Genomic DNA, 57,671 nt, shown 5'->3' on the forward strand with positions numbered 1-57,671 from the left:
CTCGGCCGGGAGGTCGGTCATCTTGGTGGTGTCGGCTTCGAGCCGCGCGTAGTAGTGGCGCGCCAGCTGATCCGCCCGGAACGCAGGCAGTCCGAGCGCCTTCACCGCCTCCCGGAGGCCCTCTTTGTCCAGGTCGGCGAGGTGACGCGACGGCATGCCCCGGCGCGGCGCAGTGAAGACCAAGGGAAGATTCGGTCTCTTCTGCTCGGTCGAGGTGTTCGTTGCGTCGGCGGCCTCACTCATGCCTCCATTGTCCACCCGTTTGCCTCGCAGTCCTATTCGCGTCGGTTTCCGACCGTTGTCCGACGGGTACTGGCGACGTGGCCGGATGCGCGTGCATTCGACCTCCACGTGCGGAAGGATCATCGACATGGCCACCAGAGCTGAAGACAGTCACGAGACATCGCTTGACAAGTCGAGCGCGGGCCTCCCCGGCGAACACAGGGCCTCGGGCGACCTCGCTCCGATCACCACCCCGGATTCGGACGGTCACTCGGCGCCCGATCCGGAGTTCGTTCCCGAGCGGCAGGCCGCCGGCTCGAACGACATCGCCCACACTCGCACCGCTGCCCTGTGGACCGGCCTCGTGGTGGGAGCCGTGGTTCTGGTCGTTCTCCTCGTGTTCATCGTGCAGAACCTCGACTCGGTCACCGTGCAGATCTTCGCGTGGCAGCTCGATCTTCCGCTCGGCATCAGCATGTTGCTGGCCGCGATCGCGGGCGCACTGGTGATGGCCATGGTGGGAGGGGCTCGAATCCTTCAGGTACGGCGCTCTGCGAAAAAGAAGTAACGCGGCTCGTGAACACTATGTACAGAAGCTGGCGCTGACTCACTGAATCGATCAGGCTGTGGGTGCCCCACTTCACTCGAGGAGCATGACGTGACAACTTTCATGGAGACACCAGTGGCATCCGGCGTTGCCCCCGACCGCGCGCGCTCCTGGCTGCTGGTGCCCGCAACCAAGCCCGACACCTTCGGCGATGCAGTCGCGTCGGGAGTCGATGCCGTCATCCTCGACATCGAGGACGCCGTCGCTCCGGCCAAGAAGCCCGCCGCACGCGAGGCTGTTGTTCAGTGGCTGAGCCAGGGCAATTCCGCATGGGTGCGCATCAACGATGCAACGACCCCGTACTGGGCCGACGATCTCGCCGCGTTGTCCGGTCTCCCCGGTCTGGTCGGCGTCATGCTCGCCAAGACCGAAAGCGGTGGCCAGGTCGAGGCAACTGCGGCCCGCCTGGCACCCGGTACCCCGATTCTGGCGTTGGTCGAGTCGGCCATGGGCCTCGAAGCGGCTACCGAGATCGCCCGCGCGGATTCGACCTTCCGTCTCGCTTTCGGCAGCGGCGACTTCCGACGCGACACCGGTATGAGTGACGATCCACTGGCGATGGCCTACCCCCGCTCGCGCCTGGTCGTCTCCTCACGGGTGGCACGACTGCCCGGACCCATCGACGGTCCGACGTTGACCGCGAACGACAGCATCCTCGGACGCGATGCAGCCTTGACGCTGTCGATGGGCATGGCAGGCAAACTGTGCATGCACACCGATCAGGTGGCCATCGTCAACCGCGAATTGGCACCCTCACCCACGGACGTGTCCTGGGCACGCGACGTGATCGATGCTCTCGGCGCCGACGGTGCCCACGTCAAAGACGGTAGCGACCTGCCTCGGCTGGCGAAGGCGCTCAAGATCAGCGAACTCGCCGAGGTTTTCGGAATCTCCGGCGCGTCCTGATCACCCGGCGCTGAGGTGCGCGGGCCCACCTCAGCGCAATTCGACTCCCGCCGGTTTGCACCGAACGTGGATGCGATAGCGCACATCCAGAGCGAGTCCGTCGACCTCCCGTGCTGCCATACGCGCTACTCGCGGGGAGAACTCGATTCCCATTACCTCGCGCAAGGTCCGACGGTCGGGAAACGCCCATCTGGTGCCGACGCGAAGCAGCTCGAACCCCTGCGCATCGAAGAATGCCTCGACGGCCACAGGATCGTACTGCGGAAGATCCGCACGCATCCAGTCACCGTACGGCGACGCCGTCGCGTCGAGGTCGACCACGACCAGTGCGCCGCCGGGCCGGAGGACGCGCATCGCCTCGCGAATACCCGGACCGCAGCCGGGGCCGAAGAAGTACGCCGTGCGGGCATGAACGAGGTCGATGCTCCCATCGGCGACGGGTAGCGAATCTGCTCGACCGACCTTCACGTCGACGTTCGAGAGGCCGGCCACCCGGGATCTCGCCGCTGCCGCAAGCGGTTCGTGCGGCTCGACACCCAGCACATCGGCGGCGTCGGCGGCAAAGATCGGAAGGTGAAATCCGCTTCCACAGCCCACGTCGACAACTGCCTTGGACGCCCAGTTCGCGACCGACCTGATTGCCTCGAACACGGCACCGTCGACATCTTGAGCACGGTTCTCTGCCTCGTACAAGTGTGGCCAGTGCCAGATGTTGGGACTGGGGATCACCCCGCCGCGATCTGCGCCCATCGTCCGATCGAGTCGTTTCAGAGCAAGACGGTGAAGACGAGCCAGGCAACGAACGCCGACGGCAGCAGCGAGTCGAGTCGGTCCATGATGCCGCCGTGCCCGGGGAGCAACGAGCCCATGTCCTTGATTCTCAGGTCGCGCTTGACCTGCGATTCTATGAGGTCGCCCAGGGTGCCCGTGACGACCAGCACGACTCCCAGCAACACACCGATCATCGAGTTCGCCTCGAGGATCAGGGTCACCGTCAGCAGGCAACCGATGACGCAGAAGATGACCGACCCGACGAGCCCCTCCCAGGACTTCTTCGGGCTGATCGCCGGTGCCATCGGGTGTTTGCCGAACAACACGCCGGCGATGTAACCGCCGACATCCGAACAGACGACGCCGATGACGAACACCAGGATGCGGCCGGCACCGTTGTCCTGCAGAACCATCAGAACGGCGAACGAGGCCAGGAGCGGTAACCAACAGGCCACCAGAACGGTGACCGAGAGTTCTTCGAGGTAATTCTTCGGTGCGGTGCCGAACCCCTGACGGAGTAACAGCCACACCATGCAGACCACAACGGTGCCCACCGCGGCACTGAGTACTCCGACGGCACCGAACGGCCAGCCCAGCCAGATCATGGCCTGACCGCCGAGAATCAGCGGGATGCGCGGAACCAGCACACCGCCCTCACGGAGCCGCTTGGATACCTCGTACGTCGCGACGGCCAACGCAACCGCGACGACCCCGATCCACACCAGCGGGACGAACACGAGCACGAGAATCAACCCGATACCCAAACTGCCGCCGACGCCGATCGCGGCAGGCAGATTACGGCCGGCTTTCCCGGCGGACTTCGCGGCAGCGACCCCGGACGAGGCAGCGGGCGTACCGCTGCCCTCCTGCCGATCCGGTCCCACCACTGTCGTCAACTCCTCGCGATTCATCGTCTGCCGTCGTGAAAGCCATTCCTCTCGGAGGTCAGACCTCCATCAACTCGCCCTCTTTGCGCTTGACGAGTTCGTCCACCGACGCGGTGTACTTGGCGGTCGTTTTGTCGAGCTCGTTTTCCGCGCGCACGACGTCGTCTTCGCCCGCTTCACCGTCCTTCTGGATCCGCTTGAGCTCTTCCATCGTCTTGCGGCGAACGTTGCGAATGGAGACCTTCGCGTCCTCGCCCTTGCCCTTCGCCTGCTTGACGAATTCGCGGCGTCGTTCCTCGGTCAACTGCGGCACACCGATACGAATCAGGTTGCCGTCGTTCGTGGGGTTCACCCCGAGGTCCGAGTTGCGGATCGCAGTTTCGATCGGCCCCAGCTGATTCGACTCGTACGGCTTGATCACGACCAGACGAGCTTCCGGAACGCTGATGCTCGCCAGCTGAGTGATCGGCGTCGGCGCTCCGTAGTACTCGATGACGATGCGCGAGAACATTCCGGGGTTGGCACGCCCGGTACGGATCGAGGACAGATCGTCACGTGCAACCGATACGGCCTTTTCCATCTTCTCTTCGGCGTCGAAGAGCGCTTCGTCAATCACGATCTGTCCTCCATCGTCTTCGTTCTCGATTCACCCGCGGTCTTGTCGGTGACGTTCACGACGTGACCAGCGTGCCGATCTTCTCGCCCGCCACGGCGCGAGCAATGTTTCCTTGAACCAACAAATTGAACACCAACATCGGCATCTGGTTGTCCATGCAGAGGCTGAAGGCAGTCGCGTCGGCGACTTTGAGTCCCTGCTCGATCGCCTCGCGGTGAGTGATCGTGTCGAACATCGTCGCGTCGGGGTCCAGACGCGGATCGGCCGAGTAGACGCCGTCGACGCCCTTTGCCATCAGCAGCACCTCGGCTCCGATTTCCAGAGCGCGCTGTGCGGCCGTGGTGTCGGTGGAGAAGTACGGCATCCCCATCCCGGCCCCGAAGATCACGACGCGGCCCTTCTCCAGGTGCCTGCGCGCGCGTAGCGGTAAGTACGGCTCCGCGACCTGGCCCATGGTGATTGCCGTCTGCACCCTGGTTGCCACTCCCTGCTTTTCCAGGAAATCCTGCAGCGCAAGGCAATTCATGACCGTGCCGAGCATGCCCATGTAGTCCGAGCGAGATCGATCCATTCCGCGCTGCTGCAGTTCGGCACCACGGAAGAAGTTTCCGCCACCGATCACCACGGCGACCTGAACTCCGGTGGCCACCACCTCGGCGATCTGTTCGGCAACGTTGTTCACGACATCCGGGTCGAGCCCCACTTGGCCGCCACCGAACATCTCCCCACCCAGTTTGAGCATCACACGTCGGAACCCGGGACGGTCAGGGGCCGGATCGGTCATAGCTCTCCTCGGTACTCGTCGAACACTACGGTTTACTCACCGATCATCCTGCCCTATCGACACACGATCGGTGGACACGGCTCCGACCTGCACACCCACCTGCCCTGCGCACGAACGATGCCGCCCACTCGATGGAATCGAATGAACGGCATCGCCTCGACCGACAGGTGCGCAGACTAGCTGGCGCCGACCTCGAATCGAGAGAAGCGGGTGATGGTCACGCCGGCCTCGTCGAGAATGGCCTTCACGGTCTTGTTGCCGTCCTGAACCGACTTCTGCTCGGTGAGAACGACGTCCTTGAAGAATCCGTTGACGCGACCTTCGACGATCTTCGGCAGAGCCTGCTCCGGCTTGCCTTCTTCGCGAGCGGTCTCTTCGGCGATGCGACGCTCGGCCGCAACCAGATCCTCGGGGACCTCGTCACGGCTGACGTACTTGGCCTTGAGCGCGGCGATCTGCATGGCGGCCGCGCGAGCGGCATCGCCTGCGGCGTCGCCGTCACCGGTGTATTCGACCAGCACGCCGACGGCAGGCGGCAGGTCCGCGCTGCGCTTGTGCAGGTACGTCGCGGTGTGGCCGTCGTAGGACACGACGCGGCGAATTTCCAGCTTCTCGCCGATCTTGGCCGACAACTCGTTCAGGGCCGTCTCGACGGTCTTGCCGTTCAGGTCGAGCGCCTTGAGGGCGTCGACATCGGCCGGCTTGCCTGCTGCAGCCGTCGACGCGACGGACGCGGCGAACGTCTGGAACTCGTCGTTCTTGGCCACGAAGTCGGTCTCGGAGTTGATCTCGACGAGCACGCCACCCTCGGCGACGACGAGGCCCTCGGCGGTGTTGCGCTCGGCGCGCTTGCCGACGTCCTTGGCGCCCTTGATACGCAGGTACTCGACGGCCTTGTCGTAGTCGCCGTCGTTCTCGGCGAGCGCGTTCTTGCAGTCCATCATTCCGGAGCCGGTGAGCTCACGGAGCCGCTTGACGTCGGCGGCAGTGTAGTTCGCCATCGTGGGCGAGCCTCCTCAAAGTCTGGTTACGGGCGTTGACGAAAAATGCTGTTCTCAGGGCGTGATCGACGGGCTCATTTCAGAGCTGACGCGACGACCACCCTGACATACCGAAGCGGCCCCGGCCCACCCCACTTCGGTGAACCGGGACCGAATTCGATCAAGCCTGAGCGGCCGGTGCTTCCTCTGCTGCCGGAGCCTCTGCAGCGGGAGCGTCGGTTGCCGGAGCTTCCTCTGCTGCCGCAGCCTCGGTTGCCGGTGCCTCTGCTGCCGGTGCGTCGGCTGCCGGTGACGCCTGCTGGAGCTGCTCGAGCTCCCATTCGGCGAGGGGCTCGCCTGCGCCGACCTCGGGCTTGGCGTCGGATGCAGTGTTCTGACCTGCTCGCGCCTGCACGCCCTCGGCGACTGCGGATGCGACGACCTTGGTCAGCAGCGCAGCGGAACGGATCGCGTCGTCGTTGCCCGGGATCGGGTAGTCGACCACGTCGGGATCGCAGTTGGTGTCGAGGATCGCGATGACCGGGATGTTCAACTTGCGAGCCTCGGCAACGGCGAGATGCTCCTTGTTGGTGTCGACGATCCAGATGGCCGACGGAACCTTGGCCATGTCCCGGATGCCACCGAGGGTGCGGTCGAGCTTGGTCATCTCACGCGTGAGCATGAGGATTTCCTTCTTGGTGCGTCCCTCGAAGCCACCGGTCTGCTCCATGGCCTCGAGCTCCTTGAGACGGAGCAGACGCTTGTGCACCGTCTGGAAGTTGGTGAGCATGCCACCGAGCCAGCGCTGGTTCACGTAGGGCATGCCCACGCGGGTCGCCTCAGCGGCGATGGACTCCTGTGCCTGCTTCTTGGTTCCGACGAACAGAACCGTGCCGTTGTGGGCGACGGTCTCTTTGACGAACTCGTAGGCCTTGTCGATGAAGGTCAGAGTCTGCTGCAAGTCGATGATGTAGATGCCGTTGCGGTCGGTGAAGATGAATCGCTTCATCTTCGGGTTCCAGCGACGGGTCTGGTGTCCGAAGTGTGTGCCGCTGTCGAGCAGCTGCTTCATTGTTACTACAGCCATGGCTGAAGAACTCTCTTTCGATGGTGCGGTTGACGCAGAGTGTCGGTGACCTCTGCCCTGGCGGCCGCTGGAGTTGCCGGACCTGCGGATCTCGAGGATCCTCAGGACCGCCGACAACCGGTTCTCGTATCGGTAGTTCTGCCGTGGCAGTCGATGCGAAGAAAGCGGACGCGCGAAGTCGACCCGTGCACGCACAGGCCGCATCGACGAGTGTAGACCTGCCGCGCCCCCCGTCATAACCAGGCCCGACTGTCAAGAGATTCCGCTACCTGTGGACAAACAAGTCCGCCGTCCACAATCGACGTTCGCTGTCGTTCGTGTGCTCGGATTCGGGAGATGGTCGACGGGTGAACATTCGTCTCGCACTACGAGCATCGTCGATCGGCGTCGTGGTCGCCCTCTCGCTCTCGACGGCGGTGGCATCGGCCGCCCCGGGCGACTTCGCCTGGCCGCTGCAACCGAAGCCCCGAATCGTCACCCCGTTCGACCGCCCCGACCAGAATTGGCTTCCCGGACACCGCGGTGTCGACCTGGCCGCCGAGGAGGGCCGATCGGTACTGGCGGTGGCCGACGGCACGGTGGTCTTCGCCGGTTCGGTCGCGGGAAAACCCGTCGTGTCGGTGGACCATCCGGGAGGACTGCGATCGACGTACGAGCCGGTGACGGCCTCGGTTACAGCAGGAACCCGGGTCCGCCGCGGAACGGTGCTGGGTTCACTGGCGTCCGGACACGAGGGCTGCTCGTCCGCATGTCTGCACTGGGGCATCAGGCGGGGCCGCGAATACCTCGATCCGACGGCTCTGGTGCGCACCCGTCCGATCAGATTGAAACCAGTGGACGGACCGAGCCGGTGATCGTCAGCGCGGGGGGCCGGAGTGCCTGCCGGACGCTGCGGGAAAATCGTCCGCGACCATGGCGGCGAGCTCGACGAATGCGCTCCTGGTCTGGGGGCGCAACATGTCGAGATCGACCACGGCACCCTCGGCCAGATGCTCGTCGAACGGAACGACGAGGACGGCTCGACATCGCTCGAGAAAATGCTGCTGCAGCAGGTTCATGTCCACTGCCGACGAGCCGGGACGAACCGAGCTGATCACCACTACCGTTCGCTCGACCAGGTGTCCGTAACCGTGCAGCTCGAGCCAGTCCAATGTCGCCGCTGCACTGCGCGCACCGTCGACCGCCGGCGAGCTGACCAGAACCAGCGCGTTCGCCAGTTGGAGCACACCGTTCATCGCCGAGTGCATGATGCCGGTTCCGCAATCGGTCAGGATCAGGTTGTAGTAGACCTGCAGCATGTCGATGACGGCTCGGTAGTCCTCTTCGCCGAACATTTCCGACGCCGCCGGGTCGCGCTCTCCCGCAAGCACTTCCAGTCGACTCGGTGCCTGCGAGGTGTGCTCGCGAATGTCGGAGTAGCGCCGAATGTTCGGTGCGGCGGCCAACAGGTCTCGGACGGTAGACGACGTCTGCCGCGGAACCCGCTCTCCGAGGGTGCCGAAATCGGGGTTCGCGTCCACTGCGATGACACAATCTCCCCGCAACGACGCGAACGTCGAGCCGAGGCCGAGAGTGGTCGTCGTCTTGCCGACACCACCCTTGAGCGAGAGGAACGCGATCCGGTAGTCACCGAGCACAGGCTGGCGGATGCGCTCGACCTGATTTCGGTACCGCTCCTCTGCGGTCGACTCACCCGGATTGATGACACCACCGGTCAGCCGGTGTACGCCTCGACGCCATCCGGAGTTCGACGCTCGCTTGGGACGCTTGAGCAGCGAATCCGCGCCGAGGTCCTGGCTGTTGGGCCGATACGGATTGGGGGCACCCGCCCATGGTTGGGGCGACCAACCTCCTGTCGGTGCCGGGAACTCCTCGGGCCGCGACTGTGCGGGCAAGTGTCGGTTGGGCTCTGCGGCCACCGGCCCCGGCTCGAGCGGCACGGGTGGGTTGTATCGGGGCGGAACGGTCCGTCGGTCGATCGAATCGGGCGTCTGCCAGGGTGGCGGCTGCCGAGGCGTCGAACGTGATCGAGGAATCGGTTCCGGTGATGCGGGCCTAGAACCGTTCTCCGGTGCCGTGCCGCTTCGGTCGCCGGGCTCCTGGCCCTGCGCCGCGAAGTCCTGACGGCCATGCATCGACCACGGCTCCGAAGTACCTTGCGGTCGGTCGCGGTCCACGGTCCCCCGTATTCGGTCTTGTTGGTCGGTGATGACGCTACCAAACGTAGCGCCGCCGACGCTCGACTCACGCTCGGGGGTGAGCCTGATCGTGCACGGCGCGCAACCGTTCGACCGATACGTGGGTGTAGATCTGCGTGGTCGCGAGGGAGGCGTGCCCGAGCAACTCCTGCACCACCCTGAGATCGGCACCGCCTTCGAGGAGATGGGTCGCTGCTGTGTGGCGCAAGCCGTGCGGACCGAGGCTGGGGCCACCGGGAACGGTGTCGAGCACCGCATGAACTGCTGTTCTGGCCTGCCGTTGGTCGAGCCGCCCACCTCGCCTACCCAGCAACAGCGCGGCCCCGGATCGCTGATCGACCAACTCCGGCCTGCCACTGACGAGCCAGTTCTCCAGAGCGTCTGCTGCCGGCATGCCGTACGGCGCAGAGCGTTCCTTGTTTCCTTTACCCAGAACGCGAATCAGGCGGCGATCGGTGTCGACGTCGTCGATGTCGAGTCCGCACAGCTCTCCGACGCGGACCCCGGTTGCGTACAGGAGCTCGACGATGAGCCGATCTCTCAGCGCGATCGGATCGAGCTCGGCAGCACCCGATTCGGCAGCGGCCAACGCCTCGGCCGCTTGATTGTGGCGCAGTACACCAGGCAAAGTCCGGTGACTCGACGGTGCTGCCAGCCGTTCTGCGGGCCCGACCTGCACCGCTCCCACCCGCTCGAGCCACTTGCCGAAGGTCCGCGCCGACGAGGTTCGCCTGGCCATCGAGGTTCTGGCCGCGCCGGCCGCCGAATACTTCGCCAACCAGGAGCGCACAGCGCGGAGGTCGAGATCGGCGATGGTCGCTTCGGGGTCGGAGTCCGCGAGATGCGCGAGGAGCGATCGAGCATCCGCGACGTAGGCGCGGATGGTGTGCTCGGAGCGCTCTCGACCGAGTCGAAGGTGTTCGGCGAACTCTTCGATGTGGATGCCGAGGTGGGGCGGCAGCGAATCGGTCATCGGCTCAGCTTGAGCGCTCCCACGCTCCGCGACAACCGGACACGCCGACCGTCACGAGCCGTCGCCCGTTCAGGCGTCGACACCGGCTTCGGCCTGCGCGAGCTCGCGCTTCCACACTCGGAAGTTCTCCTCGGTCCGCCCTCGACGCCAGTAGCCCGAGATCGATGCCCACTCGGCACCGACCCCACGCTCCTTGCGAATATAGGGCCGGATGTTGTGCATCACGGCCTGCGCCTCACCGTGCACGAAAACCTGTGCCTGGCCGGGCAGCCATTCCGTACCCTTGACTGCTGCGATCAAGGGAGCGTTGTCGCCGGCCAGGTCGTCGCCGACGTCGTTCGAGGATGCACCCCGGTGAACCCAGGTGACATCGACGACGGCGAGCGTCTCCATGTAGATCTCGTCGTGACGGTCGGCAACTTCGATGAAGACTTTGGCGATGGCGTCTTCGGGCAGCGCCTCCACGGCGGCCGAAATAGCGGGAATCGCCGATTCGTCACCTGCGAACAGATGCCAGTCCGCGTCGGGTCGAGGGGCGTACCCGCCGGACGGGCCGAAGAACGACATCTCGTCCCCCGGCTTCGCCTTGGTGGCCCACGGCCCGGCAACTCCTTCGTCGCCGTGCACCACGAAGTCGATCGCGATCTCGCGCGCACTCGTGTCGACGGATCGAACGGTGTAGGTGCGCATGATCGGATCGTCGTCGGTTCCGAAGAACAGCTTGACGTAGGCGTCGGTCTCGTCGATCGCGTCGAAGTCGTCGAAACTGTCTCCGCCGAGGTACACCCGGTACATGTGCGGGGTGAGCGCCTCGGTGCGCAGGACGGACAGGGTGGTTTTCTTGCGTGGCACTTCGGACCCCTCTTCGAGCGAACGACGTCGATGCGTGCTGCACCGACTAAGCATTACCTAACACCCTACCTTCGAGGCTCGGCGAACGTGGTGTTCATCCCCGCACCACGCGGAACCACCCCGTCTCGTCGCTGGCAACGAAGCCGTCCATTTCCAGCACAGGCAGTGCAGCGCGCACCTTGCCGATCGGCACACCGGACTGTTCGGACAACTCGCGGCTCGACAGCGACCCGGTTGCCGGCAACGCGTCGTAGATCAACAATCCGGTCTCCGAGAGCGCATCCGTCTCACGAAAGAGATCGGGCCGCCATTCCTCCGGCGACCCGAGGGCACCGGCCTCGGCAACGACATCGTGCGAGCTCGACACCAGCACGGCCTCGCCGTCGCGGATCATGCGATGGCACCCCTTGGACGTCGGTGATGTGACCGGTCCGGGGACCGCGAGTACCGGACGACCCAGTTTTTTGGCCCATGCCGCAGTGTTGCGAGCCCCGCTGCGCCACCCTGCCTCGACCACCACCACTGCCGATCCGAGTGCCGCAACGAGTCTGTTGCGAGCGAGGAAGCGATGCTTGGCAGGGGTGGTGCCCGGTGCGTATTCGCTCAGGACCAGCCCGTGATCGGCTATCTGTCGCAGCAATCGCGAATGCCCCGCCGGATAGGCACGGTCGACGCCACAGGCGAGCACCGCCATCGTCGTTCCCTCTACTCCGAGAGCCCCCCGATGCGCCGCGGCATCGATCCCGAAGGCCGCTCCCGAAATGATGGTCCAACCGTCGAGTGCGAGGTCTGCCGAAATTTCTGCGGTCACGTGATCCCCGTACGGGCTCGATGCACGGGTCCCCACGATCGACACCGATCGTTCGGTGGCAGTTGCGACGGGCCGACTTCCGAGCGCCCACAACGCAATCGGAGGACAGGTGTCCACCCCTGCGGTCAGACCCGATCCGTCGAAGCCGAGGAATCTCCACGCCGGCCACTCGTCGTCGTCGGGAGTGATCAACCGGCCACCCAGCGCGCCGATGTGATCGAGATCGGCTGCAGCGGTGTCGATGTGGGCACGTACCTCGAGCCGCTCGCCCAATCGGCCTGCCCGCACCGCCGCAGCGGCCGCTTCCGGGCCGTGCGCCGCGGCATGGTCGACCACGAGTCGATGCGGGCCCTGCGCCACCCTCGACAGATATGCCCACGCGAGTCGGCGTGCGTCGTGGGTCATGCCACTCCCCTGTCGCGGAAATCCAGTGCTGCACCGACCTCGTCGGCACCTGGAACCGTGCCACCTGCGAGGTCGCTCAGCGTCCACGCCACCCGTATCGCCCTGTCTGCTCCCCGCGCGGTCAACGATCCGTTCCGCAGCGCACGCTCCACCGGCGCGAGCGTCGAGCGCGCCAGCCGAAACCGTTGCCGTAGCGCAGGTCCCGGGACTTCTGCATTTGTTCTCCAGCCGAAATCCTGCCACCGGTGGGCGGCCGCGTCCCTGGCTCCGGTCACGCGTGCGCGGATCTCACTCGTTCCCTCCCCCACCTCGTCGACCAGTGCTCCCGTCGCGACGCCCATCATCTGTATGCGGAGATCGACACGGTCCAGCAACGGCCCCGAGAGCTTTCCGAGATATTTGCGCCGAGCAGTGGGCGCACAGACACAATCGACCTGTCGCGCAGGTGCGCACGGGCACGGATTCGCCGCCAAAACCAGCTGAAATCGAGCCGGATATCTCGCCACACCGTCTCGACGAGCAATGCGAATCTCACCGTCCTCCAACGGAGTCCGCAGAGCCTCCAGTACGCGAACGCTCATCTCGGCGCACTCGTCCAGAAACAGGACTCCGCGATGTGCGCGACTGACCGCTCCCGGCTTGGCCATTCCCGTTCCACCACCTACCAGAGCGCTCACCGACGTCGAATGATGAGGTGCAATGAACGGCGGCGATGTGATGAGCGGTCGCGCAGTGGTCAACAACCCGGCCACCGAATGGATGGCCGTCACCTCGAGCGCCTCGGACTCGGTCAGCGGCGGCAGAATTCCCGGAAGACGCTGCGCCAGCATTGTTTTGCCGATTCCCGGCGGACCGGTCAGCATGATGTGATGTGCTCCGGCCGCCGCTACTTCCAGAGCCCACCGCGCATCCGCCTGCCCGGCTACATCACTGAGATCCGGATAGATCTCCTGATGCCACTCGGTCGGCACCGGCGATTCCAGGGCTTGCTCGCCGCGAAGCCACGCCACGACATCCCCGAGCGAGCCTGCGCCCAGCACGTCGATACCGTCCACCAGGCCCGCCTCGGGTAGACACTGCATCGGGACCACCACCCGTTGCCAACCTGCACCCTTGACCGCAAGCACCCCGGGTAAGACCCCGCGAACTGCCCTGAGCCGGCCGTCCAGAGCGAGTTCGCCCAGAAACACCGTCTCCGACAGACTCCCGCGCGGGATGGCCTTCGCCGCATCGAGAACAGACAACGCGAGAGCGAGGTCGTACACCGATCCACCCTTGGGCAACGTTGCGGGCGACAGCGCGAGAATCACCCGGCTGTCCGGCCACGTGCCACCCGAGTTCTTCACGGCCGCTTTCACGCGATCTCGCGACTCGTTCAGCGCGGTATCGGGCAGACCGACCAGATGAGTGCCGGGCAAGCCCTGCCCGATGTCGGCTTCGATCTCCACCAGCACACCGTCGACACCGTTGACCGCAACCGAATGCGCTCTCCCGAGCGGCATCAGAACGCAGCCCGGATGTGAGTGATCACCGGATTGTCGTCTCTCCCGACCACGATCGCGATCACGTCGAATCTGATCTGCACCCACGGACCCTGTTGCAGGGCAAGCCACGACAGCGCAAGCCCTCTGATCCGCACCTGCTTGGTGTACGTCACAGCCTCGGCCGGCGTTCCGTAACCGATTCCCGAACGCGTCTTCACCTCGACGAAAACCATGGTGTCACCCTCGCGCGCGATGATGTCGAGCTCACCGGATCGATGCCGCCAGTTCCGCTCGATCACCTCGAGCCCGATGTCCTCGAGATGGCGCACCGCGAGGTCCTCACCGCGCGCACCGAGTTCCTGATTGGTCGCCATATCCGCATTCCTCCACTCTCCGGCCGTACTTCGCGGCCGATTCGGTACTACCGAAGGTGGCACGTCCGAATCGAGGAGAAACAAAGAATGCGCAGGTGGGCGATTACCCTGTGGACAACTGCTCGCCTGTGCACGAACGGGCAGATGTGCGGAGACAAATTGTCGGCATTGTCGGACCTTCGTGTTACAGCGTGGGCGAGTGGCAACGTCGGCGAGTTACAACAGCCCGGTGGCAGTGGCCCCCACGCACAAAACTCCGCCCGAATTCAGAATTCGGACGGAGCTGATGCCGAGCGTCGACACCAGGAAACGGGTGCCGGTGGAGCGTTTCGGGGCACCGACGAAGTCGGCGCTACCGGATGATCAGTGGGCGGCCTCGTATGCCGCCTGCACGTCCTGACTGATGCGGCCGCGAGCACTGACCTCGTGGCCGTTCTCGCGTGCCCATGCCCGAATGTCCTGAAGATCGACTTTTCCGCGAGCCGGTGCCGGAGCAGCGCCGCCCTTACGGGTACGGCGTCCGGAGACCTTCTCTGCGTGCTCGATCCAGAAAGCCAACTGTTCATGCAATTCGTTTGCATGCTTGAGGTTCAAATCGATGCGGTACTGGTTTCCACCGATGCCGAATTCGATGGATTCACCTTGGCCGTCTTTGATTACCGATCCATCGACATCGTCGATCATCTGCACAAGCGTCTTGCGTGCCATCTCGTACCTCTTACACGTCTGGGGGATGTGATATTCAAGTTCTACCACCGATTCTCGTTTCGGCGCAAAGAAGTGCAGGTGTTACGCAACGTGTCGAATCGGCGAATATCAGTCCGGATATGGCAGCACATTTCGAGAAAATAGACGTCGAAATCGAATGCCTTTGTTACGCAGTTACTTTCGCGACGAGAATCTACCGTGCCGTTACCTGCCGGAGCTGGCCCCCGTCGAAACCGACGATGAAACAGGACATGCGGAACGATTTGGTCGGCTGTCCAATTTCTCGAACAATCACGGTCGTAATCGGCGAACACCGGTTCGGCAACTCGTCGGCGCGAGGCCTGGTGTGTTTCACACGCCCGCGAGCCGTCGTCGACTGCCGCGTGCCGCGGCGTTCGCCGCGGCGAGCTATTCCGGAAGGCGAAGGTCTGGTTTGTCCAACTCTTCGATGTTGACGTCCTTGAACGTGATCACTCGGACGTGCTTGACGAAACGGGCGGGGCGATACATGTCCCACACCCACGAATCCGACATCCGCAATTCGAAGTAGATTTCACCGTCGGCGTTGTGCGGAATGAGTTCGACGGAGTTCGCCAGATAGAACCGACGTTCGGTTTCGACCACGTAGTTGAACTGACCCACGATGTCCCGATACTCGCGATACAGCGAGAGTTCCATCTCGGTTTCGTACTTTTCGAGATCTTCGGCACTCATCGGTCTCTTTCATCCTCCAGTCGGGCGTGAAAAGCAATCATCGCGCACCTGCGTCGCGGCAGTCCATTCGCCCCACGGCGTCGCCGTTCCGAGTGGTGCCTGCGGCACGACCCACAGGTGGATCCCCAGCCGAGCCCGCGGCCGCCGCAGCGACATTCGCATACGACATTCGATGTTCTCGGCTGGGGCCGAGAGCGATCATGGCGGCCGAATGAGCCCGCGTGCTGTAGCCCTTGTGGACGGCGAACCCGTAGCCCGGAATCTCTTCGTCCATCTGCACCATCAGCCGATCGCGTGAGACCTTCGCCAGCACACTCGCGGCAGCGATGCACGCGGCGGTGGCGTCGCCGCCGATCACCGGTAGCGACGGAACCGGCAGGCCGGGCACCCGAAAGCCGTCGGTGAGCACGTACCCGGGGGTCACTCCGAGCCCGGCAACTGCGCGACGCATTCCCTCGATGTTCGCTACGTGCACCCCGATGCGATCGACCTCGGCAGCATCGATGAACACCACGCTCCATGCCAGAGCCAGCTTCTGAATCTTGGGGAACAGTTCCTCGCGTCGACGCTCGGTCAACTTCTTCGAGTCGTCCAGATCGGCCAGCGCTGCGTGGGCTCGTGCGCCGAGTACGCAGGCCGCCACCGTCAGCGGACCGGCGCACGCTCCCCTACCCGCTTCGTCCACACCCGCAACCGGCCCGAGACCTCCGCGCTCCAAGGCCGACTCCATCGTCCGCAAACCTGCAGCCCGCCGGATGACCGGACGGGGCGGCCACGACGACCGCGTCAGAGTCGCTCGTGCACGAGGCACGCGGCGGGGGGCCGTCGTCATCGACCTTGAATGTCGGGAGAATCCAGGAGGCCGGTCCTTGACGGTGGCAGCGCAATGAAGACGGCCTTGCCGATCACGTTGTCGAGCGGAACGGTACCGGTGAATTCGTCGGTGACGTGATAGCGGGAATCTCGTGAGTTGCTCCGGTTGTCTCCCATCACCCAGATGTTGCCCTCCGGAACGGTCACGGGGTCGAAGCATCGTCCCGACTTCAGTTCGGTGTCACAGGTCATCGTCCCGGGCGCGAACGGGAAATCCATCTGAATGTACGGCTCGTCCAAGGGCTTCCCATCGACGAGTACTCGGCCCTGATCGTCACAGCACTCGACGGTCTGACCGCCGGTGGCAATGACGCGTTTGACCAGATCGTTCTCGTCCGGGGCGACGACGCCGATCAAGGAGCCCACTTCCTGAGCCCCGCGGACGATCGAATTGTCGGAGCGCTGCGAGACGAATTCGTCGTTCCACGAATCCGGACCACGAAAGACGACGATGTCGCCGGGCTTCGGGTCTCCGAAGCGGTAACCGATCTTTTCGACCACGATCCGGTCGCCGGTACAGCCCGCGCAGCCGTGCAGAGTCGGCTCCATCGATTCGGACGGGATCAAGTACACCCGAGCGACGAATGTCTGGAGCAGAAAACTCAACAGCAGCGCTACCAGAATGAGAATCGGAAGCTCTCGCCAGAACGATCGGGGCTTGCGATCCCGACGCTTGTTCTGCGAAGACTCGTCGTCGGGCTCATCGGTCGGATCCTGTGGGGACTGCGTCACGTCAACAGGTTAGCCGGAACGCTCGTCTGCACGGCCGGACGGTCTGTGCACCGGCGTTTCGGACCGGCCGAGACGCATCATGCCGCGCCGCCCGAAGGGGCGACGCGGCATGATGGGAGCTATGTGGAGCCGGGCGGAACCGGTCAGCGCTTTTCCTTGATCTTGGCAGCCTTGCCACGCAGATCGCGGAGGTAGTAGAGCTTAGCGCGACGGACGTCACCGCGGGTGAGGACCTCGAACTGCGCAATGTTGGGGCTGTGCACCGGGAAGGTGCGCTCGACGCCGACGCCGAACGAGACCTTACGAACCGTGAACGTCTCGCGAACGCCACCGCCCTGACGTCGGATGACGACGCCCTTGAAGATCTGAATACGCTCCTTCGAGCCTTCGATGACCTTGACGTGCACGTTCAGGGTGTCGCCGGGGCGGAAATCGGGGATGTCGCCACGCAGCGACTGATTGTCGAGAAAGTCCAGAGTGTTCATCGGTTGTGCCATCCTTGCGTTCTGCGCTTGAGTAGAGGAACCGAGCGGCTCGCGCACTGCGCGGCTCGACTGGTTCGTACTCCGAGTGAGGTCCGTGCCTGCTAGAGGCAACCCGACCATTGTGCCAGACCATCATGCCTACGGCGAAATCGACTCCGCGCGGGGTGAGACGCCGGCGCCCGACACCGGTGCCGGCACCACGACACGCGCCAGCTCGTCCTCGGTGGCCTCGCGTGCATGAACGATGCTGGGCTTGCCCGCGATCGCGTCCTGCAAGTAGATCTTGGCTCTGATGAGCGGTCTGCGCCAGCGCTTCTCGCGCCGCAGAGCTCTCTCCATCTTCTTCGGTCTGCTGGTGTAGCGCCACCTCGCCCACGGCGCGCTCGGTCGGCTCAACCGAATCGCCGCCAACACGAGGATCGGCAGTACGAACAGCCCTACCAACCCAGTCCAGATCTTGCCCTTGAGCAGGACGATCACGCACAGGGCCAGGTTGATCAGCGCCAAGACCGCCAGCGCGCTGCGCACCCACGGATCGGGGTCGGCCCGAAAGTCTGCCGGGCTCAACAGCTCCAACGGATGGAAGCCGAGCAGCAGCAAACCGGTGAACGCCAGGGCCGCAAAGACGGCATCGACCGACGTGCGGCCCTGTTCCGACCAGTAGACGTCGCGGAGGTAGAAGATCAACGCGAACTCGTCGAGAACGAGCGCAGCGCCGATGCCGAAGACGGCGGCCAGCACCGCGCCGATCGTCTGCGATCCGTCGACGTACACCGCGATCAGGCCGATCCCTGCCAGCAGCATCAACACGATCCCGAACACGACGTGATGTATGTGTTGCCCACCGGGAGTGATGTTGCCGGGCCACCACTTCACATCTGCGCGAATCATCCTGACGCTGAGACGGATCAGCAGAAAACCCAGTAGCAGTCCCAAAAGGAAACACAGCAGTGGCAGACGACCGTGATCGATGACCCCGTGTTGCAACCACCTCACGTGCGTCTCACGTCCTTCCTACCGAACGACCGGCGAGTCGGACTTCACACTATTCGTGATCCGTGCCGCCCAGGACGGCATCGACCACCGAGCCGTCGCTATTTTCCGAATCCGGCCTTCCGCAGCGCGTCGGCCATCGAGCCGGCCGCCGGTGCGGCCTGCTGGCCGCCGCCGCGGCGTTCACGCTGGGGACGTGAGTCTCGTCCACGACTGCCCTGGTCGGCACCGCCGGCTCGCCCTTGGCCCCGCGGACGTTCGCCCTGTTGTCCACGTGGGGCGTCCTTTCCGGCGGAGGCCCCAGGCTCGTCGTCCAGTCGCAGACTCAACCCGATGCGCTGACGAGGGAGGTCGACCTCCATGACCTTGACGCGCACGACGTCGCCGGATTTGACGACCTCACGCGGGTCCTTGACGAAGTTGTGCGACATCGCAGAGACGTGAACGAGACCGTCCTGATGGACACCGACATCGACGAAAGCACCGAATGCCGCCACGTTGGTCACGACGCCTTCGAGCGTCATCCCCGGCTTCAGGTCGGCCACCTTCTCGATACCGGCCGCGAAAGTAGCGGTCTTGAACTCCGGACGCGGGTCGCGTCCCGGCTTCTCCAGCTCGGAGATGATGTCCGTGACAGTGGGCAACCCGAATCGTTCGTCGACGAATTCCGCGGGATCGAGGCGGCGCAGGAGGGCCGTGTTGCCGACCACTTCGCGCACTCCGACGCCGGCCTTGCCGACGATGCGGCGCACTACGGGGTACGCCTCCGGGTGCACGCTCGAGCGATCGAGTGGATCCTCTCCCCCGGAGATGCGGAGGAACCCGGCGCACTGCTCGAAAGCTTTGGGGCCCAAGCGCGGTACGTCCTTGAGGGTGCTGCGGCTGGCGAACGGTCCGTTCTGGTCGCGGTGCGCCACGATGCTCTCGGCGAGCGAGCCGGCAATTCCGGATACCCGCGACAGCAGTGGCACCGACGCTGTGTTGACGTCGACACCGACCGCGTTCACCGCATCCTCGACGACGGCCCCGAGAGAGCGAGCGAGCAAGGTTTCGGAGATGTCGTGCTGGTACTGGCCGACGCCGATGGACTTGGGATCGATCTTGACCAGCTCGGCCAACGGATCCTGCAGTCTGCGAGCGATCGAGACCGCGCCGCGGATCGAGACGTCGAGTTCGGGCAGCTCACTCGAGGCGTACGCCGACGCCGAGTAGACCGAGGCACCGGCCTCGGAGACCACCACCTTGGTCAGATTCGCAGCCGGGAACCTGGCAATCAATTCTGCTGCCAGGGAATCGGTTTCACGTGACGCCGTACCGTTTCCGATGGCGATGAGCTCCACTTCGTGCTTGGCCGCGAGGCCGGCGAGAGTGGCCAGCGCCTGATCCCACTTGCCCTGCGGCTTATGGGGATAGATGGTGTCGTAGTCGACGACCTTTCCGGTCGCGTCGACGATGGCAACCTTGGTGCCGGTACGGAAGCCCGGGTCGAGTCCCATCGTGGTGCGGTTGCCCGCCGGCGCGGCGAGCAGCAGGTCCTTGAGGTTGCTCGCGAACACGTCGACGGCGTCCTTCTCGGCGGATTGACGCAGTCGCATACGGGTATCGAGGGAGACCGTGACCAGCATCTTGGTACGCCACGCCCATCGAACGGTATCGAGCAGCCATTTGTCGGCGGGCCGTCCTCGATTCGCGATCCCGAACTTGGTGGCGATCCGACCCTCGTAGACGCTCGGCACCCCGGGCGTCGGTTCTTCGCGCTCGGGCTCGAATCCGAGCGAGAGTACTTCTTCCTTCTCGCCTCTGAGGGTGGCGAGGATGCGATGCGAGGGCAGGCTCGTGAAGGGTTCGGAGAACTCGAAGTAGTCGGAGAACTTGGCACCCTCCTCCTCCTTGCCCTTGCGGACCGTGGCAACGAGCTTGCCGGAGGTCCACATGAGTTCACGCAGTTCACCCACCAGGTCGGCATCCTCGGCAAAACGCTCGACGAGAATCGCACGCGCGCCGTCGAGCTGCTCCTGATCGAACTGCGCCGGATCCGTCGTGAGGTCGGAGAACAGGGCATCGGCCACGGGATCGTGCCCCGCTTCACGCGCAATCTGGGCTTTCGTCCGACGCTTGGGCTTGAACGGCAGATAGATGTCCTCGACGCGCGCCTTGGTATCGGCGAGCATCAGAGACTGCTCGAGGGCGTCGTCGAGCTTGCCCTGACCACGGATGGATTCGATGACGGCGTCTCTGCGCTCGTCGAGCTCACGGAGGTACCGCAGCCGCTCGTCGAGCTGACGCAGCTGCGCATCGTCGAGGGTGCCGGTGACCTCCTTGCGGTACCGCGCGATGAACGGGACCGTCGAGCCGCCGTCGAGCAGTTCTACGGCGGCCCGAACCTGTTCCTCACGAACGTCGAGTTCTTCGGCTATGCGCTTGTTCACAGATTTCAGAGCAGTGGTCACGGCGATGGACCCTACCGCTACTGTGGGACAGGTCGGTCAGCGGTTCAACGTCTGGGAGAGATGCACGCATGGTCAGGGTGTCTCGATTCCTGACTGTCGTCTGTGCCTCCCTGCTCCTCACCGCAGGTTGCTCGGTTCCACCGGACGATCAACCCGGCGACTCCGCTGCGAAAGCAACCGCCGAGACCTCCGCGTCGCCCTTTCCCGACATGCAGAAGGTCGACGGCGTCGCTCTGGAAGCCCGAATCCCCATGGCGATCGCGTCGGCGCAGGCCCGAGGTGCCGACGTCGACTTCGCGTTGCTCGACCGCGACACCGGGTCTTTCTACAGCAGCAACGCCGGCACACAGGTCGAAACCGCGTCGGTGTCCAAGCTATTCATCGCCGACGAAGTGATGTTCCGAGCGCAGTCGGAGAACCGCCCAGTCTCGGCCGACGAACTGGCCACCATGACCAGCATGCTGGAGCTCTCCGACGACAACGCCGCCTATACCCTGTGGTACCGCTACGGCACGTCCGAGATTGTCCGCGCGGTCGCGGCCCGATACGGATTGCAACGCACGACGGCACCGGGCGACGATCAGTGGTACAACACCGAGACAACGCCGGGCGACCTGATCGGGTACTACGCAGGCTTGCTCAACGGCAGCGGCGGACTGACGACTGCGTCGACGGACGTCATAATCGGCATGCTGCGGCGTTCGGCACCGATTGCCGCAGACGGCTACAAACAGCATTTCGGAATCGTCGACGGTCTACCGGGCGAGAGCGTGCACGCCGTCAAGCAGGGCTGGATGTGCTGTGTTTCCGATCGGTGGGTGCACTTGTCGACCGGCACGATCGGGGTCGACAATCGCTACGTCCTCGCTCTGTCGTCACGGGAAGACATCTTCTACGCCGACGACATGGAGAGCTATCCGGACACCGCGGTGGTCGACGTGAGTGACGACGCCAGCGCCCTACACGCCAGGGACACTCTCACCGGATTCGTCTCGATGCTCTTTCCCGGCGGAACGATCAGCTGAATTGCTCAGTCGCCGAGCAGATCCGGGCGACGCTCGGCGGTCCGTGTCAACGACTGAGCCCGACGCCATGCCGCTATCTTCGCGTGATCGCCGGAGAGAAGGACGTCGGGAACGTCGAGTTCGCGCCACCGGGCCGGACGCGTGTAGCTCGGCCCTTCGAGCAGACCATCGGAGAACGAATCCTCTTGGTGCGACTGTTGATTGCCGAGTACTCCGGGCATGAGTCGAACCACCGCCTCGGCCATCACCAGGACGGCCGCCTCGCCGCCGATGAGCACGTAGTCGCCGATACTGACTTCTTCGACGCGTACGCGGCGCGACGCGTCGTCGAAGACCCGCTGATCGATTCCTTCGTACCGGCCGCACGCGAACACGAGATGTTGCTCGGTGGACCACCGTTCGGCCGTGCGCTGGGTGAACGGAACACCGGCGGGAGTAGGAACGACGAGGAGCGAATCCTCGGTCAGTACGTGGTCGAGGGCATCGCCCCAGACCGTCGGCTTCATGACCATCCCCGGTCCGCCGCCATAGGGTGAATCGTCGACGGCCTTGTGCACGTCATGGGTCCACGATCGCAGATCGTGAACCTCCACAGAGACAAGACCGCGGTCGATTGCCTTGCCCAACAGAGCAGTTCGCAGCGGAGTCAGGTATTCGGGAAAAATGGTGACGACGTCGAGGCGCACGATCTACTCCGGGTCCAGCAGGCCCTCGGGCGGATCGATCTCGATCGTCTTGTCGGCCAACGACACCGACGTCACGATCGCGGCCACGAAGGGAACGAGAATTTCGGCGCGGGTGTCTCCGCCGAACGTCGTACTCGGCCGGATGGAAAGCAACTCGCCCGCTGCCGAGTGCAGGACCTCGCGGACCGTTCCCACTGCCGAGCCGTCGGTCAGAACGACGGTGAGTCCCTCGAGTTCGTGATCGTAGAATTCGTCCGGATCGTCGGACGGGGGCAAGTCCGTCGACTCGACGATGAACAACGTTCCGCGGATCTGGTCCGCGGTCGTCTTGTCGTCGATGCCGTTCAGACGCAGCAGAAGCCGCCCGGAGTGTTCCCGGACGGCATCCACCGTGTACGAGGCGGGAGCAGCGTTCGATCGAGGCTTGCGGCCGCGAAGAACGGACCCTACCGCGAAGCGGTCGTCGGGGTCGTCGGTGCGAACCTCGACGACGACTTCGCCTTTGATGCCGTGCGACTTTGCAACACGGCCGATGACCAGCTCCATAATTGTGTGCGTGACCTAGTGGTCCGTGTCGACCACATCGACACGAATGCCGCGACCACCGATACCCGAGACGAGTGTGCGCAGCGCCGTGGCGGTACGACCGCCGCGACCGATGACCTTGCCCAGATCGTCGGGGTGCACGTGAACCTCCACAGTGCGACCACGACGGCCGGTGATCATCTCGACGCGAACGTCATCGGGATTGGCGACGATGCCGCGAACGAGATGTTCGACGGCATCGGCGACAACGGCACTCACTTCTCAGCAGCCTCGGCGGCCGGCGCGTCTGCCGTCTCGGTTGCTGCAGCGTCGGTGCTCTCCGCAGCGGCGTCGTCGGACTTCGGAGCCTTCTTCTTCTTCGCGGTGGTGGCCTCGCCCTGCGGCTCGGAATCTGCCTGCGCCAGTGCGGCGTTGAACAGGTCGAGCTTCGACGGCTTGGGCTCGGCGAGGCGGAGGGTTCCCTCGGTGCCGGGCAGACCCTTGAACTTCTGCCAGTCGCCGGTGATCTTCAGCAGGGCCTCGACAGGCTCGGTCGGCTGCGCGCCGACGCCCAGCCAGTACTGCGCACGCTCGGAGTTGATCTCGATGACGCTGGGGTCCTGCTTGGGCTCGTACGTGCCGATGGTCTCGATCGCACGGCCGTTACGGCGGGTACGAGCATCGGAGATGACAACGCGGTAGTGCGGGGTGCGGATCTTGCCGATACGCATGAGCTTGATCTTGACAGCCATGTTCTGGTGGAGCCTTTCGAAAGTTGGTCACGGCGCAATTCAGCGGTTCACACGGCATGCGAACCCGGTTTTGCGTTGAAGGTTGTTGTGACCGCCGCGCGGTACGTAACCGGAAGACGGGCGAACAGCTGTTCATTGTGCCAGACGAGCACCGCGAACCGTGAATCGCCCTCGGCAACGACTCGCTCAAGCAAGCAGGATCACGAGAGCAGGCAGAGTGTTGTTCATCGAGTGGGCCGTGGTCGACGCCACGATCGAGCCGGTCCGCATTCTGGCGATGCCGATTGCCAGCCCGCCCCACAGCAGAATCACGAAGCGCCACCATTCGCGATGCCAGATGGCGAACACGACCGCCGTGATCGCCAGGACCACCCATCGATTGCCCAGCCAGGCCATCGGCATCGGGCGGGTGCGCGTCTCGAGCGCGCCCCACAGCATGCCGCGAAACATCGTTTCCTCGCAGATCGGTGCGCCGATCCAGATCCATACGGCCAGAGCGACTTTCCATCCGACAGCCGTATCCGTGACGTTGCCCAGTGGGGTCTGGTCCTCGAGGTCGAGGCTCGACAAGAGCACCAGCGCGAGCAGTAGACCGCCGACCACGGCGACACCACCCCATGCCAGTCCGGATCGAACCTGACCCAGCAGTTCGGAACTGGATCTGGGAAGACCGAAATCCACGACGGGACCGTTGCCACGAGACATCGAGATCGCCACAGCCAGTCCGGCGGCGAGCAGGCTGGGAATCATGATGCCCACGACGAACAGAGAGGAGGTCTCGGTCGTCACGACGAGTCCGAGAAGCAGGAAGCCCGCCAGATTGAGGCCGAGAACGAGCGCTGCCGCCGGTAGTCCCCATCGCTGGCCGAGTCGACGCTGGTGAGCGGCCTGTTCGGCCCGCCAGTAGGTCTCGGACAGTCCCGAGCCTTGCTGCTGAACGTGATTCATCGGTGCCAATCCGGCCCAACTCGGGCGGTTCGGGTCGAACTGCCCGCCGCTGTTGTACGGATCAGTCATCACCGGCCTCCGATCTTCTCGTCGTGTGGGCTCCTCTGTCGGTCACGCGTCCGCGCAGTATCACCAGCTCCGGGTTGGCCAGCACGTCCGGTCCTCCACGCGGATCCTCGGAGTAGACGACGAGGTCTGCGGGTGCGCCGTGCTCGAGCCCCGGTCGTCCCAGCCAGGACCGAGCGTCCCAGCAGGCAGCACCGAGGGCGTCCGTCGGAGAGAGTCCGACGCGCGCGAGTGCCGCGACCTCGTCGGCGATGCGACCGTGGGCGATCGACCCACCGGCATCGGTTCCCGCATAGATGGAGATCCCGGCATCATGGGCCCGTCCGACGGTGTCGGCGACGCGGGCGTGCAGCGCCCGCATGTGCCGGGCGTAGACGGGGTATCGGGTGGCGGAGTCCGCGATTCCGGGAAACGTCTCGATGTTGATGAGCGTCGGCACCAGCGCAGTTCGGTGCTCGACCATCATCTCGATGGTCTCGTCGGTCAGACCGGTGCCGTGTTCGATGCAGTCGATTCCCGCCGCGATCAGTCCGGGGAGCGCATCCTCGCCGAATACATGGGCGGTCACCCGCGCGCCCTCGGCATGAGCAGCGGCTATGGCGTCGACGAGGATCGAGTCGTTCCACAGCGGCCGAAGATCGCCTACCGAGCGATCGATCCAATCGCCGACGAGCTTGACCCAGCCGTCACCGAACCGAGCTTGCTGTGCAACTGCCTCGGGCAACTGCGACTCGTCCTCGATATCGATGGCCAGACCCGGTATGTACCGTTTCGGCGATGCGATGTGTCGGCCTGCTCTGATGATCCGGGGAAGGTCGTCCCGCTCGTCCAACTCGCGGGTGTCGACCGGAGACCCGGCGTCGCGAAGCAGCAACGCGCCGACGCCTCGCTCGGTCTGTGCCTGTCGGATCGAGCCGCTCAGGTCCGTGTGGCCCCCGCCGTACTCGATTCCCACATGACAGTGGGCATCGACGAGACCGGGCAGAATCCAGCCACCGTCGTGCACGAAATCCGCGTCCGCAATCGGCTCCACGGAGACGAGACCGTGGTCGATCCAGAGATCGATCTCGGACCCGTCCGGCAGTCCGCGGCCCCGCACCCGCATCGCCGACACGTGCGGCGCTTACTTCTTCGGCAGTTTCAGCTGAGAGAGATCGATGCCCTCCAGCCCTGGTGGCAATTGGTCGAGGCCCTTGGGCATGGACGACAGATCGGGCATTCCAGCTGGCATTCCGCCCGGCATTCCGGGGAATCCACCGCGGATCTTCGGCTGTGTCGGGCCGCGAGCACCCTTCTTGCCCTTCTTGCCCTTCTTGTTGTTCCGCACCTGCTTGCGCGCGCCCGGCATACCCATGCGCCCGGCCATCGCCGACATCATCTTGCGTGCCTCGAAGAATCGATCCACCAGCTGATTGACGTCGGACACCTTGACGCCCGAACCGTTCGCGATACGGAGTCGCCGCGATGCGTTGATGATCTTCGGGTCGGTTCGCTCCTGCGGCGTCATGCCGCGGATGATCGCCTGAACACGGTCGAGTTGCTTCTCGTCGACGTTGGCGAGTTCCTTCATCTGACCCGCACCGGGCAACATGCCCAACAGATTTCCGATGGGCCCCATCTTGCGGACGGCCATCATCTGCTCGAGGAAGTCGTCGAGCGTGAGCTGTCCCGAGCCGATCTTGTTGGCGGTCGCCTCGGCCTGTTCGGCGTCGAAGTGCTGCTCGGCCTGTTCGATGAGGCTGAGAACGTCGCCCATGCCGAGGATCCGGCTGGCCATACGATCGGGGTGGAAGACGTCGAAATCCTCGAGCTTCTCGCCGGTCGACGCGAACATGATGGGCTGCCCGGTCACCTCGCGGACACTGAGTGCCGCGCCGCCACGAGCGTCGCCGTCGAGCTTGGTGAGCACGACGCCGGTGAAACCGACTCCGTCGCGGAACGCCTCGGCGGTGCTGACGGCATCCTGGCCGACCATGGCGTCGAGAACGAACAAGGTTTCGTCCGGCTCCACCGCATCGCGAATCCCAGCGGCCTGGCTCATCAGCTCGGTATCGATGCCGAGGCGGCCGGCGGTGTCGACGATGACCACGTCGTACTGCTTGCTCCGCGCCTCGGCGATGCCGGCTCGCGCGACCTCGACGGGATCTGCAGCCGAGACACCGAGTGCGTTGTCACCGCCGCCGATCGACGTGCCGGGATGCGGCGCGAACACAGCTGCGCCCGCGCGCTCGCCCACGATCTGAAGCTGGCTGACGGCACCGGGGCGCTGCAGGTCGCAGGCAACGAGCAACGGAGTGTGGCCCTGGCCCTTGAGCCATTTGGCCAGCTTGCCTGCCAGTGTCGTCTTACCCGAACCCTGCAGGCCGGCGAGCATGATCACCGTGGGCGGGTTCTTGGCGAAGACGAGTCTGCGGGTCTCGCCGCCGAGGATGCCGACGAGTTCCTCGTTGACGATCTTGACTACCTGCTGCGCCGGGTTGAGCGCGCCCGACACCTCGGCACCCTTGGCACGGACCTTGATGCGGTTGATGAACTCCCGCACGACAGGCAGGGCCACGTCCGCTTCGAGCAGGGCCAGACGGATCTCGCGGGCCGTGGCGTCGATATCCGCACCGGACAGTCGACCTTTGCCACGCAGGTCCTTGAGAGTCCCGGCCAACCTGTCGGAAAGGGATTCGAACACCGATTGCACTCCTGAGCTAGCCGATCACCGAAAACGAGCCGAATCCGGCACGGTCACCAGACTAGCGCCAGCACAACCTGCCGTCGCTGGGGCGTGCGGCAGCCGTGTCGTTCGACAGACGGACGTGTCGCTCGGAGATGGCGCCGAGTCAGGCGTTGCGCGCGGAATCGTTCCATGTCACTGCCACTCCCCGCGTCGAGAGCCACGATGCGGGATCGACCTTGACGCCCGAGGGATCGTGCACCTCGAAGTGCAGATGCGGACCGGTCGATTGGCCACGATTGCCCACCGTGGCGATCTGCTCGCCGGCCGACACGCGCTGACCGGTCTGCACCGAGAAATCGTTGACATGTCCATAGATCGTCTCGGTGCCGTCGTCGTGCTTCACCTTCACCCAGAGACCGAACCCGGATGCCGGGCCCGCGTCGGACACCGTGCCGTCGGCGGCCGCATAGATGGGGGTCCCGATGGGTGCCGCGATGTCGAGGCCGCTGTGCTGGGCGCCCCATCGCGATCCGAAATTGGACGTCAGCACGCCCGCCACGGGCTGGACCGTGGCTTTCTTCAGCGAACGCAGACTCTCCAGCGGTGACGCACCACCTGTACCCAGCTGACCCAGACCCACGTCGTCGAGCCATTGTTGCGCTGCAGCACCGGGATCGGCCACTCCGAATGCAGCGAGCGGACCCGGGCTCGGTGCGGCGCTGGGCTCCACTGCCGGTGCGGCCTCGGAGGGCGTCGACTCCGGAGATGCGGGCTGCGCCGGGGGTGCCGACTGTGGGGGTACGAACTGCGGGGGTACGAACTGCGGAACCTCGAACTGCGGAACCTCGAACTGTGGGGGGACGAACTGGGGTAGCTCGAATCCCGCGGGGAGCAGCCCCTCCGGTACGGCGAAGGGGAAACCTGCGGCGGGCGGCTCGGGTATCGGAGCGGCACCCGCGGTACCCGCCCCCATCGACGTCGCGCCGACGACGATCGCACCGGTAGCCGCGACGATGGTCGCGGCCCGTCGACCGGTGTCCGGGGTCACTTCTGCGGCGCGGTGCTTACCGGGCGTCGTATCCGTTGCTGTGTCGGCCGGTGTGTAGATGTTCGACCGTCGGTGGGATCCCACAGTTCGTGCCTCTCGCATTAGCAGCAGTGGAGCCTGCAGAAACGACTCTTTGTTCCGGCGGTGTGGAGTCTGCGGATGTGATCTCGCCGAGTCGTCCTGCGTGTGGTGACGAACATAACAAATTGATATCGGGGGTAAACCCACCGGCCGTAACTTCGTGAGAAGTCACCACGGAGTGTCGGTTTGCGGTTGTGTTCCGACCAGCGGTCAGGTGCCCTCGGGCTTCTCCGGAGGCTTGGGCGGTTCCGGGGCCGGTACAACCGCGAGCAAGGCTCGTTCGAGATCCTCTCGGACCGCCCTGCTGTCCGCTCCCGCCAGGTCGATGCAGAAGGAATCGACCACCGAGCTGCCCAGTGTCGACACTCGAGCCCAGCGGATATCGGATCCCTGCTGTTCGATGGCACTGGCCAGCCTGCAGAGAAGACCGAGCCGGTCTTCTGCTCGAAGTTCGAGCACTACCTGGCCTGGTTCGTGGTCGTCGAACCAGAGCACCCGAGGCGGAGCCTGCGCGTAGAGAACCGGTACCGCCGAATCCTCGCCGTCGTCCTCTACGGTCTCGGCTCTGGCGTCGCGTTCCTTGGCGTCGAGTACCGCGACGAGGTCGAGTTCTCCGGCCTGAGCGCGGATGATCTCCTGCCGGAGCAGACCGGCCTGCGGCGGAGCTCCGAACAGCGGCGCAACGTCGAACGAGTTGATCGCCGACCCCTCGTGACTGCCGAGCGAGGCAGAAAGCACGCGCAGCGAGTGCAGCGCCAGGACTCCGGCAGCGTCCGACAGCAGTCCCGGGGTGTCGGGCGCGACGACCGTGACGACGAAGGTGTGGAGCCCATCGGTCGGCGCGATGTCGACGTGCACACCTCCCCGCGCGGCCAGCTCGATGTGAGCCGGGTCGAGTGGATCCGGGGATGGCAGAGACTCCCCCGCCATCACCAATCGACAGCGTCGCACCAGCTCGCGAATGAGCGACGCCTTCCAGTCCCCCCAGACTCCGGGACCCGTGGCGAGCGAATCCGCTTCGGCGAGAGCATGAAGCAGCTCCAGCAGGATGGTGTCGGCACCGAGTGCGTCGACGACGGTCTGCACGGTTGCAGGGTCGTCGAGGTCGCGTCGGGTGGCGGTCTCCGGCAGCAGCAGGTGGTATCTCACCATCGACGTCAGCAGCGCCACATCGGACGGCCACAGCCCGAGCCTGTTACCGATCTGGATTGCGAGATCTGCACCGACGACGCTGTGGTCGCCGCCGCGCCCCTTGCCTATGTCATGTATCAGCGCGCCGAGAACCAGCAGATCCGGACGCGCGACCCTGGTGGTCAAAGCGCTTGCATAGGCAGCAGTTTCGACCAGATGCCGATCGACGGTCCACGTGTGCACCGCATCTCGCGGCGGCAGGTCGCGCACTGCGCCCCACTCCGGAATGAGTCGGCCCCACAGGCCGGTTCGATCGAGCGCTTCGATGGCCGCAATGGCTTTGCGACCCGATCCGAGCAGCACGAGCAGATCGTTCAGAGCCTCCTTCGGCCAGGGCTCGCGGAGCTCGGGTGCGCTGTCCGACAACCGGTTGAGTGTCGATGCCGACATCGGCATTCCGGTCTGTGCCGATGCCGCGGCGACGCGCATGATCAGGCCCGGATCCTTGTTCGGCCGTGCGTCACGGGCGAGTACCACCTCACCCGCGTGTTCGACGACCCCCTCGTCGAGTGGACGACGAACCGGGACACGACGCAGACGTGAAAGACCTTTCCTCGGCAGCGAATTGCCGGCAGTACGCAAACCGACATCCACCGAGTAACTGATGGTGCGAGCCGAATCGCTCAGCACGCGTGCAAGATCGAAGCGATCGCCGATGCGGAGCGCGGCACCGATTTCATCGGCGTCCTGCGCGCGCAGTTGATCCCGCGCTCGGCCGGCAACACGGTGCAGTTCGGTGCGGACGTCGAGAAGTCTTCCGTGCGCGAATGCCAAACCGCCACCGGGCGATTCGGGGCCGAGACCGGGCATACCGTCGGTGAGTTGGGCGATGGAGAGGGCGTCGAGAAGCTGTACGTCACGCAATCCGCCGCGGCCACTCTTGAGCTCGGGCTCGGCGCGGTGCGCGATCTCACCGCTACGTGCCCACCGGCCGCGGGTCTGCTCGATCAGCTCGTCGAACCGTCCGCGAATTCCGGTGCGCCACTGGCGACGTACGCCGCCGATGAGCAGATTGCTCAACTCGACGTCACCGGCGATATGGCGGGCCTCGAGCATCCCGAGCGCTGCCGTCATATCGGCCGCCGCTACCTGGAGAGCCTGCGGCACCGTGCGCACACTGTGATCGAGCTTGATATGGGCGTCCCACAGTGGATACCAGAGCTTGTCGGCGACCTCGGCCACGATTCGCGGTTCGAGATCGTCGTGCAGCAGTATCAGGTCCAGATCCGAGTACGGCAGCAGTTCACGGCGTGCCAGACCGCCGACAGCGACGATCGCAAAGCCCGAGTCCGGTTTGATCCCCAGCTCGGCACCTTTGGTGGTCAGCCAGAACTCGTGGAGATCGACCAGAGCCTGCCTCAGCGACGGAGCATCGAGGCGACGGTTGCGCGTGCCGCCGTCGAGTAGTTGTTTTCTGGCGCGAGCGAGATCTGCTGCAGCATCGCTCGTGCCCTTCGATGCGGAGCCCGTGGAGACCGAAGGCCCCGATCCTGACGCTTTCGCGCCAGAACCGGGGCCCCCGGCCCGAGACCCTTTGGGGTCAGAGTGCATCGGCGCCACGTTCTCCGGTGCGGACTCGGATGACCGAATCGACCGGGGAAACCCAGACCTTGCCGTCACCGATCTTGCCGGTGCGAGCGGCCTCGACGATGACCTCGACGACCTTCTCGACGGCAGCGTCGTCGACGACTACCTCGACACGCACCTTCGGAACGAAGTCGACCGAATACTCGGCACCTCGGTAGACCTCGGTGTGCCCCTTCTGGCGACCGTAGCCCTGAACCTCACTGACGGTCATTCCGAGCACGCCGGCCTGCTCCAGCCCCGTCTTGACGTCCTCCAGGGTGAACGGTTTGACGATTGCCGTGATCAGCTTCATTTTTGATTCCCTTCACAAGACCTCGAGTGCCCGTTGTCGTACGGTGCAGCGTTCACATCTATCTCTACCTTGTCAGGCGAAATCATATGCAGTCTCAGCGTGCTCGGCTTCGTCGATGCCATTGGCCTCTTCCTCGTCCGACACACGCCAGCCGAGAGGCTTGAGCGCGAACGCGATGACCGCGGTGATGATGCCGGTGAAGATCAACGCGAACAGTGCGATGACGATCTGCACGACGAGCTGCTTGTAGTCGCCGCCGTAGAACAGGCCGGTCTCGGAGCCGAGGAAGCCGATTCCGATGGTGCCCCACAGGCCTGCGACCAGGTGCACACCGACTACGTCGAGCGAGTCGTCGTAGCCGAACTTGAACTTCAGTCCGACCGCGAGGGCGGACAGAACACCGGCGATGACGCCGAGAATCATGGCACCGACCGGGGTCAGCGCGCCTGCGGCCGGGGTGATTGCTACCAGACCGGCGACGATGCCCGAGGCAGCACCGAGGCTGGTGGCATGGCCGTCACGAATGCGCTCGGTGATGAGCCAGCCCGCGATGGCCGCTGCGGTGGCAGCGGTGGTGTTGACCCAGGCCAAGCCGGCGATGCCGTCGGCTGCGAAGGCGGAACCGGCGTTGAATCCGAACCAGCCGAACCACAGCAGCGCTGCACCGAGCATGACGAACGGCAGGTTGTGCGGGCGGTAGGCGACCTTGCCGAATCCGGCGCGCTTGCCGATGATGATCGCCAGAATCAGGCCTGCGATACCGGCGTTGATGTGCACGACCGTGCCGCCGGCGAAGTCGATCGGGGCGACGTTCGCAACCAGTCCGCCCTCACCGTCGTCGGTGGTACCGAAGATCTTTGCCGCCAGACCGTTCTCGGATCCGGAGAGCAGTCCGCCGCCCCAGACCATGTGGGCCAGTGGGAAGTACGCGAGGGTGACCCAGATGCCTGCGAATGCCAGCCACGTGCCGTACTTGACGCGGCCTGCGATGGAGCCGCTGATCAGTGCGACCGTGATGATCGCGAAGGTGACCTGGAATGCCACATCGATGATGTTGGCGTATCCCCATGCACCGGCGATGTAGTTACCGTCGGCATCGGTGATCGAATCCTTGAGTCCGAAGAACTCGAACGGGTTGGCGAAGACGCCACCGATGTCCTGGGTTCCGTAGGACATCGACCAACCCCACAGGAAGTAGATGATCGAGACGACGGCCATTGCTCCGAACGACATCATCATCATGTTCAACACGGACTTCGACTGCGACATACCGCCGTAGAAGAACGCCAAGCCCGGCGTCATCAGCAGTACCAGAGATGCTGCAATCAGCATCCACGCGGCGTTGCCGGAGTTGGCCAACATATCCTCGGGACTCACGTACACCCTCCATTCTCCTGCACACCGGTTGGCGCGCCGTTACGCAAGAAGAGTGGTTTCACGAAGTTTCATCCGTGACACTCGGGTGTTTCGGACATGTGAACGCATGACCGAATTCTGTTGCAAAAAGGTTTCGTGCTGGCGTTTGTGCTTTTCGACCGATTCGCAGGCGACCACAGGGGCTCGATCAGCCGAGCAGCGCGTCGACGAACGCTCCCGGCTCGAACGGGGCCAAATCGTCGGCACCCTCGCCGAGACCGACCAGCTTGACGGGCACTCCGAGTTCACGCTGGACCTGAAAAACGATGCCACCCTTCGCGGTTCCGTCGAGCTTGGTCAGCACGACTCCCGTGATGTTCACGATCTCGGCGAAGACGCGGGCCTGTGTCAGTCCGTTCTGGCCCACAGTTGCGTCGAGAACGAGCAGAACGTCGTCGACGTGGGCCCGCTTCTCGATGACTCGCTTGACCTTGCTCAGCTCGTCCATCAGACCCGATTTGGTGTGCAACCGTCCCGCGGTGTCGATCAGAACCACATCGACACCGTTCTCGATTCCCTTGCTCACCGCGTCGAAGGCGACAGCGGCCGGATCTGCTGCCTCCTTGCCACGAACCACCTCGGCACCGACTCGCTCGGCCCAGGTCTGCAACTGATCGGCCGCGGCCGCGCGGAACGTGTCGGCGGCTCCGAGCAACACTCGCCGCCCGTCCGCGACCAGTACGCGAGCGAGTTTGCCGGTGGTCGTGGTCTTGCCGGTGCCGTTGACTCCGACCACCAGCAGCACGGCAGGCGCACCGTCGTGCGGAAGCGCTCGAATCGACCGATCGAACTCGGGATGAAGTTGCGCAACGAGAATCTCGCGCAGAAGTGCTCGCGCATCGGACTCGGTGCGGATACTGCGCGCCGCCATCTGCTCACGCAGGGTGCGCATGATCTCTGCGGTGGTCGCAGAACCGATATCGGCGATCAGCAGGGTGTCCTCGACCTCTTCCCAGGAATCTTCGTCCAGGTCACCGCCGCCGAGCAATCCGAGCAAGCTCTTGCCCACCGCGGACTGAGAGCGCGCCAGGCGACCGCGGAGCCGATCCAGCCGACCCTCGGTGGGATCGATGGTGTCCAGTCGAGGAGCAGGAGCCTCGGCGTCCACGGCCGGTTCCGGCACTGCGGGCTCGGCCGGCTCGGGGGGCTCGACAACCGGCTCCTGAGGCTCGACGACCGGTGCCTCGGGTTCGAGCACCTCCGGCTCGTCCTGGGTGGGAGTGGGTGCCACCGGCGTCGGCTCGACCGGGGAGGTCTCGACGGGCTTCGGGACAGGTTTCGGCGCAGGTGGAACGGGCTTCGGGGCAGGCGCGACGGGCTCGGCGGTCGCCGTGCCCTGGCTGAACGAGAAACCACTGCCCGCCGTATAGCCACCGGATCTGTCCTTGGTGGCCGCGTCCTCGATCCGCGCGGCCTCGTCCGACTTGAGCGACACTCTCCGTCGACGGGAGAGCACCAGCCCGACGACGAGAACGACCAGTAGGACAGCGGCGATCGCCGCGACGATGATCCACGCTTGGTTACTCACGTACCCCATCCTGTCAGGCGTTCACGGCCGTTCGTCACCGGTGGTGCTTCGCCCGAGAAAAGCACTGTCCCCCACCCCAGCCGTGTCGATAGCATCTGAAGTCATGGAGTGGACGACGGTGCGCGATGCCGACCGATTGACGGAGATGTTCGGCCAGCCGAGCTTTCGAGCCGCGAACAAGGACCGCAGCACACTGCACCCGCTGGACGTGCAATGGCTCGCTGCCTCGCCTTTTTGCCTGATGGGTACCTCGGACGCGAGTGGACGGTGCGACGTCTCCCCCAAAGGTGACCCGCCCGGCAGCTTGGTCCACGTCATCGACGACGCCACGATCGCCCTTGCCGAACGTCCCGGCAATCGTCGGATGGACGGCTACCGGAACATTCTCGAGAACCCGTTCGTCGGACTGAACTTCTTCGTGCCGGGGCGCGGTGACACTCTGCGCATCGCCGGTCGCGCGTCACTGGTGACCGATGCACCGTTCTTCGACGAACTGCAGGTCAAGGGCCACCGGCCGATCATGTGCCTCGTCGTCGACATCGAGCAGGTGTTCCACCACTGCGCCAAGGCGTTCATGCGGTCCAAGTTGTGGCAGCCGGAAACATGGGATGCGGAGTCCATTCCCGATGTCGCGTCCTTGACGAAGGCGTTGATTCCGCAGGCCCCCGAGACCGTCGAGGAACTGCGCGAGTACTACGGGCCCTCGTACACCGAGCAGCTCTACCCGAAGCAGTAGGCGGGACCGGACCTACGAGACCGCGTCCGGTTCGACCACGGGTGCTGTCTCCGGCTCGGCTACATCCACCGCGACGCGTTCTCGGTTCAGTCGCTGCGAGATGACCGTGGTGATGCCGTCACCGCGCATGCTGACGCCGTACAACGCGTCGGCGACTTCCATGGTCGGCTTCTGGTGCGTGATGACGATCAGCTGCGACTTCTCACGGAGCTGCTCGAACAACCCGATCAGTCGGCGCAGGTTGGTGTCGTCGAGTGCAGCCTCGACCTCGTCCATGACGTAGAACGGTGACGGCCGGGCACGGAAGATGGCCACCAACATGGCGACTGCAGTGAGCGACTTCTCGCCGCCCGAGAGCAAGGACAATCGCTTGACCTTCTTGCCCGGTGGACGCGCCTCCACCTCGATTCCGGTGGTGAGCATGTCCGACGGGTCGGTCAGAATCAGCCGTCCTTCGCCGCCGGGAAAGAGTTTGGCGAACACGCCGGTGAATTCTCTTTCGACGTCCAGCCAGGCCTCGGTGAAGACCTGCAGGATGCGGTCGTCGACGTCGGCGACCACGCCGAGCAAGTCCTTGCGCGCGGACTTGACGTCCTCGAGTTGAGTGGACAAGAAGTTGTAGCGCTCTTCGAGGGCTGCGAACTCTTCGAGAGCCAACGGGTTCACTTTGCCGAGTGTGGCGAGATCACGTTCTGCGCGTTTGGCCCGCTGCTCCTGAGTGGCGCGATCGAACGGCATGGGCGCGGGGGCCACAACCTGCTCACCGCGTTCCTTGGCGGCCTCGTACTCCGCCATCTCGAGCTCGGTCGGGGGCAGCGTCGCATCGGGGCCGTACTCGGCCACCAGATCGTCGAGGCCGATGCCGTGTTGTTCGAGAATCGTCGTTTCGAGTTGCTCGATTCGCAGTGCCGCCTGCGCACGGGCGACCTCGTCCCGGTGGACGGCGTCGGTGATCGACGCAAGCTGGCCCTGAAGGGCCCGAACCTGTTCCTTGACCTTGTCGAGTTCGACTGTGCGCGTAGCGCGTTCGGCGGAGAGCTGGTCGCGCCTTCGTGCCGCCGCAGCCACCACCGAGGCCAATCGAGCGGCGAGGTCCTCACCCGATTCGCCGACGGCAGCAGCCACTGCGGCAGCGTGCCGCCGGGCTGCGCCCTCGCGTTCGGCTCGTGCCCTGGCCTCGCGTTCGGTTCGCGCCGCTCGGCGCAGCGAATCGGCTCGGCCCCGCACCGACTGCGCGCGCTCCTCGGCGGTTCGTACGTTCAGCCTCGCCTCGACCTCCACCGCGCGCACTTCGGTCAGTGCCGCAGCCGCCATCTCGCGCTCCATGGTGGTCGCCGCGTCACCGCTCTCGCCGTCTCCGGCGAAACCGTTCTGTTCGTCCTCTGCCGTCCGCAGACTGTCTTCGAGCTCGGCCAGGCGCTCGATCGCTTCTTCGCGGCTCGCTTCGGCGGAACTGCGCTGGGTCGCCAATCGCGCGGATTCTGCGTGTGCCGAACGTGCCAGCTGCCCCAAGCGACCCAACTGCTCGTACACAGCGGCCATCGCAGCATCGGATTCGTTCAGGGCTGCGAGCGCCTGCTCGGCGGATTCACGCCGGTCGCGCTGTTCCGCCAACGCGCCCGACAGCGCGGCGTCGAGCTCCTCGGCCCGGCGTACGGCCGCCGTCAGCTCCACCGTCGACGTATCGATCGCCGACTGTACTTCCAGGGTGCTGGGTCGACGGTCCGATCCGCCGGTGACCCAGCCCGGCTCGACGACGTCGCCGTCCGTGGTCACGGCACGCAGTTCACTCGAATCCGAGACGAGCCGGTGCGCCGCGTCCAGCGAGTCGACAACCACCACACCGTCGAGCAATGCCGCCATCGCTCCGGCCAACCGATCCGGATACTCGATCAGGTCGAGTGCCCACCGAGCACCGTTCGCTAGCGCAGGCCGTTGAATCGGTTGTGCAGCAACAGCATTACCGTGCACGATGGACGCGCGACCGCCGTCGGCAGCGCGTAGGGCCAGCACGGCAGCGCGCGCAGCGTCGAACGATTCGGCGTGCGCAGCATCGGCCGCCGGACCCATGGCGACGGCGACCGCGATCTCGTACCCCGGCTCGACCGTGAGATGGCCGGCGAGCAGACCGGACAGACCGTCCTGCTGGTTCTCCACCAGCCACCCGGCACCGTCCTTGCGTTCGAGGCCCATGGTGAGCGCCTCGATCCTGGCCTCGAACGATGCCACCCTCTTACCAGCGATGCGCTCTTCGGCCTGCAATTCCGATACCCGGGCGTCGGCATGGCGTAATGCGGCGACCGCTCGTTCGTAATGGGTGTCGAGGCTGAGCTCACTGGCGTCGAGGGTGCCGATCTGATCCTGGACGCTCTCGAACTCACGTTGAGCCGACTCGCCGCGTTCTCTGGCCTCGTCGATGGCCACCGAGAGTCGCGCTACTTCGGCGTCGATGGACTCGACCTTGGTTCTGAAGGTGTCGACTCGACCGGACAGGCGCGCGAATCCTTCGCGGCGGTCGGCAACCGCGCGAACAGCGGCGAGGTGAGCACGCTCGGCGGCTGCAGCAGCGGATTCGCGCTCGGCGAGCTGCTCGCGGGCCGCTTCGAGGGTTTCGCGCGCCATCTCGACGGCCTCGACGAGTTCCATTTCTTCCTCGGCGACGCGCTCGGCCTGTGCTTCGAGCTCGTCCGGATCCTGCCCGCGACCGGTGCTCTGGACGGCGTCCAGATGCCGAGCACGTTCGTGCGCGATGCGTACCGTCGCATTCACGCGTTCGGCCAGCGCGGACAGGCGAAACCACGTCTGCCCGGCCGCTTCGGCGCTCGGTGTCAGCCGTGCCACCGCCTGCTCGTGTTCTGCGAGCGCTACGGTTCCGGCTTCGAGGGCATCCTGCACCATCGCGTACTGTTCGCGAGCCGCTTCCTCGTCCTGGGTCTGGTTCGCGAATTCTTCACGTCTGGCCACCAGGTCGTCGGCCACCAACCGCAGCCGAGCGTCACGCAGGTCTGCCTGCACGGTCTGCGCGCGACGCGCAACCTCGGCCTGCCTGCCCAGTGGCTTGAGTTGACGGCGCAATTCGGTTGTGAGGTCCGTCAACCGCGCGAGATTGGCCTGCATCGCGTCGAGCTTGCGAACCGCTTTTTCCTTGCGCTTGCGGTGCTTGAGCACCCCGGCGGCTTCCTCGATGAAGGCCCGACGGTCCTCGGGACGCGATTCCAGGATCGCCGCCAGTCGACCCTGCCCGACGATAACGTGCATCTCGCGGCCGATACCGGAATCGCTGAGCAACTCCTGGACGTCCATCAACCGGCACGAGCTGCCGTTGATCTCGTATTCACCGGCACCGTCCCGGAACATGCGTCGGGTGATCGAGACCTCGGAGTAGTCGATCGGCAGCGCACCGTCCGAGTTGTCGATCGTCAGAGTCACCTCGGCGCGGCCGAGGGGTGCGCGGCCGGACGTACCCGCGAAGATGACGTCCTCCATCTTCCCGCCGCGCAACGCCTTGGCACCTTGTTCACCCATCACCCAGGTCAGGGCATCCACGACGTTGGATTTACCGGAGCCGTTGGGGCCGACCACACAGGTGATTCCAGGCTCGAAACGAAGAGTCGTCGCCGAAGCAAAGGACTTGAAGCCCTTGAGCGTCAGACTCTTGAGATACATAGCGTCCGTACTTTACCGGTACGACGTAGCGATGTGCGCCGAGCCGTCCGCGGGCGGCGGCGGGTCACCGTTCCACGAAGCCTGTGAGGCCGCCGCGGGCGCTCTCCCAACTCTCGACGACCAGGGTGACCGTGCCCGGGGTGCTGCCGCCTCGGAGCAATTCCAGGAGTGCGTCGAGGCGCTGACGCGGACCCTCGGCTATCACCAGAACACGTCCGTCCGCGTGGTTGGTCGCATGCCCGACCAATCCCAGCTCCAGCGCACGCGAGCGAGTCCACCAACGAAACCCGACCCCCTGAACCAGGCCGTGCACCCATGCCGTCAGCCGTTCGTCCGTCATACCGGACTCATCTTTCGGACCGTTCCGTCGAAACTCGTGGCGTACAACGCCTCCGAATCGAATCCGAATCCGCCGAAAGCAACCGACGAGGTCAACGGCACTCCGGTCGCGATGACACAGGACGATCCGGTCTCGGGATCGACACGGACGACCCTGCCCGCGAGATTCTGTGCGAGATAGACCGTTCCGTCGTCGGCCACGGTCAGATCGTCCGACATCGTGAGCGGTCCGAATCCGTCGACGCGAATGCGCGTGGACGGACCGGCCGGGTCCTTCTCGTCGAGCACAGTCACCGTCGTTTCCGGATCGAACGTAGTGGCCACGTAGATGTTTCCGCCGCCGACACCGATGCCGTTGGCCGAACCCAGATCGGTACGCACCGTCGACACCGAACCGACCGTCTCATCGCCGCCGACTGCGATGCGAGTGAGCCCAGACGCGCCACCGAGATTCCGGGTGGTGAACAGATCGCCGGTGGCGGAGCGGGCCAGGCCGTTGGGCATGGTCAGGCCCGACGCGTACGTCGACCTGGCACCCGTGCCGAGATCGATCGTCTCGATCGTTCCCGTCCGCATGTCGAAAAGTCCTGCGGCAGCACTGTTTCCGGTTGTGAAGTACAGAGTGTCTCCGTCCCGTACCAATCCGCCGGGTGACTCGACGCCCGACACGAGAGTGCCCCGGTCCCCGTTCGGTGCGACGGTACGCAGAGCGCCCGGTCCGATCGGCGAGGTCTCGGAGACGATCATCGAGCCTCTGCCGTCGAATTCCAGATTCTCGAGCAGCCCGAATCCCGATGCCACCGTGCTCACCGACCACGGACTGCAGGTGCTCGACGCCTCCGCGGTGGGAGACAGGGCAACCGACGCTGCGAGAACAAGGCCCGCCACGACGGCGGCTGCCCCCACCTTCATCAGGCGTCCACGTCGATGTCCAAGTTGATCGTCGTACCCGCCTTCAGGGTCCGCCCCACCGTGCAGACCTTGTCGATCGCCCGCTCGACGACGGTGAGCAGTCGCTGCTGCGCATCCGGCTCCATCGCGCTGAGGTCGACGCGGAGGATCTCGTTCAATTCCGGGTACAGCTCGTTCTCACGATCTGCTGCACCGGACACTTCGACGGTGGCGGAGTAGTCGTCCCCCAGTCGACGCGAGAGCGGTACGTCCGAGCTCATACCGGTGCACGCTGCGAGTGCGATCTTGAGCAGCTCACCGGGTGTGAAGACGCCCTCGACCGACTCGGAACCGATGAGTACTTCGGCTCCTCGCGAGCTGCGACCGGTGTAGCGACGGGTGCCTGTGCGCTCGACCCAGAGGTTGGTCGGCGTGCTCTGTTCTGCCATGACCGAAATACTAGGCGGGCGGCTCAGGAGTGGAGCCTGCGGAATGACCTCTTCACACAGGAGTGGAGCCTGCGGAATGACCTGTGCGCTGTCAGGTCCGGATGTGTCGGGGTCTCGGCTGGCAGGTGGGGCAGCTGAACGAGGAGCGGTTCATGAACTTCTCACGCCTGATCGGTGCTCCGCATCGTGAACAGGGCAGACCTTCCTGTCCGTAGGCATCGAGCGACCTGTCGAAGTAGCCGGACTGTCCGTTGACGTTGACGTACAGCGCATCGAACGAGGTACCACCCTGCGCCAGGGCCTCCCCCATCACCGCGTGGACGGCAGTCAGCAGTCGACGAAGAGCAGGCCGGGTCAACGTTTCTGCGATGCGGTTTCCGTGAATCTTCGCCCGCCACAGAGCCTCGTCTGCGTAGATGTTGCCCACGCCGGACAGCACGGTCTGATCGAGGAGAGCCCGCTTGATCTCGGTGTGCTTGCCGCGCAACACGTTCACCACGGATTCCGCGTCGAACAGCGGGTCGATCGGGTCTCGCGCGATGTGCGCCACCGGTTCGGGTACCGGTGTGCCGTCCACCGTCACGATCGGGGAGAGAGCCCAGCCGCCGAATGTTCGCTGGTCGACGAACCGAAGATCGGTACCGTCGTCGAGTCGTGCCCGAATCCGCAAGTGCTTCTCGTCCGGCGCGGACGGCGGCTGCACCAGCATCTGTCCACTCATACCCAGGTGCACGACAGTGGCGAAGTCGCCGGGCTCCATCACCAGCCACAGATACTTCCCACGGCGCCGGGCCGAGGACACGCGCTGACCCCGCAGCTGACCGATCAGATCGAGGCCACCGAGATCGTGACGACGCACGGCACGGGGGTGCAGTACCTCCACCGAATCGATGGTCTTACCCACCACGTGAGATTCCAGACCGAGCCTGACGACTTCGACCTCGGGCAATTCGGGCATCAGGAAGGGTCGGTCGGGGGCACGTCGGCTACGGCAATGTCGTTGCCCGACAGCGTATTCCACGCCAAACTGGCGGCCTTCTGCTCGGCTTCCTTCTTCGATCGACCGACTCCGACGCCCCGGGGGAATCCACCGATCAACACGGTGGCAGTGAATTCCTTGTCGTGGTCGGGTCCGGTGGACGCAATCTCGTATGCCGGAACGCCCAGGGCGCGTTCTGCAGTCAATTCCTGCAGGCTCGTCTTCCAGTCCAGACCTGCACCGAGCTTGGGAGCACGGTCCAACAGGCCGGCGAACAGGGTCAGAACGACGGTGCGAGCGACGTCGATGCCGTGTTGCAGATGAATCGCACCCAGCATCGACTCCATACCGTCGGCCAGGATGCTCGGCTTGTCGCGGCCGCCGGTCTGCTCCTCGCCCTTACCCAGCAGCAGATGACGACCCAGACCGCCGTCACCGAGACCGCGCGCTACTTCCGCCAAGGCATGCATGTTCACCACGCTTGCCCGGATTTTGGCCAACTGGCCCTCGGACTTGGTGGGGTGCACCGCGTAGAGATGCTCTGTCACCGCCAGGCCGAGCACCGAATCGCCCAGGAACTCGAGGCGCTCGTTGGTAGGAAGACCGCCGTGCTCGTAGGCAAACGAACGATGGGTCAGAGCCAGGGTCAACAGTGGTTCCGACAGAGAAACACCGATAGCGGCGAGGAGCGACTCTCGGTCGTCCCCGCCGCTGACGGCAGTAGAACTATTCTTCTGTGAATCGTTGTTGCGACGATCCACTACTTCGTTGGTCACCGGAGCGGGAATCAGACCGCTGCGACGACCTGGCGGCCCTTGTAGGTACCGCACGAAGGGCACGCGATGTGGGGCAACGTCTTCTCGCCGCACCCACGGTTGGGGCACGTCACGAGGGTGGGCGCAGTGGTTTTCCACTGTGCACGACGCGACCTCGTGTTGGAACGCGACATTTTGCGCTTCGGGACAGCCACTTACTTCTCCTCGGCTTCGTTGTTCACAAGTTCTGTGCTCGGTTCTGGATCCACGCCAAATTTGGCTGCAAGTCCAGCCCAGCGAGGATCAATTGTATCGTGACTGTGGCCGGATTCAGCAATCGCCAGGCGAACGCCGCATTCTGGGCACAATCCCTCGCACTCGTCACTGCAGACGGGATGGAGTGGAAGCTCCAGACCGACCGCGTCGACGATGACGGGTTCGAGGTCTATCAGGTCGTCGACGATGCGGTGGATCTCGTCCGCATCCGTGGTCTCCTCGGTGATGCTGTTCGGGTATGCGAACAGTTCGGTCAAGTAGACGTCGACGTTGCCGCTGACCGGATCGAGGCACCGCGTGCACTCGCCGGCAGTGGCAGCTCGTACGGAACCGGTGACGAGAACGCCCTCCGATACCGCCTGCAACTGCAGATCGAGCGAGACCGGGACTCCGGCTTCGATGGCAATCGCATCGAGGCCGATTCGGGAAGGAGCCGGAACCGTCCGCTCGACGGTCTTCGTCGACCCGGGTCGACGACCGAGGTTGAGGATGTCCAGAACGAATCCGGCGTCCAGTTCAGGACGGGTCGTTCTCTTGGGCGGGGGCACGGCTGTTCTTCCTTACTGTCGGTTTGCCTACTGTCGGTAAGCAACCCCACAACGATACGCATGCGTGCATACGAGGGCAAATCACCGCCCTCAGTGTCGGCTGCGACGGCCTTCCTGGCTGCCGTACGCGGGTTCGCCGTACGGTTCGCTGCCGTATTCCGGGACACCGGAACCGGTTCGAAGTTGCTGACGTCCGCGACCGACGGAGCGAATGGTGCCGCTGAGGAACTCCTCGAACTCCGCGAGTTTGGTGTCGACGTACACGTCGCACTCACTGCGCATTCGATCGGATTCGGCATGGGCACTGTCGATCACGCGCGCCGACTCGGCGTGCGCGGCCTGCACCACCTCGGTCTGGGACACCAACCGGTTCTGTTCGGCGGTGCCGTCGGCCACCGATCGCTCGTAGGACAACGTGCCGGACTCGATCATTCGGTCGGCCTCGGTACGGGCCCGAACGGTCAACTCCTCGTACTCGCGCTGGCCCTCGAGCACCGTCCGCTCTGCTTCTGCCTCGGCATCGGCCACGAGCTGCTCGGCATGCGCCGACGCCTCGGACACCATGCGGTCCGCCTGCGCCTTGGCATCGGCGAGAATGCGATCGGCAGAATCCCGAGCGTTCTCGACGGTGTCCTGCGCTTCGGCGTTGGCGGTTCCGACCGTCTTCTCCGCTGTGGCCCGGGCATCGCCCACGAGCTTGTCGCGATGGTCCAGAACGTCCTGCGCGTCGTCGAGCTCGCCGGGGATGGCGTCACGAACATCGTCGAGCAGTTCCAGGACATCGCCGCGCGGGACGACGCATCCAGCGGTCATCGGAACGCCGCGCGCCTCCTCGACAATGGCGACGAGCTCGTCGAGCGCCTCGAATACGCGGTACACCGGTTACCCCAATCGTCGAATCTGCCACTGCACGTGCCGACCGCCGAGCGGTCGAGCTACACAGTGCTGCACTTATTCAGTCTGCCTGCCCAGACGCGCGTCGGCGCTATACCCTCCCGGTGTGTCGCTCCGCGAACTAGTCGGCGGCGCGCTCGGCGATACGAGCGGTCAGTCGCTCCTGCACGAACGGCGGCAGCATCCCGGTGACGTCTCCCCCGGAGGTCGCGACTTCCTTGATCAGCGAACTGGACAGAAAGCTGTGCGCTGGATTCGCCGGGAGGAACAGCGTGTCCACCCCGGTGAGGGTTCGATTCATCTGCGCCATCTGCAACTCGTAGTCGAAATCGACCGAGCTGCGCAGACCTTTGACGATCGCCGAAAAGCCTTCTTGCCGAGCATAATCGACCAACAGGCCGTACCAGGAACCGACTCTGACGTTGGGCAGATGCTCCGTGGCCACCTCGAGCATCTCGATTCGCTCGTCGATGCTGAACATGCCCTTCTTGCTCTTGTTCACCATCACCGTGACCACCACCTCGTCGAACGCGGCGGCGGCTCGCTCGAAGATATCGAGATGACCATTGGTCACCGGGTCGAAGGATCCAGGACACAGTGCGCCAGTCATGCCCGCGAACTTATCAGCCGATCCCGGGATCGGTCGTCACGATCGTGCCGCGATCTCGATTCGACTCTCCCCGTACTTCTTCGACTTCTCCGCTACCAGACCGTCCGGCCACTCCGTCTCCGGCGAACGCGACGATCGCTCAAGAACGACCACCGCATCCGGTGCAAGCCATCCCCCGGTGACGAGCCTGTTCAGCAGATCCGTCACCGCACTGTCGGTGACGGCGTACGGCGGGTCGGCCAGCACCAGGTCGTATGCCGCATCCGGTACCCCAGCCAGTACCGAGGCCACCGGGGCGCACTTGACCGACGCGCCGATCAGTCCGACCGACTCTATGTTCTGGCGCACCACCGCCGCCGCTCGTGAGTCGGACTCGACCAGTACCGCCGACGATGCGCCGCGCGAGAGCGCTTCGAGCCCGAGCGCACCCGACCCAGCGAACAGATCGAGAACCGCGGCACCGTCGAAGTCCATCCGGCTCTCGAGCGAGCTGAACAGAGCCTCCCGCACCCGCTCGGATGTCGGGCGGGTGCCCTGGCCCGGAACCGAGAGCCGCCGGCCCCCTGCGACCCCCGCCACGATCCGCGTCATTCGCTCCCGGCCTCTTCGCCCGTCGACCCCCCACCGACGACGACGAGCAGATCGCCGCCCTCGACCTGTTGAACACCCGAGATCGCCAGCCGGGTCACCGTGCCGCCGCGAGGCGCGGTGATCGCCGCCTCCATCTTCATCGCTTCGATGGTGGCGACCGTGTCGCCGGCCGAAATCTTCTGTCCCTCTTCGACGGACAGGGTCACGACACCGGCGAACGGTGCCGGGATGTGGCCGGAGTTCGATCGGTCCGCTTTCTCGACCGTCGGCACCTCGCTCGAGATGGATCGATCGCGCACCGACACCGGACGCAGCTGACCGTTCAGAATGCACATGACGGTGCGCATGCCACGCTCGTCGGGGTCGGAGATCGCTTCGAGCCCGATGAGCAGCTCGACTCCCTTCTCCAGGGTGACGCGATGCTCTTCACCTTGACGCAGCCCGTAGAAGAACTGGTTGGCCGACAGCCGAGTCGTATCGCCGTACTTCTCGCGGTGTGCCTCGAGTTCCGCCGTCGGGCCGGGGAAGAGCAGGCGATTGAGAGTCGTACGGCGTTGCGCCGACGTGCCGTCGAGATTCTTCTCGTCCTCGTCGGTCAGCGGCGTGACCGGCTTGCCCGCACCTCGGCCTTCGAGAGCCTTGGTGCGCAGCGGCTCGGGCCAGCCACCTGCGGGGGTTCCCAGATCGCCACGGAGGAAGCCGATCACCGAATCGGGGATGTCGTATCGACTCGGGTCTTCGGCGAACTCTTCGGCCGATGCTCCCGCACCGACCAGAGCCAGGGCCAGATCACCGACGACCTTCGAACTCGGCGTCACCTTGGTCAGGCGACCCAACATTCGGTCTGCTGCGGCGTAATTGGCCTCGACCGTCTCGAACCGATCACCGAGTCCGAGCGAGATGGCCTGCTGCCGCAAGTTGGAGAGTTGACCGCCGGGAATCTCGTGCGTGTAGACACGGCCGGTCGGTGCCGGCAGTCCGGACTCGAAGGGCGCGTAAACCTTTCGCACGGCCTCCCAGTAGGGCTCGAGATCGCAGACGGCCTGCAGATCCAACCCGGTGTCCCGGTCGGTGTGGGCCGCTGCCGCAACGATGGCCGAGAGCGCCGGCTGGCTGGTGGTTCCGGCCATCGCCGCGCTGGCACCGTCGACGGCGTCGGCACCGGCCTCCCACGCTGCCAAGTACGTGGCCAACTGACCACCGGGTGTGTCGTGCGTGTGCACATGTACGGGCAGATCGAAATTCGACCGTAGCGCCGTCACCAACGTCTTGGCCGCCGGTGCGCGAAGCAGCCCGGCCATGTCCTTGATCGCGAGTACATGCGCTCCTGCATCGACGATCTGCTCGGCCAGCTTCAGGTAGTAGTCGAGGGTGTACAGGTCTTCGTTCGGGTTGGACAGGTCCCCGGTGTAGCTCAGCGCCACTTCGGCCAGCGCAGTTCCGGTTTCGCGCACCGCATCGATTGCAGGGCGCATCTGATCGACATTGTTGAGCGCGTCGAAGATGCGGAAGATGTCGATTCCGGTGTCGGTGGCCTCGGCGACGAAACTGCGGGTCACCTTCTCCGGATACGGGGTGTAGCCGACGGTGTTCCTACCGCGCAGCAGCATCTGAATTGCGATGTTGGGGACGGCTTCTCGCAGACTTGCAAGTCGTTCCCACGGATCCTCGTGCAGGAAGCGCAGCGCCACATCGTACGTAGCACCGCCCCACGCCTCGATGGAGAGCAACTGCGGCGTCGTACGTGCCACGTACGGGGCCACACCCAGCAATCCACTCGTGCGCACACGCGTGGCCAACAAGGACTGGTGCGCGTCACGGAAGGTCGTGTCGGTGACGCCGAGTGCCTTCTGGTTGCGCAGATCTCGGGCAAAACCTTCGGGCCCGAGGGCGAGCAATCGCTGACGCGAACCGTCGGGAATCGGCGCGGAGAAGTCGACCGCAGGAAGTTTGTCGTGTGGGTACACCGGGGACGGACGCTCACCGTGCGGCTTGTTGACCGTCACATCGGCAAGGTAGGTGAGAATCTTGGTGCCACGGTCACCCGAGGAGCGCGACGTCAGTAGTTCCGGTCGCTCCTCGATGAACGAGGTGGTGACCCGGCCCGCGGTGAAGTCGGGGTCGACCAGAACCGCTTGCAGGAACGGGATGTTCGTCGCGACGCCGCGAATCCTGAACTCCGCCACCGCACGTCGGGCCCGCGCCACGGCGGTGTCGAAGTCACGGCCACGGCAAGTGAGCTTGACGAGCATGGAATCGAAGTACGCGCCGACCTCTGCGCCCAGCGTCGTACCACCGTCGAGCCGAACCCCGGCACCGCCGGGAGTGCGGTAGGCGGTGATGCGGCCGACGTCGGGCCGAAAGCCGTTCGCTGGATCCTCGGTGGTGATACGGCACTGCAACGCGGCACCGCGCAACACGATGTTCTCCTGCTGCAGACCGAGGTCCGCGAGCGTCTCCCCCGAGGCGATCCGCAACTGGGACTGCACCAGGTCCACATCCGTCACCTCTTCGGTGACGGTGTGCTCCACCTGAATTCGCGGATTCATCTCGATGAAGACGTGATTGCCGCGGGTGTCGAGGAGGAACTCCACGGTACCGGCGCACGAGTAGTTGATCTGCTTGGCGAACGCAACGGCGTCGGCGCAGATTCTCTCCCGCAGCTCCGAGGGCAGGTTCGGTGCCGGTGCCAATTCGATGACCTTCTGGTGCCGACGCTGCACGCTGCAGTCCCGCTCGAACAGGTGCACCACATTGCCCTGGCCGTCGGCGAGTATCTGGACTTCGATATGCCGGGGATCGATCACGGCCTGCTCGAGGAATACCGTCGCGTCTCCGAACGCCGACTCCGCCTCGCGCGCAGCAGCTTCGATGGACTCACGCAACTGCGCCGGTTCGGCAACTCGTCGCATCCCTCGGCCACCGCCGCCCGCCACCGCCTTGACGAAAAGGGGAAAGGTCATGGTCTCCGACGCTGCGACGAGCTCGTCGATGTCGGACGAGGGTTCCGACGACGCCAGAACCGGAAGCCCTGCGGCTTTCGCTGCCGCGATAGCGCGTGCCTTGTTGCCGGTCAGCTCCAGTACATCGGCGGACGGGCCGACGAAGGTGATGCCGGCCTCGGCACACGCAGCGGCCAGATCCGGGTTCTCGGAGAGGAATCCGTACCCGGGATACACCGCGTCGGCCCCGCTCCTCTTGGCGGCGGCGACGATTTCGTCGACCGAGAGGTACGCCCGTACCGGATGGCCCTTCTCCCCGATCTGATATGCCTCGTCGGCTTTCGTCCGGTGCACCGAGTTTCGGTCCTCGAACGGGAACACCGCAACGGTGGAGGCACCGAGTTCGTAGGAAGCACGGAAGGCACGGATGGCGATCTCGCCGCGGTTGGCAACCAAAACTTTGGAGAACATTGGCTCAACTTACCCGGCAGCATGGGCCTCCGAGGCGTACTGATCTCACCATTCGGGACGAATTGTTCGATTCTCTCGACTGAAACGGTGCAGTGAAGGCCTACTGGCTCCCCTGGTCGTTCCTGCAGGCTCGACTCCCGCTTCCCTGGTCGTTCCTGCAGGCTCCACTCCTGTCCGGTCAGGACTTCTGTAGGTAGTCGACGCGGTCCGATCGCCAGGCCGACCGCATCATCGACGCGATGCCAGGATCGTTCGCCAACGACGGGTCCCGTGCGAACAACGTCCTCGCGCAGTCCTGTGCGTCGGCGATGATGTCCTCGTCGTCGATGAACGACAGCAGCCGAAGGCCGCTGACCGTGCCGGACTGTGCGGCCCCGAGTACGTCACCTTCTCGCCGGGTGGCGAGGTCCAGTTTTGCCAGCTCGAAGCCGTCGTTGGTCGCGGCCACCGCCTCGAGCCGGGCGAACGAACCGCCCATGGGACTGAGGTAGCTGATCATGATGCACAGACCCTGGTGTCCACCTCGACCGATTCGACCGCGCAACTGGTGGAGTTGACTGACCCCGAATCGGTCGGCGTCCATGATCACCATCACCGTCGCATTGGGAACGTCGACGCCCACTTCGACCACCGTCGTACACACGAGGACATCGATCTCGCCCGTATTGAACTCGGACATGGTGATGTCCTTGTCGTCACCCGACAGTCGCCCGTGCAACAACCCCACCCGGAGATCGTGCATCGGACCGGCAACGAGGGTGTCGTACATGTCCACCGCGGCCGTGGTCTCCGGTCCGTCGTCGGACTTCGAGGCGGTCTTCTTCTTGCCCGTCTCGGCGTCGTCGCCGTCGCCGATCCGCGAGCAGACCACGTAGGCCTGACGTCCGGCAGCAACTTCCTCACGGATGCGCTGCCACGCTCGATCCACCCACGTCGGCTTGGCTCTGGCAGGCACGACGTTGCTGATGATCGGTGACCGGCCGCGAGGAAGTTCTGTCAGTACCGACGTTTCGAGATCGCCGAGCGTCGACATCGCGATGGTGCGCGGGATCGGTGTCGCTGTCATCACGAGCAAGTGGGGACTTGTGTTGCCGCGGGCCTTGGCCCGCAACGCATCTCGCTGCTCGACACCGAATCGATGTTGTTCGTCCACGACGACCATCGCGAGATCGAGAAACTCCACCCGGTCCTCGATCAGGGCGTGGGTACCGATCACGATCCCGGCGTCTCCGGTCACGGCATCGAGCAGTGCGGACCGCTTGGCCGCAGTGGACATCGAACCGGTCAGCAGAGCGACCTTGGTCGCGAGTTCGTGCGATCCGAGCTCGCCACCGGCGGCAAGACTGCCGAGCATCGACCTGATCGATCGCGCATGTTGGGAGGCGAGGACCTCGGTGGGTGCCAGCAGCGCACACTGATGACCGGCATCGATCACCTGCAACATCGCCCGGAGCGCGACGATGGTCTTGCCCGAGCCGACCTCGCCCTGCAACAGCCTCGACATCGGATGTGGCGCAGACAGATCGTTGGCGATCTCGGCCGCGACGTCGTGCTGACCGGCGGTCAATTCGAACGGCAGCCGCCGATCGAACTCGACGGCGATGCCGTCGGTGATCGGCGGGCATCGCGCGGCCACCCGAGTCGATGCATCGCGGCGACGGTCCGCGAGGACGAGCTGCACGGCCAGAGCCTCGTCGAATTTGAGCCGCTCACGGGCGGAGTCCTTGTCCTGCGCGGTGTTGGGGAAGTGGACCGACCGCAGCGCGGTATCGATGTCGACGAGTCCACGTTCTCGGCGCACCGATTCCGGCAGCGGATCGGTCACATCGTCGAGTTGGTCGAGGACCTGCCGCACGCAACGCATGAATGTCCAACTCTCGACGTCCTTGGTGGCCGCGTAAATGGGAACGAACGCCCGATCGAAGACCGACATGTCGACGGATCCCGAGGCATCGACCGCACCACGGGCCAGACCGGCCAGAGTTCCGCCGCCGACGATGCGACCCGCGGGCACGACGGCTCCGTCGTTGTCGTCTCCGCCCAGGATCACGTAGCTGGGGTGGGTGAGATTCCACCGCTTGCCGAAGTACTTGACCTTGCCGGAGAACATTCCCCGCCGACCTGGCACGACTACGTGCTTGAGCTTGTGCGGACTGAAGAAGGTGGCCTCGATCCGCTGTCCGTCGGCGGCGAGGGTCACTGCGAGGAACTGGCCGTTGCGATTCTTCATCGAACGCAGCGTCGCGGACTCGACCGTGGCGACGATGGTGATGTGCTCGCCCTCGGGGGGCTCTGTTTCGCCGAGCTCCGAACCGTGCGTCATGTAGCGATGCGGATAGTGCCGCAGCAGATCCTCGACGGTACGAATACCGAAGGTGTCCGCGAGCGGGGTCGCCGCCGCGACTCCGAGAACGTGATCGAGCCGGTCCACCAGCGTTGCCATAACCGAAATTCCCTATTCCACTCCGAATTGCACGAGGTCTCCGGGCTGCCCACCTGCGTAGACCACCACGTCGACCCCGGGATGCGCACCCGTCACGTACTCGGCCAGCCGATCACCGAAGTCCGCCGAAGCCTGAGCCCCGACGAGCACCGTCACCATCTCTCCGCCGGTGGCCAGAAGCTGATCGAGCAGACGGCACCCCGCGTCGAGCGGGCGCGCGGCAACGATCACCACCTCTTGCCCCGCCAGGCCGATGCTGTCGCCCGGCTCGCACATACCCACCCACGTGAGCGACCGCTCCTGCGCGATGCGCAGTGAACCCCACCTGGTTCCCGCCGCCGCCTCGGACATCGTGAACGCATCGTCGACCGCGGCCCTGGCGACGTCGTGCACCGCGAGCGCGGCCAGTCCCTGCACCATCGCCGAGCACGGCAGCATCATCACGTCCTTGCCGTCGGCTCGGGCCGCGGCGCCGACGGCAACCAGTTCTTGCGCCGACAGCGCCCCGTTCGGCAACACCAACACCTCGCGATGCTTGGCTGCGACAATTGCTCGCTGCAGTACCGAGGAGTCGATCGGCTCGTCACACCGCACCACCGTCGCGCCTTCCTGAACGTAGAGATCAGCGGCACCGTCACCGGCAACCAGCGCCAAAATATCGCGTCCCACCGACAACGCCGGTCCACGGCGTGCGTCGTCGCCGACCCCAGCATCGAACTCGGCCAAGCCGAAGCACGAGATACGCACCCCGCGAACGCTTCCGGTGCCGATTCCGCACTCGACGGCAGCACCGGGATCTGCGGTGTGAACGTGCGCAGACCAGGCCCCGGATCCGTCACCGGCAACCACCACCGAGTCGCCGAGATCGGACAGAGCAGCGCGGAGGGCAGTTGCCTGCGCGTCGTCGATCCCGTGGACGACGTAGACCACCTCGTACCCCAGGGGCCGGCCGTGGGTGGACACCGTCACCGTCTCGGGTGTTCCGGTACAGCCGTCGGTCGCGTTCGATACGTCGCCTACGAGTGTCCGTTCACGACTTTGTGGGCGGTGGTAACGCCTGCGCGGCGGGATGCGGCCGGTCACCACTTCGACCAGCGCATCGAAAACGACCGAGAGCCCGAGCGCTCCGGCGTCCACGACCCCGGCCTCGCGGAGTTCGACGAGTTGGTCGGTCGTGCTGTCGAGGGCGCGCGCCGTGGCCTCGGCGATGTCGATCACCAGCGTGGAGAGATCGACGTTGGCGTCGTGCGCCGCAGCATCGCGGTCGGCGGCGGCGAGCACGGTGAGCATCGTGCCCTCGACGGGAACGCTCACCGCATCCGAGACCAGGACCTGCGCGCGTCGCAGCATCGCCTGGATCGACACGGTGTCCAAGGGGCCGTCCGCTGCAGCCTCGGCGACCGCACGCAGCAACTGGGAGACGATCACACCCGAGTTACCACGGGCACCCGCTACCGCGCCGACGGCCAGTGCACGCCCGATGGCACGGGTGTCCGCGGCGGGTCCGGCCCCTCGCATCGACTCCACCGCGGCCCGGAAGGTGAACATCAGGTTGGTACCGGTGTCCGAGTCGGGGATCGGAAACACGTTGAGCGCATTGATCTCGTCGCACCGGGCAGTGAGGGAATCCACGCACCGGTAGGCCCACCGTCGCAGGGCCGCAGCATCGATCGAATCGAGAACGTCGACCACGTCGAGCAGCCTCCCCCGCGTTGCACCGATACCCTTGTCCGTACTCCGGTCGCGGACAGTGCCCGAAGCTTAGTCGGGCAGGATCGGTGGCGCGTCGCCGTGAGCCCTCACGCAGCGTCTGCCGTGGCGGTTTGGTGATTGCGTGCTGCGCCGCTATTCTTGCAGGGTTGCCTCGAGGCGATCTTCACGCATTGCAATCCTTGCATCTGCTCGTAGTTCGTTTCGATGTCTTCGACCACATGTATCGATCAACATCTATCAAGGAGTTCGCGACTATGGCTGCCGTCTGCGACGTATGCGCCAAGGGGCCCGGCTTCGGTAAGTCGGTCTCGCACTCGCACCGACGGACCAACCGTCGTTGGAACCCGAATATCCAGACCGTTCACGCTCAGGTTGCGCCTGGTAACTCCAAGCGCATGAACGTGTGCACCTCCTGCTTGAAGGCAGGCAAGGTGGTCCGGGGCTGATTTCGGCCTCGCTCTTCGATTTCCTCCACGGCCTCGACTGCGTGCGAGCACTGTGCCCCGCCCCCGGATACTCGGAGGCGGGGCACAGTCGTTCGTGCTCCCGTTCTGTTCTGTTACACAGCCGAGCGGAACCGTGACGAAGATGGCGAATCACGGGCACCGGCCGGTGACACCGGCCGAGCAGTCTCGAACGTATGGCGACCACACGCACACTCTTCGTCTCGGCGCTCGCAATGCTGACGCTCACGGCATGCTCGAATACAGAGCCCGACACGCCGACGGCCGCGCACTACCTGGCCACTCAGCCCGACTCGGGGCCGGCCGGCGGTGAGATAGACGACCGGATAGGCCTCGACAACACCGATCTTCCCGCACTGGCCCGTCTCGACCCCGTTCTGCTGAAAGCGCTGCGCTCCGCTGCTGCCGACGCGACATCGTCCGGAGTGAATGTGTACGTCACCTCCGGATGGCGTTCCGCGGCGTACCAGCAACGCTTGTTCGACGAGGCCGTACGCCGCTACGGCAGCACCGACGAAGCCAGACGATGGGTGCAAACTCCGAACAACTCCAAGCATGTCACCGGACGGGCGGTGGATGTCGGACCGACGGATGCCGCCGACTGGATGAGCCGACACGGCAACGACTACGGCCTGTGCCAGACCTATGCCAACGAAATGTGGCACTTCGAGATGGCGACCACTCCCGGCGACACATGCCCGGTCGCACTCGACGACCCGTCCGACGAACGAGCGGAGGGCCGACGATGACACGGGTCGAACCGAGGCGTCTGGTCGCCGCGCTGGCATTGCTGAACCTGGGAGTCGTCGTCTACTACCTGGGCGTGTTGACGACCGTAGGACAAACGGTGGATCAGGAACTGATGGTGAGCGCCGAAACACTGTCCGGAGACCTCGTGGACGTCTGCGCCGAATTCGTCGACCTCGTCGCACCGGTCTCGGCCGCAGGAGCGGTTCTCGTCGCATTTCTGATCATGTTCAGCGGCAACAGGATTGCCCTGACACTGCGAGTGGGAATCATGACACTCGGACCGATTGCGACGGCCTGGATTCTCAAGTACTCGCTCGATCGACCGAACCTGGACGGCCTCGTCCAGCACAACTCCTTTCCCAGCGGCACCCTCACCTGCGTCACAGCTGTCGTCTGTGCGGTCTACCTCGCAACCGCTCGCCCCTGGCGGATCGTCGTCGCGATCAACGGAGTACTGCTCGTCCTCGGAACTGCCGTGTCGGTCGTCGTCCTGAAATGGCACCGCCCCAGTGACGCGCTCGGCGCGCTGCTGCTCGTCGGATGCTATGCCCTGGCGGTCTCCGCATTTCCGATCAGGATCTCCGACCCCCGACATTCGACGCTGGCCGACCCCGACAACGAACGTCTCGCGCAGGTGTGAGCCCTGTACCCTTGGCCGATCGCGATTGCCCCTACTACACAAGGTCTTCGACATGGTGAACATTCTCTTCGTGGAGGACGATCCAGCTGTGGCCGAAGCAATGACGTTGGGGCTGAATCGACTCGGTCACTGCGTCGACCATCGCCCCGACGGCAACGGTGATCTCGACAACGCGCTCACCGCCGCCGAGATCGTCCTGCTCGACCTCGGTCTCCCCGGAGCCGACGGTTACGAGATCTGTCGACGGATTCGAGCGCAGAGTTCGATCCCGATCATCATCCTCACGGCCCGCTCCGATGACATCGACACCGTCGCGGGTCTGGAAGCCGGTGCGGACGACTACGTGGTCAAACCCGCAAGCCCACGAGTCCTGGACGCTCGTATCAAGGCTGTGGTCAGACGATCGACCGAGACGACACCCGCCGTGGCGACGGCAACGGCAATCGTCGAACAGTACGGCGATGTGACCGTCGACCGTTCGTCGCTACAGGTGAGGAAGGGCGGAACTCTGCTGACACTGACACCGACCGAGCTTCGGCTCCTGCTCGCCCTGACCGAGAACGTGGGTCACGTGCTCAGCCGAGGCCAATTGTTGTCTGCAGCATGGGATCAGGACTACCTCGGTGACTCCCGGATCGTCGATGCCGCGATCCAGAGACTGCGCGGAAAAATCGAGGACGACCCTGCTGCACCGGCAGCCATCGAAACGGTGCGCGGGTTCGGATATCGATTCGATCCCGGCCCGGCTCGTTGATGGCGTCTCGGCTGCGAGTCGACGGCCTACGTACTCGACTGGTCCTCGTGTTCATCACCATCGTCGTGATCATCGCCGGTGCCACTGCCGGTGTGGTGTCGTTCATGGCGCGATCGTGGATCTACTCCAACGCGCAGGACGTGGCGACGGCGCAGTTCCGCGACGAGCTACGGGATGTCGACGGGGCCCAGGTGACCCGAACGACGGCATCCGAACTGAGACAACTCTTTCCGTCCGACGCGACGTTGCTCGTCGGCGACGACGAAGTGCAACGGGGATCCGTCGACCCGGCCACGCTCTCCCCCGACTTTCTGGCCGGGGTGGACGGTCGCGGAATCATCCGTTTCGTCCGACTCGACTCCGAACGGATCCTGCTGGCCATGTCGGTCCGTGTCTTCGAGTCGAACGACCCGGACGGCGACGAAACCCTCGTCACGGCCGTCGCCATTCGGCCGCTCGAGGGCGTGCAGGACAAGTTCGACGATCTTCTGCGCGCCGTGGCCCTCACCCTGGCGGGCGGAGTACTGGTCAGTGGTCTGCTCGGATTGTGGATCGCCTCGACCCTGGTGCGTCCGCTGCGACGCCTCGATCGGGCCGCTGCCCGCGCCGCCGACGGTGATCTGAGTGTCCGACTCTCCGAGGAGGGCGTGACCGAACTCGCCGAGCTGACGACGACCTTCAACACCATGATCGCCAGAAACGAGACGGTCATTCGCGGGTTGGAGGAGTCGGAAGAGCAGGCGCGCAGGTTCGTCGCCGACGTCTCACACGAGCTGAGAACTCCGCTGGCAGCACTCGTTCCGGTCGGCGAGATACTCCGAGAGGAAATCCCCCAACTCTCGCCCGATGCGGGAGCAGCCGCCCGGATAGTCAGCGGTGAGATCGGCAAGCTCACTCGGCTCGTCGAGGATCTCATCGAGATGTCTCGTCACGACGCACAACAGGCGCGCCTCGTTCTCGACGACGTAGACCTCGTCGAACTCGTCCGACAGTCGCTGACCCGCCGCGGATGGGCGGAGAGCGTCGAACTGCGTGGGCCGGACACTATCGACGCCACCGTGGATCCACGACGCATCGACGTGGTGGTCGCCAACCTCGTGGGTAATGCCCTGCGTCACGGCGAGCCCCCGGTACGCGTGGAGATGCACGCTCGTCCCGAGTGGGTGGACGTGGCAGTGGTCGACCACGGGCCCGGAATATCACCGGAGGACAGCCACGCGATCTTCCGACGGTTCTACAAGGTGGACACCGCTCGTGGACGCAGCGAGGGCAGCGGTCTCGGACTGTCCCTCGCCGCCGAGAACGTGCGCCTGCACGGCGGCACCATCACCGTCGACCGGGTGGATTCGAGCACGGTATTCAGCGTCCAGCTGCCCCGTCTTCGACCCCGGTAGCGGTCCTGGCAGAGGGCTCGCGCATCCGTGCCCCGAGCACGCCGGCCCCACGGCGGAACAGAAGAGTCGGTTAGAGTCCCGAACGTGACTTATTCGGACGCGGACATTTCCAGCAAGGTCGGCATCGAGGACGGTGTACTGCGCATCGTCGTCGCCACCGAGGCAGGCGGTGCCTCGCTCGACCTCGAAGGCATCGCCGACGGCACCTCGGCCCTCCGCTCCGTCAACGCCGGTACGACCGCAATCGGAAGCGTCCTGCTCATCGGACGGGGACCCAATTTCTGCGCCGGCGGCAATGTACGCGATTTCGCTGGTGCGGCCGATCGCAGTGCCTTCGTCGGTTCCGTCGCAGACACGTTCCATGCTTTCGTTCGTGAACTCGCAACAGTCAGCGTCCCGATCGTCGCCGGTGTACACGGCTGGGCCGCCGGTGCAGGCATGAGCCTGGTCTGTCTCACCGATATCGCCATCGGCGGACCGTCCACCAAGCTGCGCCCCGCGTACCCCTCGATCGGATTCACTCCGGACGGAGGAATGTCGTGGACGCTGCCCCGCATCGTCGGTTCGGGCCGCGCGATGGACATTCTGCTGAACGACTCGATCATCAACGGCGAGGAGGCAGTTCGTCTCGGGATTCTCAG

Annotated in this window: 57 protein-coding genes (2 of these 57 only partly in view); 11 read left to right on the top strand and 46 right to left on the bottom strand. The window is 64.9% G+C overall.

Features of this window, described 5'->3' with window-relative positions; translation table 11 throughout:
* Window positions 1–243 carry the 5' end (the start) of a 23S rRNA (adenine(2503)-C(2))-methyltransferase RlmN gene (gene rlmN / locus CH305_RS23980; protein WP_052058493.1) on the bottom strand. Its footprint begins 909 nt before the window's first position, so only the first 243 of its 1,152 coding nucleotides appear in the window; its start codon is at window positions 241–243; its stop codon lies beyond the left edge, outside the window.
* A gap of 127 nt (window positions 244–370) precedes the next feature.
* Here rlmN and CH305_RS23985 point away from each other — a divergent pair, with 127 nt between their 5' ends.
* Both CH305_RS23985 and CH305_RS23990 read left to right on the top strand, forming a co-directional pair.
* Window positions 371–790 (top strand): lipopolysaccharide assembly LapA domain-containing protein, encoded by a 420-nt coding sequence (locus CH305_RS23985; RefSeq protein WP_094705030.1) that lies wholly within the window; start codon window positions 371–373, stop codon window positions 788–790.
* A 102-nt stretch (window positions 791–892) separates the two neighbouring features.
* Complete coding sequence (locus tag CH305_RS23990; protein ID WP_032403192.1) at window positions 893–1,735, top strand: CoA ester lyase; 843 nt, start codon at window positions 893–895, stop codon at window positions 1,733–1,735.
* A gap of 30 nt (window positions 1,736–1,765) precedes the next feature.
* On the opposite strand, the gene CH305_RS23995 is transcribed toward CH305_RS23990, so the two are convergent.
* From CH305_RS23995 to rpsB, 6 genes are all read right to left on the bottom strand, one after another.
* Window positions 1,766–2,485, bottom strand: coding sequence for a class I SAM-dependent methyltransferase (locus CH305_RS23995; RefSeq protein WP_094705032.1), 720 nt, complete (start codon window positions 2,483–2,485; stop codon window positions 1,766–1,768).
* Window positions 2,486–2,502: 17 nt separating this feature from the next.
* Window positions 2,503–3,417, bottom strand: coding sequence for a phosphatidate cytidylyltransferase (locus CH305_RS24000; RefSeq protein ID WP_094705034.1), 915 nt, complete (start codon window positions 3,415–3,417; stop codon window positions 2,503–2,505).
* Window positions 3,418–3,451: 34 nt separating this feature from the next.
* The gene (gene frr / locus CH305_RS24005) at window positions 3,452–4,009 is read right to left on the bottom strand and encodes a ribosome recycling factor (RefSeq protein WP_027496705.1); all 558 of its coding nucleotides are present in this window, start codon (window positions 4,007–4,009) and stop codon (window positions 3,452–3,454) included.
* Between the two features lie 55 nt (window positions 4,010–4,064).
* Window positions 4,065–4,793, bottom strand: coding sequence for a UMP kinase (pyrH, locus tag CH305_RS24010; RefSeq protein WP_032377051.1), 729 nt, complete (start codon window positions 4,791–4,793; stop codon window positions 4,065–4,067).
* 176 nt (window positions 4,794–4,969) lie between these two features.
* Window positions 4,970–5,794: a translation elongation factor Ts gene (tsf, locus tag CH305_RS24015; protein ID WP_032403190.1), complete on the bottom strand. Its 825-nt coding sequence runs from the start codon at window positions 5,792–5,794 to the stop codon at window positions 4,970–4,972.
* Between the two features lie 160 nt (window positions 5,795–5,954).
* Complete coding sequence (rpsB, locus tag CH305_RS24020; protein WP_032403189.1) at window positions 5,955–6,860, bottom strand: 30S ribosomal protein S2; 906 nt, start codon at window positions 6,858–6,860, stop codon at window positions 5,955–5,957.
* Between the two features lie 347 nt (window positions 6,861–7,207).
* Between rpsB and CH305_RS24025 the strand changes: the two genes are divergently transcribed.
* Entirely contained in the window at window positions 7,208–7,714 is a 507-nt protein-coding gene (locus CH305_RS24025) for a M23 family metallopeptidase (protein WP_094705036.1), read from the top strand.
* Between the two features lie 3 nt (window positions 7,715–7,717).
* On the opposite strand, the gene CH305_RS24030 is transcribed toward CH305_RS24025, so the two are convergent.
* The 13 genes from CH305_RS24030 to CH305_RS24090 form a co-directional block, all read right to left on the bottom strand.
* The gene (locus tag CH305_RS24030; protein WP_052058492.1) at window positions 7,718–8,755 is read right to left on the bottom strand and encodes a MinD/ParA family protein; all 1,038 of its coding nucleotides are present in this window, start codon (window positions 8,753–8,755) and stop codon (window positions 7,718–7,720) included.
* Between the two features lie 349 nt (window positions 8,756–9,104).
* Entirely contained in the window at window positions 9,105–10,031 is a 927-nt protein-coding gene (locus CH305_RS24035) for a tyrosine recombinase XerC (protein WP_094705038.1), read from the bottom strand.
* Between the two features lie 69 nt (window positions 10,032–10,100).
* On the bottom strand, window positions 10,101–10,883 hold the full coding sequence (locus CH305_RS24040; RefSeq protein ID WP_094705040.1) for a siderophore-interacting protein: 783 nt from the start codon (window positions 10,881–10,883) through the stop codon (window positions 10,101–10,103).
* A gap of 94 nt (window positions 10,884–10,977) precedes the next feature.
* Entirely contained in the window at window positions 10,978–12,099 is a 1,122-nt protein-coding gene (dprA, locus tag CH305_RS24045; protein ID WP_094705042.1) for a DNA-processing protein DprA, read from the bottom strand.
* A complete protein-coding gene (locus CH305_RS24050) occupies window positions 12,096–13,601 on the bottom strand; it encodes a YifB family Mg chelatase-like AAA ATPase (RefSeq protein ID WP_032377045.1) in 1,506 nt (501 codons plus the stop codon). The genes dprA and CH305_RS24050 overlap by 4 nt, the downstream gene beginning before the upstream one ends.
* Complete coding sequence (locus tag CH305_RS24055; protein ID WP_032377044.1) at window positions 13,601–13,957, bottom strand: YraN family protein; 357 nt, start codon at window positions 13,955–13,957, stop codon at window positions 13,601–13,603. The genes CH305_RS24050 and CH305_RS24055 overlap by 1 nt, the downstream gene beginning before the upstream one ends.
* A 363-nt stretch (window positions 13,958–14,320) precedes the next feature.
* Window positions 14,321–14,665, bottom strand: coding sequence for an Lsr2 family protein (locus CH305_RS24060; RefSeq protein ID WP_032377043.1), 345 nt, complete (start codon window positions 14,663–14,665; stop codon window positions 14,321–14,323).
* 408 nt (window positions 14,666–15,073) lie between these two features.
* Window positions 15,074–15,379 carry a DUF2469 domain-containing protein gene (locus tag CH305_RS24065; RefSeq protein WP_008717288.1) on the bottom strand — a complete coding sequence of 102 codons (306 nt, stop codon included), beginning with the start codon at window positions 15,377–15,379 and terminating at the stop codon, window positions 15,074–15,076.
* Window positions 15,380–15,416: 37 nt separating this feature from the next.
* Entirely contained in the window at window positions 15,417–16,211 is a 795-nt protein-coding gene (locus CH305_RS24070; RefSeq protein WP_196248413.1) for a ribonuclease HII, read from the bottom strand.
* Entirely contained in the window at window positions 16,208–16,984 is a 777-nt protein-coding gene (gene lepB / locus CH305_RS24075; RefSeq protein WP_094705044.1) for a signal peptidase I, read from the bottom strand. The genes CH305_RS24070 and lepB overlap by 4 nt, the downstream gene beginning before the upstream one ends.
* 143 nt (window positions 16,985–17,127) lie before the next feature.
* On the bottom strand, window positions 17,128–17,469 hold the full coding sequence (gene rplS, locus CH305_RS24080; RefSeq protein WP_032378188.1) for a 50S ribosomal protein L19: 342 nt from the start codon (window positions 17,467–17,469) through the stop codon (window positions 17,128–17,130).
* Window positions 17,470–17,607: 138 nt separating this feature from the next.
* Window positions 17,608–18,456: a hypothetical protein gene (locus tag CH305_RS24085; protein ID WP_032403597.1), complete on the bottom strand. Its 849-nt coding sequence runs from the start codon at window positions 18,454–18,456 to the stop codon at window positions 17,608–17,610.
* A 107-nt stretch (window positions 18,457–18,563) separates the two neighbouring features.
* On the bottom strand, window positions 18,564–20,912 hold the full coding sequence (locus tag CH305_RS24090) for a Tex family protein (protein ID WP_094705046.1): 2,349 nt from the start codon (window positions 20,910–20,912) through the stop codon (window positions 18,564–18,566).
* Between the two features lie 68 nt (window positions 20,913–20,980).
* On the opposite strand from CH305_RS24090, the gene CH305_RS24095 reads away from it, so the two are divergent.
* Complete coding sequence (locus tag CH305_RS24095; protein WP_094705048.1) at window positions 20,981–21,937, top strand: serine hydrolase; 957 nt, start codon at window positions 20,981–20,983, stop codon at window positions 21,935–21,937.
* Between the two features lie 5 nt (window positions 21,938–21,942).
* Here CH305_RS24095 and trmD read toward each other — a convergent pair whose 3' ends face one another.
* The 12 genes from trmD to ftsY all read right to left on the bottom strand — a co-directional run bounded on the left by trmD (window position 21,943) and on the right by ftsY (window position 34,725).
* On the bottom strand, window positions 21,943–22,623 hold the full coding sequence (gene trmD, locus CH305_RS24100) for a tRNA (guanosine(37)-N1)-methyltransferase TrmD (protein WP_032377039.1): 681 nt from the start codon (window positions 22,621–22,623) through the stop codon (window positions 21,943–21,945).
* Between the two features lie 3 nt (window positions 22,624–22,626).
* Window positions 22,627–23,169, bottom strand: coding sequence for a ribosome maturation factor RimM (gene rimM, locus CH305_RS24105; protein ID WP_094705050.1), 543 nt, complete (start codon window positions 23,167–23,169; stop codon window positions 22,627–22,629).
* Between the two features lie 15 nt (window positions 23,170–23,184).
* Window positions 23,185–23,427 (bottom strand): RNA-binding protein, encoded by a 243-nt coding sequence (locus tag CH305_RS24110; RefSeq protein ID WP_008717313.1) that lies wholly within the window; start codon window positions 23,425–23,427, stop codon window positions 23,185–23,187.
* The gene (gene rpsP / locus CH305_RS24115; protein ID WP_032377037.1) at window positions 23,424–23,900 is read right to left on the bottom strand and encodes a 30S ribosomal protein S16; all 477 of its coding nucleotides are present in this window, start codon (window positions 23,898–23,900) and stop codon (window positions 23,424–23,426) included. The genes CH305_RS24110 and rpsP overlap by 4 nt, the downstream gene beginning before the upstream one ends.
* 186 nt (window positions 23,901–24,086) lie before the next feature.
* Complete coding sequence (locus CH305_RS24120) at window positions 24,087–24,917, bottom strand: CPBP family intramembrane glutamic endopeptidase (protein WP_094705052.1); 831 nt, start codon at window positions 24,915–24,917, stop codon at window positions 24,087–24,089.
* On the bottom strand, window positions 24,910–26,019 hold the full coding sequence (locus CH305_RS24125; RefSeq protein WP_094705312.1) for an amidohydrolase family protein: 1,110 nt from the start codon (window positions 26,017–26,019) through the stop codon (window positions 24,910–24,912). Before CH305_RS24125 ends, CH305_RS24120 begins: the two co-directional genes overlap by 8 nt.
* Before the next feature lie 18 nt (window positions 26,020–26,037).
* Window positions 26,038–27,597, bottom strand: a complete 1,560-nt coding sequence (ffh, locus tag CH305_RS24130) for a signal recognition particle protein (RefSeq protein ID WP_032403595.1) — start codon at window positions 27,595–27,597, stop codon at window positions 26,038–26,040.
* Between the two features lie 148 nt (window positions 27,598–27,745).
* Complete coding sequence (locus tag CH305_RS24135; RefSeq protein WP_094705314.1) at window positions 27,746–28,714, bottom strand: M23 family metallopeptidase; 969 nt, start codon at window positions 28,712–28,714, stop codon at window positions 27,746–27,748.
* Between the two features lie 207 nt (window positions 28,715–28,921).
* Window positions 28,922–31,453 (bottom strand): [protein-PII] uridylyltransferase, encoded by a 2,532-nt coding sequence (locus CH305_RS24140; RefSeq protein ID WP_094618813.1) that lies wholly within the window; start codon window positions 31,451–31,453, stop codon window positions 28,922–28,924.
* The gene (locus tag CH305_RS24145; protein ID WP_019664269.1) at window positions 31,443–31,781 is read right to left on the bottom strand and encodes a P-II family nitrogen regulator; all 339 of its coding nucleotides are present in this window, start codon (window positions 31,779–31,781) and stop codon (window positions 31,443–31,445) included. The genes CH305_RS24140 and CH305_RS24145 overlap by 11 nt, the downstream gene beginning before the upstream one ends.
* A gap of 72 nt (window positions 31,782–31,853) precedes the next feature.
* Window positions 31,854–33,158, bottom strand: coding sequence for an ammonium transporter (locus CH305_RS24150; protein WP_373454579.1), 1,305 nt, complete (start codon window positions 33,156–33,158; stop codon window positions 31,854–31,856).
* Window positions 33,159–33,345: 187 nt separating this feature from the next.
* Window positions 33,346–34,725, bottom strand: a complete 1,380-nt coding sequence (ftsY, locus tag CH305_RS24155; RefSeq protein WP_094705316.1) for a signal recognition particle-docking protein FtsY — start codon at window positions 34,723–34,725, stop codon at window positions 33,346–33,348.
* Between the two features lie 103 nt (window positions 34,726–34,828).
* On the opposite strand from ftsY, the gene CH305_RS24160 reads away from it, so the two are divergent.
* Window positions 34,829–35,461, top strand: coding sequence for an MSMEG_1061 family FMN-dependent PPOX-type flavoprotein (locus CH305_RS24160; RefSeq protein WP_032403179.1), 633 nt, complete (start codon window positions 34,829–34,831; stop codon window positions 35,459–35,461).
* Between the two features lie 12 nt (window positions 35,462–35,473).
* Here CH305_RS24160 and smc read toward each other — a convergent pair whose 3' ends face one another.
* From smc to CH305_RS24230, 14 genes are all read right to left on the bottom strand, one after another.
* On the bottom strand, window positions 35,474–39,127 hold the full coding sequence (gene smc, locus CH305_RS24165) for a chromosome segregation protein SMC (protein ID WP_037151378.1): 3,654 nt from the start codon (window positions 39,125–39,127) through the stop codon (window positions 35,474–35,476).
* 64 nt (window positions 39,128–39,191) lie between these two features.
* Window positions 39,192–39,467, bottom strand: coding sequence for an acylphosphatase (locus CH305_RS24170; protein ID WP_094705056.1), 276 nt, complete (start codon window positions 39,465–39,467; stop codon window positions 39,192–39,194).
* Window positions 39,464–40,378, bottom strand: coding sequence for an SMP-30/gluconolactonase/LRE family protein (locus CH305_RS24175; protein WP_256983977.1), 915 nt, complete (start codon window positions 40,376–40,378; stop codon window positions 39,464–39,466). The genes CH305_RS24170 and CH305_RS24175 overlap by 4 nt, the downstream gene beginning before the upstream one ends.
* Complete coding sequence (locus CH305_RS24180) at window positions 40,378–40,806, bottom strand: OsmC family protein (RefSeq protein ID WP_094705058.1); 429 nt, start codon at window positions 40,804–40,806, stop codon at window positions 40,378–40,380. Before CH305_RS24180 ends, CH305_RS24175 begins: the two co-directional genes overlap by 1 nt.
* A gap of 91 nt (window positions 40,807–40,897) precedes the next feature.
* On the bottom strand, window positions 40,898–41,764 hold the full coding sequence (mutM, locus tag CH305_RS24185) for a bifunctional DNA-formamidopyrimidine glycosylase/DNA-(apurinic or apyrimidinic site) lyase (protein ID WP_032403175.1): 867 nt from the start codon (window positions 41,762–41,764) through the stop codon (window positions 40,898–40,900).
* Window positions 41,764–42,546 carry a ribonuclease III gene (gene rnc / locus CH305_RS24190; protein WP_094705060.1) on the bottom strand — a complete coding sequence of 261 codons (783 nt, stop codon included), beginning with the start codon at window positions 42,544–42,546 and terminating at the stop codon, window positions 41,764–41,766. Before rnc ends, mutM begins: the two co-directional genes overlap by 1 nt.
* A gap of 26 nt (window positions 42,547–42,572) precedes the next feature.
* A complete protein-coding gene (gene rpmF / locus CH305_RS24195; protein ID WP_032397784.1) occupies window positions 42,573–42,755 on the bottom strand; it encodes a 50S ribosomal protein L32 in 183 nt (60 codons plus the stop codon).
* Window positions 42,756–43,364, bottom strand: a complete 609-nt coding sequence (locus CH305_RS24200; RefSeq protein ID WP_032403173.1) for a DUF177 domain-containing protein — start codon at window positions 43,362–43,364, stop codon at window positions 42,756–42,758.
* Window positions 43,365–43,454: 90 nt separating this feature from the next.
* On the bottom strand, window positions 43,455–44,243 hold the full coding sequence (locus CH305_RS24205) for a DivIVA domain-containing protein (protein WP_032377026.1): 789 nt from the start codon (window positions 44,241–44,243) through the stop codon (window positions 43,455–43,457).
* A 136-nt stretch (window positions 44,244–44,379) separates the two neighbouring features.
* Window positions 44,380–44,868 carry a pantetheine-phosphate adenylyltransferase gene (gene coaD / locus CH305_RS24210; protein WP_094705062.1) on the bottom strand — a complete coding sequence of 163 codons (489 nt, stop codon included), beginning with the start codon at window positions 44,866–44,868 and terminating at the stop codon, window positions 44,380–44,382.
* Window positions 44,869–44,904: 36 nt separating this feature from the next.
* Window positions 44,905–45,459, bottom strand: a complete 555-nt coding sequence (gene rsmD, locus CH305_RS24215) for a 16S rRNA (guanine(966)-N(2))-methyltransferase RsmD (protein ID WP_094705064.1) — start codon at window positions 45,457–45,459, stop codon at window positions 44,905–44,907.
* Complete coding sequence (locus tag CH305_RS24220) at window positions 45,456–48,872, bottom strand: pyruvate carboxylase (protein WP_094610558.1); 3,417 nt, start codon at window positions 48,870–48,872, stop codon at window positions 45,456–45,458. Before CH305_RS24220 ends, rsmD begins: the two co-directional genes overlap by 4 nt.
* Before the next feature lie 178 nt (window positions 48,873–49,050).
* Window positions 49,051–51,315 (bottom strand): ATP-dependent DNA helicase RecG, encoded by a 2,265-nt coding sequence (gene recG, locus CH305_RS24225; protein WP_094705066.1) that lies wholly within the window; start codon window positions 51,313–51,315, stop codon window positions 49,051–49,053.
* A gap of 12 nt (window positions 51,316–51,327) precedes the next feature.
* Complete coding sequence (locus tag CH305_RS24230; RefSeq protein WP_094705068.1) at window positions 51,328–53,007, bottom strand: DAK2 domain-containing protein; 1,680 nt, start codon at window positions 53,005–53,007, stop codon at window positions 51,328–51,330.
* Between the two features lie 275 nt (window positions 53,008–53,282).
* Here CH305_RS24230 and rpmB point away from each other — a divergent pair, with 275 nt between their 5' ends.
* The 6 genes from rpmB to CH305_RS24260 form a co-directional block, all read left to right on the top strand.
* Complete coding sequence (rpmB, locus tag CH305_RS24235) at window positions 53,283–53,474, top strand: 50S ribosomal protein L28 (RefSeq protein ID WP_008717389.1); 192 nt, start codon at window positions 53,283–53,285, stop codon at window positions 53,472–53,474.
* A gap of 194 nt (window positions 53,475–53,668) precedes the next feature.
* A complete protein-coding gene (locus CH305_RS24240) occupies window positions 53,669–54,241 on the top strand; it encodes a M15 family metallopeptidase (protein WP_094705070.1) in 573 nt (190 codons plus the stop codon).
* A complete protein-coding gene (locus tag CH305_RS24245; protein ID WP_094705072.1) occupies window positions 54,238–54,882 on the top strand; it encodes a phosphatase PAP2 family protein in 645 nt (214 codons plus the stop codon). Before CH305_RS24240 ends, CH305_RS24245 begins: the two co-directional genes overlap by 4 nt.
* Window positions 54,883–54,934: 52 nt before the next feature.
* Window positions 54,935–55,636: a response regulator transcription factor gene (locus tag CH305_RS24250; protein ID WP_094705074.1), complete on the top strand. Its 702-nt coding sequence runs from the start codon at window positions 54,935–54,937 to the stop codon at window positions 55,634–55,636.
* Entirely contained in the window at window positions 55,636–57,030 is a 1,395-nt protein-coding gene (locus CH305_RS24255; protein WP_256983978.1) for a HAMP domain-containing sensor histidine kinase, read from the top strand. Before CH305_RS24250 ends, CH305_RS24255 begins: the two co-directional genes overlap by 1 nt.
* An 84-nt stretch (window positions 57,031–57,114) precedes the next feature.
* Window positions 57,115–57,671, top strand: partial view of an enoyl-CoA hydratase/isomerase family protein gene (locus tag CH305_RS24260; RefSeq protein WP_094705078.1) — the 5' portion only. Its footprint extends 238 nt past the window's final position; 557 of the gene's 795 nt are visible here — the first part of the coding sequence; it begins with the start codon at window positions 57,115–57,117; its stop codon lies off the right edge, out of view.

It is taken from the genome of Rhodococcus sp. 15-649-2-2, assembly GCF_002258645.1.
Taxonomy (GTDB): domain Bacteria; phylum Actinomycetota; class Actinomycetes; order Mycobacteriales; family Mycobacteriaceae; genus Rhodococcoides.

What these genes read in the sequence shown, in the direction of transcription:
- CH305_RS23985 (WP_094705030.1), top strand. Translation starts at nt 371, where the DNA reads ATGGCCACCAGAGCTGAAGACAGTCACGAGACATCGCTTGACAAGTCG.
- CH305_RS23990 (WP_032403192.1), top strand. Translation starts at nt 893, where the DNA reads ATGGAGACACCAGTGGCATCCGGCGTTGCCCCCGACCGCGCGCGCTCC.
- CH305_RS23995 (WP_094705032.1), bottom strand. Translation starts at nt 2,485, where the DNA reads ATGGGCGCAGATCGCGGCGGGGTGATCCCCAGTCCCAACATCTGGCAC.
- CH305_RS24000 (WP_094705034.1), bottom strand. Translation starts at nt 3,417, where the DNA reads ATGAATCGCGAGGAGTTGACGACAGTGGTGGGACCGGATCGGCAGGAG.
- pyrH (WP_032377051.1), bottom strand. Translation starts at nt 4,793, where the DNA reads ATGACCGATCCGGCCCCTGACCGTCCCGGGTTCCGACGTGTGATGCTC.
- tsf (WP_032403190.1), bottom strand. Translation starts at nt 5,794, where the DNA reads ATGGCGAACTACACTGCCGCCGACGTCAAGCGGCTCCGTGAGCTCACC.
- rpsB (WP_032403189.1), bottom strand. Translation starts at nt 6,860, where the DNA reads ATGGCTGTAGTAACAATGAAGCAGCTGCTCGACAGCGGCACACACTTC.
- CH305_RS24035 (WP_094705038.1), bottom strand. Translation starts at nt 10,031, where the DNA reads ATGACCGATTCGCTGCCGCCCCACCTCGGCATCCACATCGAAGAGTTC.
- dprA (WP_094705042.1), bottom strand. Translation starts at nt 12,099, where the DNA reads ATGACCCACGACGCACGCCGACTCGCGTGGGCATATCTGTCGAGGGTG.
- CH305_RS24050 (WP_032377045.1), bottom strand. Translation starts at nt 13,601, where the DNA reads ATGCCGCTCGGGAGAGCGCATTCGGTTGCGGTCAACGGTGTCGACGGT.
- CH305_RS24055 (WP_032377044.1), bottom strand. Translation starts at nt 13,957, where the DNA reads ATGGCGACCAATCAGGAACTCGGTGCGCGCGGTGAGGACCTCGCGGTG.
- CH305_RS24060 (WP_032377043.1), bottom strand. Translation starts at nt 14,665, where the DNA reads ATGGCACGCAAGACGCTTGTGCAGATGATCGACGATGTCGATGGATCG.
- CH305_RS24065 (WP_008717288.1), bottom strand. Translation starts at nt 15,379, where the DNA reads ATGAGTGCCGAAGATCTCGAAAAGTACGAAACCGAGATGGAACTCTCG.
- CH305_RS24070 (WP_196248413.1), bottom strand. Translation starts at nt 16,211, where the DNA reads ATGACGACGGCCCCCCGCCGCGTGCCTCGTGCACGAGCGACTCTGACG.
- rplS (WP_032378188.1), bottom strand. Translation starts at nt 17,469, where the DNA reads ATGAACACTCTGGACTTTCTCGACAATCAGTCGCTGCGTGGCGACATC.
- CH305_RS24095 (WP_094705048.1), top strand. Translation starts at nt 20,981, where the DNA reads ATGGTCAGGGTGTCTCGATTCCTGACTGTCGTCTGTGCCTCCCTGCTC.
- rimM (WP_094705050.1), bottom strand. Translation starts at nt 23,169, where the DNA reads ATGGAGCTGGTCATCGGCCGTGTTGCAAAGTCGCACGGCATCAAAGGC.
- rpsP (WP_032377037.1), bottom strand. Translation starts at nt 23,900, where the DNA reads ATGGCTGTCAAGATCAAGCTCATGCGTATCGGCAAGATCCGCACCCCG.
- CH305_RS24120 (WP_094705052.1), bottom strand. Translation starts at nt 24,917, where the DNA reads ATGACTGATCCGTACAACAGCGGCGGGCAGTTCGACCCGAACCGCCCG.
- CH305_RS24125 (WP_094705312.1), bottom strand. Translation starts at nt 26,019, where the DNA reads ATGCGGGTGCGGGGCCGCGGACTGCCGGACGGGTCCGAGATCGATCTC.
- CH305_RS24140 (WP_094618813.1), bottom strand. Translation starts at nt 31,453, where the DNA reads ATGCACTCTGACCCCAAAGGGTCTCGGGCCGGGGGCCCCGGTTCTGGC.
- CH305_RS24145 (WP_019664269.1), bottom strand. Translation starts at nt 31,781, where the DNA reads ATGAAGCTGATCACGGCAATCGTCAAACCGTTCACCCTGGAGGACGTC.
- CH305_RS24160 (WP_032403179.1), top strand. Translation starts at nt 34,829, where the DNA reads ATGGAGTGGACGACGGTGCGCGATGCCGACCGATTGACGGAGATGTTC.
- smc (WP_037151378.1), bottom strand. Translation starts at nt 39,127, where the DNA reads ATGTATCTCAAGAGTCTGACGCTCAAGGGCTTCAAGTCCTTTGCTTCG.
- CH305_RS24170 (WP_094705056.1), bottom strand. Translation starts at nt 39,467, where the DNA reads ATGACGGACGAACGGCTGACGGCATGGGTGCACGGCCTGGTTCAGGGG.
- CH305_RS24175 (WP_256983977.1), bottom strand. Translation starts at nt 40,378, where the DNA reads ATGAAGGTGGGGGCAGCCGCCGTCGTGGCGGGCCTTGTTCTCGCAGCG.
- CH305_RS24180 (WP_094705058.1), bottom strand. Translation starts at nt 40,806, where the DNA reads ATGGCAGAACAGAGCACGCCGACCAACCTCTGGGTCGAGCGCACAGGC.
- mutM (WP_032403175.1), bottom strand. Translation starts at nt 41,764, where the DNA reads ATGCCCGAATTGCCCGAGGTCGAAGTCGTCAGGCTCGGTCTGGAATCT.
- coaD (WP_094705062.1), bottom strand. Translation starts at nt 44,868, where the DNA reads ATGACTGGCGCACTGTGTCCTGGATCCTTCGACCCGGTGACCAATGGT.
- rsmD (WP_094705064.1), bottom strand. Translation starts at nt 45,459, where the DNA reads ATGACGCGGATCGTGGCGGGGGTCGCAGGGGGCCGGCGGCTCTCGGTT.
- CH305_RS24220 (WP_094610558.1), bottom strand. Translation starts at nt 48,872, where the DNA reads ATGTTCTCCAAAGTTTTGGTTGCCAACCGCGGCGAGATCGCCATCCGT.
- recG (WP_094705066.1), bottom strand. Translation starts at nt 51,315, where the DNA reads ATGGCAACGCTGGTGGACCGGCTCGATCACGTTCTCGGAGTCGCGGCG.
- rpmB (WP_008717389.1), top strand. Translation starts at nt 53,283, where the DNA reads ATGGCTGCCGTCTGCGACGTATGCGCCAAGGGGCCCGGCTTCGGTAAG.
- CH305_RS24240 (WP_094705070.1), top strand. Translation starts at nt 53,669, where the DNA reads ATGGCGACCACACGCACACTCTTCGTCTCGGCGCTCGCAATGCTGACG.
- CH305_RS24245 (WP_094705072.1), top strand. Translation starts at nt 54,238, where the DNA reads ATGACACGGGTCGAACCGAGGCGTCTGGTCGCCGCGCTGGCATTGCTG.
- CH305_RS24250 (WP_094705074.1), top strand. Translation starts at nt 54,935, where the DNA reads ATGGTGAACATTCTCTTCGTGGAGGACGATCCAGCTGTGGCCGAAGCA.
- CH305_RS24255 (WP_256983978.1), top strand. Translation starts at nt 55,636, where the DNA reads ATGGCGTCTCGGCTGCGAGTCGACGGCCTACGTACTCGACTGGTCCTC.